Annotated in this window: 41 protein-coding genes (1 of these 41 cut by a window edge); 11 read left to right on the top strand and 30 right to left on the bottom strand. The window is 61.8% G+C overall.

The genetic code is table 11. The features are described 5' to 3' along the window. The 8 genes from DWW03_RS08885 to DWW03_RS08850 all read right to left on the bottom strand — a co-directional run. On the bottom strand, positions 1-675 hold the 5' end (the start) of the coding sequence (locus tag DWW03_RS08885) for a TlpA family protein disulfide reductase (RefSeq protein ID WP_022061833.1). Its footprint begins 681 nt before the window's first position; only the first 675 of its 1,356 coding nucleotides appear in the window; it begins with the start codon at positions 673-675; its stop codon lies off the left edge, out of view. Between the two features lie 17 nt (positions 676-692). Then, on the bottom strand, positions 693-1,826 hold the full coding sequence (locus tag DWW03_RS08880) for a TlpA disulfide reductase family protein (protein WP_022061832.1): 1,134 nt from the start codon (positions 1,824-1,826) through the stop codon (positions 693-695). Between the two features lie 27 nt (positions 1,827-1,853). Continuing rightward, complete coding sequence (locus DWW03_RS08875; RefSeq protein WP_229094675.1) at positions 1,854-3,413, bottom strand: PKD-like family lipoprotein; 1,560 nt, start codon at positions 3,411-3,413, stop codon at positions 1,854-1,856. An 18-nt stretch (positions 3,414-3,431) separates the two neighbouring features. Beyond that, on the bottom strand, positions 3,432-4,187 hold the full coding sequence (locus DWW03_RS08870; protein WP_118406625.1) for a DUF4843 domain-containing protein: 756 nt from the start codon (positions 4,185-4,187) through the stop codon (positions 3,432-3,434). A gap of 12 nt (positions 4,188-4,199) precedes the next feature. Then, positions 4,200-5,651 carry a RagB/SusD family nutrient uptake outer membrane protein gene (locus DWW03_RS08865; protein ID WP_022061829.1) on the bottom strand — a complete coding sequence of 484 codons (1,452 nt, stop codon included), beginning with the start codon at positions 5,649-5,651 and terminating at the stop codon, positions 4,200-4,202. A 28-nt stretch (positions 5,652-5,679) separates the two neighbouring features. After that, positions 5,680-9,021 (bottom strand): SusC/RagA family TonB-linked outer membrane protein, encoded by a 3,342-nt coding sequence (locus tag DWW03_RS08860; protein WP_022061828.1) that lies wholly within the window; start codon positions 9,019-9,021, stop codon positions 5,680-5,682. A 50-nt stretch (positions 9,022-9,071) separates the two neighbouring features. Next, positions 9,072-9,935, bottom strand: a complete 864-nt coding sequence (locus DWW03_RS08855) for a FecR family protein (protein WP_118406623.1) — start codon at positions 9,933-9,935, stop codon at positions 9,072-9,074. A 211-nt stretch (positions 9,936-10,146) separates the two neighbouring features. Next, complete coding sequence (locus DWW03_RS08850; RefSeq protein ID WP_022061826.1) at positions 10,147-10,686, bottom strand: sigma-70 family RNA polymerase sigma factor; 540 nt, start codon at positions 10,684-10,686, stop codon at positions 10,147-10,149. 369 nt (positions 10,687-11,055) lie between these two features. Here DWW03_RS08850 and DWW03_RS08845 point away from each other — a divergent pair, with 369 nt between their 5' ends. The 4 genes from DWW03_RS08845 to DWW03_RS08830 are packed head-to-tail and all read left to right on the top strand — an operon-like array spanning position 11,056 to position 26,489. Further along, positions 11,056-17,166, top strand: coding sequence for an NACHT domain-containing protein (locus tag DWW03_RS08845; protein WP_022061824.1), 6,111 nt, complete (start codon positions 11,056-11,058; stop codon positions 17,164-17,166). Continuing rightward, a complete protein-coding gene (locus DWW03_RS08840; protein WP_118406622.1) occupies positions 17,156-24,604 on the top strand; it encodes a S1 RNA-binding domain-containing protein in 7,449 nt (2,482 codons plus the stop codon). The genes DWW03_RS08845 and DWW03_RS08840 overlap by 11 nt, the downstream gene beginning before the upstream one ends. A 13-nt stretch (positions 24,605-24,617) precedes the next feature. Next, positions 24,618-25,931 carry a hypothetical protein gene (locus DWW03_RS08835; protein WP_015546744.1) on the top strand — a complete coding sequence of 438 codons (1,314 nt, stop codon included), beginning with the start codon at positions 24,618-24,620 and terminating at the stop codon, positions 25,929-25,931. A gap of 6 nt (positions 25,932-25,937) precedes the next feature. Next, positions 25,938-26,489 carry a hypothetical protein gene (locus DWW03_RS08830; RefSeq protein ID WP_015546743.1) on the top strand — a complete coding sequence of 184 codons (552 nt, stop codon included), beginning with the start codon at positions 25,938-25,940 and terminating at the stop codon, positions 26,487-26,489. A gap of 213 nt (positions 26,490-26,702) precedes the next feature. On the opposite strand, the gene rsxA is transcribed toward DWW03_RS08830, so the two are convergent. From rsxA to trkA, 15 genes are all read right to left on the bottom strand, one after another. Beyond that, positions 26,703-27,281, bottom strand: a complete 579-nt coding sequence (gene rsxA / locus DWW03_RS08825) for an electron transport complex subunit RsxA (RefSeq protein ID WP_015546724.1) — start codon at positions 27,279-27,281, stop codon at positions 26,703-26,705. Positions 27,282-27,283: 2 nt separating this feature from the next. Further along, positions 27,284-27,868 (bottom strand): RnfABCDGE type electron transport complex subunit E, encoded by a 585-nt coding sequence (locus DWW03_RS08820; RefSeq protein WP_015546723.1) that lies wholly within the window; start codon positions 27,866-27,868, stop codon positions 27,284-27,286. Further along, positions 27,861-28,523 (bottom strand): RnfABCDGE type electron transport complex subunit G, encoded by a 663-nt coding sequence (locus DWW03_RS08815; protein WP_022061819.1) that lies wholly within the window; start codon positions 28,521-28,523, stop codon positions 27,861-27,863. Before DWW03_RS08815 ends, DWW03_RS08820 begins: the two co-directional genes overlap by 8 nt. 14 nt (positions 28,524-28,537) lie before the next feature. Continuing rightward, positions 28,538-29,566, bottom strand: a complete 1,029-nt coding sequence (locus DWW03_RS08810; protein WP_015546721.1) for an RnfABCDGE type electron transport complex subunit D — start codon at positions 29,564-29,566, stop codon at positions 28,538-28,540. Between the two features lie 19 nt (positions 29,567-29,585). Further along, positions 29,586-30,932 carry an electron transport complex subunit RsxC gene (rsxC, locus tag DWW03_RS08805; RefSeq protein WP_162852211.1) on the bottom strand — a complete coding sequence of 449 codons (1,347 nt, stop codon included), beginning with the start codon at positions 30,930-30,932 and terminating at the stop codon, positions 29,586-29,588. 198 nt (positions 30,933-31,130) lie between these two features. Continuing rightward, entirely contained in the window at positions 31,131-32,030 is a 900-nt protein-coding gene (locus DWW03_RS08800) for a Fe-S cluster domain-containing protein (protein ID WP_015546719.1), read from the bottom strand. Next, entirely contained in the window at positions 32,030-32,449 is a 420-nt protein-coding gene (locus DWW03_RS08795; protein ID WP_022061817.1) for a SoxR reducing system RseC family protein, read from the bottom strand. Before DWW03_RS08795 ends, DWW03_RS08800 begins: the two co-directional genes overlap by 1 nt. Positions 32,450-32,452: 3 nt before the next feature. Then, positions 32,453-34,033 (bottom strand): NAD+ synthase, encoded by a 1,581-nt coding sequence (locus tag DWW03_RS08790; protein ID WP_118406620.1) that lies wholly within the window; start codon positions 34,031-34,033, stop codon positions 32,453-32,455. A 168-nt stretch (positions 34,034-34,201) separates the two neighbouring features. After that, positions 34,202-34,963: a zinc ribbon domain-containing protein gene (locus tag DWW03_RS08785; protein ID WP_022062420.1), complete on the bottom strand. Its 762-nt coding sequence runs from the start codon at positions 34,961-34,963 to the stop codon at positions 34,202-34,204. 22 nt (positions 34,964-34,985) lie between these two features. Further along, on the bottom strand, positions 34,986-35,771 hold the full coding sequence (locus tag DWW03_RS08780) for a Nif3-like dinuclear metal center hexameric protein (RefSeq protein ID WP_022062419.1): 786 nt from the start codon (positions 35,769-35,771) through the stop codon (positions 34,986-34,988). A gap of 201 nt (positions 35,772-35,972) precedes the next feature. After that, positions 35,973-36,596 (bottom strand): MerR family transcriptional regulator, encoded by a 624-nt coding sequence (locus DWW03_RS08775; RefSeq protein ID WP_022062418.1) that lies wholly within the window; start codon positions 36,594-36,596, stop codon positions 35,973-35,975. Between the two features lie 2 nt (positions 36,597-36,598). Then, positions 36,599-38,023: a methyltransferase RsmF C-terminal domain-like protein gene (locus DWW03_RS08770; protein ID WP_118406619.1), complete on the bottom strand. Its 1,425-nt coding sequence runs from the start codon at positions 38,021-38,023 to the stop codon at positions 36,599-36,601. A 3-nt stretch (positions 38,024-38,026) separates the two neighbouring features. Further along, positions 38,027-38,641, bottom strand: a complete 615-nt coding sequence (locus DWW03_RS08765; RefSeq protein ID WP_022062416.1) for a deoxynucleoside kinase — start codon at positions 38,639-38,641, stop codon at positions 38,027-38,029. Positions 38,642-38,879: 238 nt separating this feature from the next. After that, positions 38,880-40,355, bottom strand: a complete 1,476-nt coding sequence (locus tag DWW03_RS08760) for a GH3 auxin-responsive promoter family protein (protein WP_022062415.1) — start codon at positions 40,353-40,355, stop codon at positions 38,880-38,882. Between the two features lie 43 nt (positions 40,356-40,398). After that, positions 40,399-41,739 carry a Trk system potassium transporter TrkA gene (trkA, locus tag DWW03_RS08755; RefSeq protein WP_015546712.1) on the bottom strand — a complete coding sequence of 447 codons (1,341 nt, stop codon included), beginning with the start codon at positions 41,737-41,739 and terminating at the stop codon, positions 40,399-40,401. A gap of 129 nt (positions 41,740-41,868) precedes the next feature. On the opposite strand from trkA, the gene DWW03_RS08750 reads away from it, so the two are divergent. Beyond that, positions 41,869-42,138: a hypothetical protein gene (locus tag DWW03_RS08750; protein WP_022062413.1), complete on the top strand. Its 270-nt coding sequence runs from the start codon at positions 41,869-41,871 to the stop codon at positions 42,136-42,138. 132 nt (positions 42,139-42,270) lie between these two features. Here DWW03_RS08750 and DWW03_RS08745 read toward each other — a convergent pair whose 3' ends face one another. The 4 genes from DWW03_RS08745 to DWW03_RS08730 all read right to left on the bottom strand — a co-directional run bounded on the left by DWW03_RS08745 (position 42,271) and on the right by DWW03_RS08730 (position 45,427). Beyond that, entirely contained in the window at positions 42,271-43,116 is an 846-nt protein-coding gene (locus DWW03_RS08745) for a 3'(2'),5'-bisphosphate nucleotidase CysQ (protein ID WP_015546710.1), read from the bottom strand. Positions 43,117-43,200: 84 nt separating this feature from the next. Continuing rightward, on the bottom strand, positions 43,201-44,121 hold the full coding sequence (locus tag DWW03_RS08740; RefSeq protein ID WP_229095985.1) for a hypothetical protein: 921 nt from the start codon (positions 44,119-44,121) through the stop codon (positions 43,201-43,203). Next, complete coding sequence (locus DWW03_RS08735) at positions 44,118-45,062, bottom strand: hypothetical protein (RefSeq protein WP_118406618.1); 945 nt, start codon at positions 45,060-45,062, stop codon at positions 44,118-44,120. The genes DWW03_RS08740 and DWW03_RS08735 overlap by 4 nt, the downstream gene beginning before the upstream one ends. Then, positions 45,059-45,427 carry a response regulator gene (locus DWW03_RS08730; protein WP_022062195.1) on the bottom strand — a complete coding sequence of 123 codons (369 nt, stop codon included), beginning with the start codon at positions 45,425-45,427 and terminating at the stop codon, positions 45,059-45,061. The genes DWW03_RS08735 and DWW03_RS08730 overlap by 4 nt, the downstream gene beginning before the upstream one ends. A 153-nt stretch (positions 45,428-45,580) precedes the next feature. On the opposite strand from DWW03_RS08730, the gene rplU reads away from it, so the two are divergent. The 3 genes from rplU to DWW03_RS08710 all read left to right on the top strand — a co-directional run bounded on the left by rplU (position 45,581) and on the right by DWW03_RS08710 (position 47,454). Continuing rightward, positions 45,581-45,892, top strand: coding sequence for a 50S ribosomal protein L21 (gene rplU, locus DWW03_RS08725; protein ID WP_015546709.1), 312 nt, complete (start codon positions 45,581-45,583; stop codon positions 45,890-45,892). A 20-nt stretch (positions 45,893-45,912) separates the two neighbouring features. Beyond that, entirely contained in the window at positions 45,913-46,173 is a 261-nt protein-coding gene (rpmA, locus tag DWW03_RS08720) for a 50S ribosomal protein L27 (protein WP_015546708.1), read from the top strand. A 1,029-nt stretch (positions 46,174-47,202) separates the two neighbouring features. Beyond that, positions 47,203-47,454, top strand: a complete 252-nt coding sequence (locus DWW03_RS08710) for a helix-turn-helix domain-containing protein (protein ID WP_015546707.1) — start codon at positions 47,203-47,205, stop codon at positions 47,452-47,454. 99 nt (positions 47,455-47,553) lie between these two features. Here the strand turns inward: DWW03_RS08710 and DWW03_RS08705 are convergent, their stop codons facing one another. Then, on the bottom strand, positions 47,554-47,988 hold the full coding sequence (locus tag DWW03_RS08705; protein ID WP_022062196.1) for an META domain-containing protein: 435 nt from the start codon (positions 47,986-47,988) through the stop codon (positions 47,554-47,556). A 468-nt stretch (positions 47,989-48,456) separates the two neighbouring features. Further along, the gene (gene nifJ, locus DWW03_RS08695; protein ID WP_118406614.1) at positions 48,457-51,990 is read right to left on the bottom strand and encodes a pyruvate:ferredoxin (flavodoxin) oxidoreductase; all 3,534 of its coding nucleotides are present in this window, start codon (positions 51,988-51,990) and stop codon (positions 48,457-48,459) included. Between the two features lie 819 nt (positions 51,991-52,809). Between nifJ and DWW03_RS08690 the strand changes: the two genes are divergently transcribed. Further along, positions 52,810-54,048: a M16 family metallopeptidase gene (locus tag DWW03_RS08690; protein ID WP_118406613.1), complete on the top strand. Its 1,239-nt coding sequence runs from the start codon at positions 52,810-52,812 to the stop codon at positions 54,046-54,048. After that, positions 54,045-55,316: a M16 family metallopeptidase gene (locus tag DWW03_RS08685; RefSeq protein WP_022062200.1), complete on the top strand. Its 1,272-nt coding sequence runs from the start codon at positions 54,045-54,047 to the stop codon at positions 55,314-55,316. The genes DWW03_RS08690 and DWW03_RS08685 overlap by 4 nt, the downstream gene beginning before the upstream one ends. Before the next feature lie 129 nt (positions 55,317-55,445). Here the strand turns inward: DWW03_RS08685 and rsmA are convergent, their stop codons facing one another. Then, positions 55,446-56,240 carry a 16S rRNA (adenine(1518)-N(6)/adenine(1519)-N(6))-dimethyltransferase RsmA gene (rsmA, locus tag DWW03_RS08680; protein WP_118406612.1) on the bottom strand — a complete coding sequence of 265 codons (795 nt, stop codon included), beginning with the start codon at positions 56,238-56,240 and terminating at the stop codon, positions 55,446-55,448. 148 nt (positions 56,241-56,388) lie between these two features. Here rsmA and DWW03_RS08675 point away from each other — a divergent pair. Next, a partial coding sequence (locus DWW03_RS08675; RefSeq protein ID WP_118406647.1) for a hypothetical protein occupies positions 56,389-57,671 on the top strand: 1,283 nt, incomplete at its 3' end.

Raw genomic sequence — 57,671 nt, 5'->3', positions numbered from 1 at the left:
CGCGAAATGGATGAAATCGCGGTAGACGTCCACGTCGGCCAAGTCCTCGCGCTCCACGACCATCTTCCCCACGGCGTCGTAAACCTCCCTGCCGGGACGGTAATCGGGATCGCCGCCCATCAGCTGGTGCCCCATCGGATACATCACCATCGTCTGCGCGTAGAGATAGCGGAGGCGCGCCTCCTCGACCTTCGCGAAATCGGGGCACGTCTGCTCCAGCTTACGGGCCTTCATCAGATGCACGGCATCGTCCGCCAGCCGGTTGATTTCGGCAAAGAACTCCTCCCAGGGCAGGTCATAGGCGTTGAACTCGGGCAGAGTCATGGTTTGCAGGTACTCGTTGGCCTCAACGTTGCGGCCTTCGACCCGGAAGCCATCCTTGAACTTGCGGCCGTCGAAGCGCAGCGTCACCTCCTCGCCCCGGCCGATGAACGCCATCTTCGCAGTCTGCCCGTAAATCACGCGCGGATAGATGTTTCCCAGTCCGGTAATCACCAGCCGGCCCTTGCCGTGCTTGTCGAGCGGGATGGTGAAAGATGTCGAACGGTCGATCAGCAGCCCCACGTTGGAGACGGTCATGTTTTCCACCTCGACGTTCACCACGATGTCGTCGGGATTTTTCGACGTGCAGGCGCAGAGAGCCGCCCCCAGCACGAACAATAAGATTTTCTTCATATTCCTGTTTCGGTTAATCATTTTCCGTAAATTTCCTCCAGCACGCCGTCCAGCCATCCGCCGCGGGCGTTGAGCCGGCAGATGCGGCCTTCGCCGTCGACGAGGATAGATGTCGGCACGGCCGAGGTTTCATACGTCGTGAAACTCGTGCGGCCCGTGTCGAGCAGCTGGGGCCACGGCATCTTTTCCTCGCCGAGCGCCTGTTTCCAGTTTCCGGCGTCGCTGTCTATCGACACGTAAAGCACGTCGAAACCGTTCCGGTGGTATCTGTCGTAAGCCCTCCGGACGAACGGAATCTCACCCCGGCAAGGCATGCACCACGAAGCCCAGATTTCGACCAGCGTGTAATGTCCCGGACGGATGAAATCCGACACCCGGCGCACGACGCCCTCCGCATCCGGCAGTTCGAGGTCGGGCAGCGGCTGTCCCTCCACGATCCGCTTGTCGCGGATGCACGCCGCGGCGTAACGCCCGGCTGCCGACTCCCTCGCCTGCGGGGCGAGCGCATCCATCAGCGACTCCATCTGCGCCCGATCCAGCCGCGACTGGCGGTCGCAAAGTTCCTGCACGATGGCGAGGCTGACCGCCGAAGCGGGATGCTCCCGCACATAAGCGATCTTGAAATCCCGGATGAGGCCGGCCTTTTCATCGACCCGTCGGGCCAGTTCGATCCCTTTGGCCTCGTCCCCGCCGTTGTAGAAAGCCTCCACATAGTCGCGGAATGCACGGTTGCGCTCCTCCGCCAGCGGTTCGAGGGCCGCGCGGTAAGCCTGCCACTCGGTCTGGGTGGCGCCGCCCGCGAGCGTGAAGACGGGATCGCTTTTCGAAGCGTCGCACACGGCATTCACGGCCGTGCTGTCCAGAAATACCGGAAAGGTCACCGTCAGGTTCCTGTCCGACCGGTTTTCGGGATCGAGATAAACGGCCACACGGCAGTTGCGGGGCGCATCCAGCACGCCCTGCAAACGGAATTTCCCGTTCGCCACCGTCGTGCTGTCGATGGCCTCGGCCTGCCCGGCGTCGGTCGTGAACAACACCACGGGCTTGCCCTCCCAGGCTTCGGGAACCTCCCCGGTAAGGGTGTAGCCTCCGTGCGGAGCGCACCCCGTCGCGAAAAGCGCCGCCAGAGCGGCATAAATCCAGTTTTTCATAATCAGTTCGGTTTATCGTTGTTTCGGTTATTTCAGCATTTCACGGTAAGCCACGTCGACGATCCGCCCCAGCCCGGTGTGGACCTCGGGCGCCACGCCCCGGAAATTTCCGTCGGAATTGAAGCCCTCGTAAATCCGCAGCGTGCCCGTGTCGTCCTTCACGCTGCCCACCACCAGGTCGTACGTGCGGGTGAGGTTGGCGCTCTGCCGGTAGATATTGAATTTCAGGCAGGTGACGGTCTCCCCGACGAGCGTGAACTGCGTCGTCGCCGTCAGGGGCTTTTCCGAGAGATCCACGCGGTAAACCGTCCCGCCCACGGCATAATACATGTAGTTTTTCAACGAGCTGAATGCGAAATGCTCCGCCCGCGCGATGTTCGTACACCCCGAGAGGTCGCCGTAATAGGCCCTGCTCAAGGCCTGCGTGCAATCGCCGACGGTGACGACGCTCCATAATTCGCCCAGCTGCGTCCCGTAGAGGCAATACCGGTCCCCGTCCTTCAATACGGTGTAGACGACACCCATATTCGTGCTGTTCGGGTCGTATTTCGTATTCTCCATCCAGACGAAATCCAGCCCTTGGGGGAATTCGGCGAAGGCGTCTCCGGTGACCCTTCCGCCGTTGTCCATCTCTCCGAGCAGTTTCACCAGGTCGTTCATCTCCTGCAAAGGGGCGTATCCGCCCACGTCGGGAGACCGCAGGTTGGGCGCATAACCGACGAACCGCTTCGCGTCGAGGTCGTACATCATCACGACGGGAACCACAATGTTCTGCGTCACGATGTTGGACCCGATCACCGGCGCTGCGTTCAGCGGCGTGTCGCCGATCGGCCCGAACAGACCGACCGACACCAGACATTCGGCATAATAGGTTTTCGAATCGCTCACCATCATCTTGGACCCCGAGGCGTCGTTGATCACCCACGGGCGCGGATCGTCCGAATTGCCCATCTCGTAGATCAGCCGGTACTCTTCCTTCCACTCGAAGCCGTTGCGGCCCAGACGCGTGGCGCCGTCGTCGGTCAGCAGGTAGTAGGGCGAATCGGCGTCGGCGAACCGCGACCACTGGATGCGCCGCGGCCCCTTCATTTCGGGCATGCCGTTATCCTTGAGCAGGTCGGTGTAGGTCTCGCCCGTCACCGCGGAGACCATATCGAGGCGCGCCCGGTCGTCGTCGCCGTCGGCGCACAACACCATCCACCCCTCGGAGGTGGCCTCGCTCACCTGCAATTCGCTGCTCGTCTGCCAGTAGACGCCGCTGGCATCCTCCGTCACCTTGAAGAAGAGCGTATAGGCGCCCGCCGGAAGCGCCACCTCGTAATCCAGATTGCGCGACGTGCCGATCACCGTCACCGTCTCATCGGCGCTCCGGGCGAGCGTCCGCCACTCGAACGAATAGCGGTCGTCCGGGAAATCGTTGCCGCCCAGGTCGGGCGTCAGTTGCAGCCGGGCATGGGTCAGTACCGAGATATTCGCCTCGATGCCCGTGATGTCGGGTTCCGTGAGGTCGCGGTAGTCGTAGTTGCCCAGATCGTTGGCGCACGCCGCGCACAGAAACAGGGCCGATATGCAGAAAAATCGTTTCATCGTCATACTCCTTCCATATTAGAATTGCAGGGGGTTGCCGTTCTCGTCGAAAGCCCGTTCGTCATAAGGCTCTCCCCCGGCTTTCAACTTCTCCTGATCCCTGACATAATTGATCATCCGGCTCTCGATGTAGAGCCATTTGGCATTGGTGATCTTCCCGACCTCGTTGAAATCGGCCCTCGGAATCTCCATCACGTCGCAGATAAGTTCGAATTTCTGCTGCGAGAAAGGCCCCACAAACAGACTGCGCCAACCTGCGGGCGGCGCCGTGAACTGGTCCGAGAAGTTGATTTTGAAGGTCACCGCCGACACCGTGTCGCCGCCCGACTGAACCTGGCTGGTGAACGGAATGATGAAGTTCTCGTTCGCCCGCAGTTCGAGCAGCAGGTTTTTGGTCTTCTCCTTCAGAATGTCGGTGCGTTTGAGGGTGACCACGTAGTCGAACGAGACGCTGCCTGCTGGAAGCACGGCTTCGCCGCCGAGCGTGTAGTCCGTTCCCTCCTCGGCGTCCTGCGAAGTGACCCGGACATCGACCGCCCGGGGCTGCGCCGCGGCGCGTCCCACCAGTTGCAGCCGGACGGGCACTTCCAGCACGTCGGCGTCCTCGTAGATGAACGTGTATGAGGCGCTGTCGACGACGGTCCTGTCCGTCAGCTGGTTGTAGAAGTAAATGCCTTCGATCGCGCCGAAATTATCCGGCAGGCTCTCTTTGCAGCCCGCCAGGCAAAGCCCCAGCAAGAGGGCTGCCGAATGGATGATATGCTTCTTTTTCATGTCGTCAGGGGGTTATTCGCGGTTTTCGGTCTCCGAATCGGGCAGCGGCACGACGAAAAGGTTCGTGCTCGGTTCGGGGTTCCGGGAGTCGGTATAGGACCAGATCACCTTCGAGAAGAGGCGTTTGTAGAGGTAGAACAGCTGACCTTCGCCGTACAGTTCGCGGATGTACTCGTACTTGAGCAGTTCGGGCGTCAGGGCCTCGAGCGAGGTGCTGATGCCGCGGTTGCGGCGCAGGGTGTTCACATAGGAGGTTCCGTTGGCCAGCACGTCCGACTGGCTCTCGGCGGCGATCAGGTACATTTCGCCCAGCCGCAGCATCGGGATCATCGTGTTCTGAATCTTTCCGGTCTGCGCCATGTCGGTATATTTGTAGAAATAGCGGTTCTCGCCGGACGTGCTCCAGTTCACGCGGTTGCGGTAGTCGTCCTGATAACCGCCCGTCTCGGCCCCTCCTCCGAAAATCGCCTTCGAGATCAGGTCGCTCTCCATCCTGAAGGTGAAAGTCGTCCGCGCAGGGTTGAAATAATTCAGAAACAGCTGGCTGCGCTTGGCGTGCGACAGCGCGAAGACCACCTCCGACGAGAAAATCCGGTCGGGGTCCTCGGGATTGCCCACCACGAGGCTGCGGTCCACGAACGGGAAGATTCCGTTGTTCGAGGCGCGGATCACCTCCACGGCATACGTCAGGGCGTCCTGTTTCTGCCCGGCATAGAGGTTCACCCGCGCCAGCAGGGCCGAAACGGCGTAATAGTTGAGCCGCAGGGCGCGGTAACGCAGGAAATTGGAACCGTTGCCCGCGCTGCTCATCAGCGTCCCTTCGGTGATCACGGGATCGTTGAGCAGGGCCGAGCGCGCCGCCATGAGGTCCTGGAGAACCTTGTAGACGACCTGGCTGGCCGGCAGCAGGGCTTCGGGCGTCAGCGTCTCGTCCGCGTAATAGGGAATGGACGTCCCGTCGGGATTGAGCGAATAGACCGGTCCGAAAAGCCGCAACATGTCGAAATGCAGCATCGCGCGCAAGGCCAGCGCCTCGCCCCGGATGATGTCGTAATTGTGTCCCGTGAAGAGCGCCTGCCTGCCCTGGATGTTTTTCAGCAGTTTGTTGCAGTTCAGAATCAGTGCGTACGCCTTGTTCCAGGTCCCGTTCAGGCGGCCGCGCCAGTAATCGGTGTTGTAGTCGTAGTCCTTGAGGTCCAGATAGTCGCCCCACACCGAGGAGTTGTCGCCGATCTCGTAGGCGCCGCCGAGAATCTCGATCATCTCGACGGAGAGCGTGCTGCCGTACAGTTCGTCGCTGTTGAGTTCGATATAGATGCCGTTCAGCAGTTTCTGGAAACCCTCTTCCGATTCGAGCAGCTCTTCTTCCGAGATCTGGTCGTAGGGCTTCACGTCCAACCAGCCGCTGCACCCCGGGCACAACGCCGAGGCGAGCAGGATCAATGTAAGTATTTTGTTTTTCATAATGCGCTTTGTATTGAGATTGTCACGATCAGAAGGTCGCCGCCACGGAGAACGAGATCGTCCGTGCGAACGGGTAGTCGATGCCGCGCTCGTTCTTGACCGAGGAGATGCGGAACGCATCGTTCATGTTGGCCTGCACGCTCAGGGCCGAAAGTCCCAGCTTGCGGACGAACGACTGCGTGAATTCATACCCGATGCTGAACGATTCGCCCGAGATGTAGTTCTCGTCCATCACGAAACGCGAGGACTTGTCGGTTTTCTGCGTCAGCGAGATGCCTTTGAAATAGGCCTCGGTGTTGTTCGGCGACCAGCGGTCGTAGAGCGCCCGCTTGTCCTGGTTGTTGAACACGTCGGCCGTGCCGATGTTCTCGACCTTCTGGAACAGCGCGGAGTTGAAAATCTGCGCGCCCAGCGAATAGCGGAAATAACACCCCACCGACAGGCCCTTGTAGTAGAACGTCGTGCCGATCACGCCTTCCAGCTTGGGTTCCGTGTCGCCCAGCACCACTTCGTCGTTCACGTCGTAGCTGAACGAGTACGTGCCGTCTTTCTTGATGAACAGCTCCTTGCCCGTCGCGGGGTCGATTCCCGCCGAGCGCACGCCCCAGATCGCCGTGGGACTGCCGCCGTCGTAGTAGCGGGTCATCCCCGAGAGCGAGGCCCGGCCCTCGTTGTTGAGCGAACTGAACGCATTGCCGATCTTGGCGTACTTCGCCTTGGCGTGCGTGCCGTTCAGGCTGATGTTCCAGTTGATGCGGTCGTGCGGCCGGTAGACCGGCGACACCTTGAGCGTCAGTTCGACACCGTTGGTCTTCTGCTGCCCGGCGTTCATCGTCACCGACGTGATGCCCATCGAACCGGGCGTGGTGATGATCGCCAGCAGGGGATCGGTGATCTTGACGTAGTAGTCGAACGTGACGTTGACCCGGTTGCCCCACACGGTCACGTCGGTTCCCACGTTGTAGTTGACCGTCTCCTGCCAGGCGAGGTCGGGATTTCCCAGCTGGTTCAGGATCACGCCCGTGCCGAAGATGTTGGTCATCCAGCCGTTGAAGGCGTAGGTCGAGAAGGCCTGGTAGGCGGCGAAATTCTGGTTGCCGGGATTACCCACCGAGGCGCGCAGCTTGAGCAGCTGGAAAAACTTGCTGTCGCGAAGGAACCGCTCGTTCTGAATGTTCCAGCCCACGCCCACCGACCACGTGTTGCGGAAACGGTTGTTCGTGCCGAACATCGACGCGCCGTCGCTGCGGTAGTTGAAGTCCAGCAGGTAGCGGTTGTCGTAGGAGTAGCCACCGTTCAGGTAGAAGCTCGCGGCACGCGTCTGACTCTCGGAGTAGGTCGACTTGCCGCCCTCGGGATAGCCGTTCGCGAACGACGGAGCGCCGAACTGGTCGTCGGTGAAGCCGTTGGCCTTGTATCCGTTGGCCGTCCTTTTCGTGGCGTTGAAGTTGAATCCCGCCACGGCGTTGAGCATGTGCTTCTCGGCCAGCACGCGGCCGTAGGTCGCCGTAAGGTCGCCCTCGTAGTTGGTGCGCTTGGTCGTCGAGTGGGTGTAAAGGCCCTTTTCGGTCTCCTCCAGATCGTCGAAATCCGTATGCAGGGGCGACAGGCGCGTGTCGGTCGTTCCCGTGGCGTGCGTGATTCCGAACTTGCCGCGCACCCGCAGGTCCTTCGCCACGAACCACTCGATGATGAAGTTGTTCGTAAATCCGAACTGGTCGCCCTTGTCGTAGTTGTTCAGGTGGGCGTTCCACAGCGGGTTGCTGATGGCCTCGGTTTCGAGCAGCTCGGGGTCCTGGTAATAATAGAGGTAGCGGTCGATCCGCCCCTCGTCGTTGTACTTCTTGAAATAGGGGTTGGCCTGCGCATACTCCGAGAAGGGGACCGCGGGATCGTTGGTTTTCTGATAATCGAGCGTGAGTTTGTTGCTGAACTGGAATTTCCCGGTCCGGTAGATCAGGTCGATGTTGCCGCCGATGGTCTGACGGTCGGAACCCTTCATCACGCCCTGCACCTCGCCGTAGCTCAGGCCGATGCCGTAGCGGATCTTCTCCTCGCCGCCCTCGGCGTAGATGTTGTGCCTGTGGGTGAATCCCGTGCGCAGCGGTTCGTTCAGCCAGTAGGTGTCGATGCCCCGGGCGATGCCTTTCAGCCGCTCGTTGCGCAGGTCGTCCAGCCGCAGCTGGTTGGCCATGCTCTGATTGGTGTCCTGATACACTCCGGCGAGGGTCTCGAACTGGAGTTTCTCGCTCGAATTCATCAGATTATAGTCTGTCAGGTCGGCCATCGTGACGCTGAAATCGCCCTTGTAGGAGAGTTGCAGACGGCCCTGCTCGGGCGCCTTGGTCTCGATCACGACCACGCCGTTCGAGGCCTTCGAGCCGTAGATGGCCGTCGAAGCCGCATCCTTGAGCAGGGTCACCGACGCCACGCGGTTCATATTCAGGTTCATCACCGTCTCCAGCGTCGTTTCGAATCCGTCGAGGATGAACAGCGGCTGGTTGGGATCGGTGCCGTACTCCTCCTTCAGGCCGATCACGCTGCTCTTGCCGCGGATTTCGAAATCGGGCATGCGGTTGGGGTCGGAACCGAACTGGACGCTCTCGGAGATCTTGAACGAGGGGTCCAGCGTGCGGAGGCTCTGCAAGACGCTCTGCGTACCCACAGCCTTGAGTTCCTTGGACTTGAACGTGGTCGCCGAGCCCGTGAAACTCTCCTTCTTGCGCTGGTAGACGCCCGTCACCACCACGTCGGCCACTTCCACGGAGGTCGGCGTCAGCGAAATTTTCCGAAAATCCGCGAGGTTCTGCCCGTTGTAACGCTTCACATGGATTTCATAGCCGATGAACGAGAACATGATGTTGTAAATGCCGGCGGGAATTTTCAGCACGTAGCGTCCGTCGGCGTCCGAGGAAGTTCCGATGGTCGATCCCTCGACGACGACCGTCACGCCCGCCATCGGGGCCTTGTTCGACCCGTCGGTGATCCGTCCTGCGATCTCCACGAACGCCGGCTCCTCGGGAGCCGGCTGCGCGGGGCGCGGCACGACCACGATCGTGCGGTCCTTGATCCGGTAGGAGAACTCCGTTCCCGAAAAGACGTGATCCAGCACGGTTTTCAGCTCCGTACCGTCGAACGAGGCCGTGATCCGCTTGTCGCTTTTCAGCACCACGTTGGAGTTATAGAAGAATTCGTACCCGGAGGCCGCGCTCACCTTCTTCAGCGCCTCGGCCAGCGACACGTTTTCCAGCACGACCGACACCCGCTGGGCCGACGAAGTTTTCGGCAGCGCGATGCACAGCAGCAGCGCCAGCAGCATCAGGGTTCTCCCCCGCCACCGGCTCTGCGGAATTGATTGGCAAAATTTCATAGACAACGATTCTTTCATTATTTAAGTTTCCGTTAAGCGAAGCGGCCCCGTCAGCTGAGCCGCATCACGCCGTTCTCCACCTTACAGATTACGTCCGACGTTTCCGACAGCAGGTTGAGGATGTACTCGACGCCCCTGTCCTGGCGGATTTTCCCGGAGAAGGTATACTCCCCGAGCCGGGCGGCCACCTCCACCCGGATGCCGTATATGCGCCCCAGACGCTCGGCCAGGGCGGGCAGGCTTTCGTTCTCGAACCACAGCCAGCCCTCTTTCCACGCGCCGTACACCGACGCGTCCACGGCGCTGACCGCGACGGTCCCTGCCGCCAGGTCGCGGCTCACCTGCTGGTTAGGCTCCAGCACCACCTCTTCCGCACCGGCCGACGCGGCGTAACCGATCCTGCCCGTTACGAGCGTCGTCACGTGCCGGCCGTTCCCGGCATAGGCGTTGACATTGAAACTCGTCCCCAGCACGCGGATGCACTCGCCGTCGCCCAGCTCCACGCAGAACGGCCGGCACGTGTCCCGCTTGATCTCGAAAAAGGCTTCGCCCTCGATCCGCACGCAGCGTTCGGAGGCATTTTCGAAGGTCGCCGGATATTCGAGCTTCGATCCGGCGTTGAGCCACACCTCCGAGCCGTCGTCCAGCACCAGGCGGAACTGACGTCCGTTGGGCACTTCGACTTTCAGTTTGCGCTCGGTGGCCAGGGGACGCTGCTCTCCGGTCTCGGTGCGCAGAGCCACTTCACCCTCGGAACGCCGTTCGAGACGGGCCGCATTCTCCAGCACCAGCCGCATTCCGTCGTCGGCCGTCATCACCACCTGGGGCCGCTCCACCGTCACACCCATCTGCTGCAACTGCGCGAAGGCGTCCGGCTCGGGCAGCACCCCGGGCTGACGAACCACCAGAACCACGGCGGCGAATGCGTCTTTTCACGTCGTCGAAGTCCCTGCTGTCCGCACCGGGACGATCGTCCGGCGTCTCCAGCCCGGCCCAGATGCCGTTCAGCAACTCTTCATCGTCCTCATCGAGATTCCGATGCGGAAAATTGGATCTTTCCATAATACAGGATAACTATTCTTTACCCCATAAATACGGTGAACCCGAAAACTACGTACTGTTTTTTTACTTTTTTTTGATTTCTCCGCGCAATTTCTTCACTACTTTGTACAAAATAGTCTCCACCGTTCGCACGGAGATGGAGAGTTCGGTGGCTATCGCTGCGTTCTTCTTGTTTTCCCAATAGCTCATCAGCAGCACTTTGCGGCTCTGTTCAGGAAGCCGTGAAATAGCAGGGGCCAATTCGGGGGGGGGAACCTCTTTCTCCTGGTCCCATCCGCCGTGCAGTTCGGCGGCGGCGCTGATTTCGCGGCGGCGGCGGGCCTCGTCGTACTTGAGCAGGCGCAGGGAGTTGTTGTGCACGGCGCGCAGCAGGTAGTTGCGCAGCGGTTTTGCGGCGTCGAGCCGCTTCCGGTTGAGCCACACGGCGGTAAAAACGTCCTGCACGACCTCGTAAGCGGCCTGCTCGTTCTGGAGAATGGTCGTGGCATAGTGTCGCAAAGGCGCGCAGAAAGCCGTATAGACCTCCTTGAAGGTCTCCTCGTCACCGGTTTTCAATGCCTCTACGATCCGACGGTTATCGGATATGTCGAAAGTGTATGCCATGTAATTAACCTAACCCTATTTTGCAAAAATAGTCATTCCGGCCAAATAGACAATAGAAAAGCGCCATTTTTCTCATTTCGCGCCCATTTTCCACCGGGGAGAAGAAGGCTCCGGCGGAAAATTCCGTGCCGTCCCTTCCTCCGGCCGCGCCCGGATTGCGCCCGCTCCGCCGCCGATCCACCGCCGGAGCGCAGCCGCGACGGTCGCGTATCGCAAACGGCGGTCCGCCGCGACGCATTGTTTGCATTTTCGGGCTAATTTTCCTATATTTGTCTACCTGTTATATGCCGCGTTCCGACGGAACGGTCATTCCCGGTTCACCGGATGTCCGGAAAGTCGGCGTGCGGCCGTAAATGTCATTCACAGCCCATGTCCACATTCAGCAGCGACCGCATCGCCAATATTATTGTTCCGGATTTGCAAAAACGGTTCCGACGCGGTTATATCGACTATTTCAACCGGAAAGACAAAACCTACCGGCCGGTGGAGGAGGTCCAGATCCGGTCAATCGTCCCCCTGGAGCAATTCGAGGAGCTGATGAAGCTGCTCGACGACATCGTGCTGTTCAGCGCGGCGACGCCGGAGCTGGCGACCAAATTCCAGGGGCTGTGGAACCGGCTCGATCTCCCGGACAAGGACGACAAGGACCGGATCGAGTGTACGCGCATGGGGCTTATCTCGCTCGAATCCTACATCAAAGTCTTCATCTACCTGCTGTGCGGCAACGGCGACCTGCTGCGGCAGATCGAAGCCGAAAAACACGGCCTCGGATACATCCTCAACGAACTCGGCGTCCCGTCTCCCGACGGGAAACGCGGTCTGTTCGACAGTCGGTATAAAGGTCTTTTCGACACGCTGCGCCGCTACCGGAACGGAATCACGCACTCCCCGAGCGACACCGACACGGAAGAAAGCGACATCCTGATGCCCCGGGGCAATCTGAACGATGCTTATGACGGGTTGTTCCTGCTGACGCTGACCGGACTGCTGCTGCTGCTCCACCACCATGCCGGCTATTACAGGCGGTATCTCGACGAACACCGGCCCGAGCTTCCCCCGGAGAAAGCCGCAGCGGCATCTCCGGCCGACGACTTCGACCTCGAACGGTTCAAGGACCGTTACCTCGAGGAGCTGCTCGGCGAACAGAACCGCGAACTGAAACAGAAGGTGGGCTTCATCGGCCGGATCGACAACCAGCAGACGCTGAATCTGCTGCCTCTGAAACTCCAGCGCCGGCAGGATGCCGGGGAGGGGCTGTCCGACCCGGACTACGGCGGCCGTCCGCACGAAAGCGGCGACTTTACGGACGGCGAACAGGGCGGCATGGCGATGGACGACCTGATAGACGCCGGAGACCGCATCAGCCTGATTCTGGGCAACCCGGGCGCAGGCAAGACCACGGTGTTGATCCGCCTGATCCGCCAGTATGCGGACCTGTGGCACAACGGCGACCGTTCGATCCTGCCCCTGCGTATCAATCTCAACGCGGTCACCGAAGGCCAAACGATGGACGACGCCCTGCGGACGGCCTTCAACGCGGGTTTCGGAATCACGACGACCGAGGACCGGAAGCGCATGGTGTTCGCCCATGCCGAGCAGCTGCTCGCAGAGGGCCGCATCGCGCTCTTCATCGACGGGCTGAACGAACTGAAGGTCTCCCGCCCCGAACTCTTCATCGCCTCGCTCGGATCGTTCATCGCCAAATACGACAAGTGCCGCTTCCACATCACGGGACGCATTCACGAATTTGCAGCCTGCCGCGAGGCTTTCCGGCGGATCGAGGGGTGCGGGGTTTACCACCTCTGCGAGATTTCGCTCGACCAGATTCTGCTCTACCTCCGCCAGCTGGGACTCCCGGAGGAGCGGATCGACGAATTCCGGCTGCAAATAATCCGGGCCGGAATCGAGGAGCTGCTGGGCACGCCGCTCAACTTTATGATGATCGCCGCCCTGTTGCTCGGCAGCACGGAATACAAGATTCCAGCGGTCGGCAACCGGGGCGAATTGCTGGAGATGTTCATGCGGTCGTCGCTGAGCGTCCGGAGCCGGGAGAAGCTGGTGGACGAAGCGGTCAATTTCAACGCCTTCGACCTGCTGCAACAGATGGCCTGGCGGATCGCGGCCGAAGGGCAACGGGTCCTGCGCGAGGATTTCGTCATCGAGATCGCCCGCGACCCGCGCTACAAGGGGGCCGACCGGGTGGAGAAGCTCGTCGACAGCCTGATCGGACTGCACATCGTCGAACAAAGCGTCGACCACAAAGGGAGCTGGCTCACGTTTTTCGTAGACACCTACCTCGAATATTTCTTCGCCCGGCGTCTGGCGCTCGACTTCTGCGAACGGCACGCGCCGCTGCCCGGGCAGCTGGATGTAACCAACGAGCGCAATTTCGAAATCCTGAAACTCACGCTGGAGCTGATTTGCAGCGGATGGGTCCGCAAGGAGGGGTGCATCGCCGACGGCCGCGATTTCGTCAAGGCCCTCTACGACCTGGGGCGCAATCCCGCACAGCCGGCCGCGACAACCACCGCCGACGGCGTGCTGCAAACCGAAGGCCTGCCCTCAAAACCGGCCGTCAACGGAAACCTGGTCCTCGTGGCGCGCATGGCTTCCGGCCTGAAACCCTATACCGACAAAACGAATCCCAACGCGCGGCTGCTGATCGAATCGTGGCTGCTCAATACGATGGTCGTCTACCGGATCGGCCATCCGGTTCCCGACACGGAAGGGGATTACGACTATATCCGGCAGCTGGCCGAATGCGCCGTCGTCCTGTCGAGCGAACGGATTTTCAGGGAGCTTTTCTCGGACTACTGGCTGACGACCCTGCTGCTGACCGTCGCCGACGATTTCGGCATGCAGCTGCCCGAGAATTCCGTAAAGGCGTCGGCGCTCCACCGGGCGCTGATCGACAACTGCACCGACGTCAGGCTGTTCTACCGTTTCCTGCACTCGCGCTACCTCGACCTGGTGCTGTTCCGCCCCCGCTCGGCGCTGCGGATTCGGAAGTTCCTTTCGCTGCTTTTCGGGAACCTGAAAAAATACACCCAGAAACTGCTTTACGGCTATATCGCGGAGTGGCGGGAAGCCGACGCGCAGCGGCAGGGCGGCGACCACTATCTGGCGCAGGACGCCAACACCCTGCTGCTCTGTATCGACGATGTCGACTACCTGATTTCGAGATACGATCTCCCCGCGGCGGAACGCTCCCGGACGAAGATCGGATGGTCGCAGCTGCGCAAACTGGTGCGCAACTACGACGACGAAAGGCTGGCCGCGTTCATTTTCACCGAGCGTTTCTTCGCACTGTTGCAGAACCGGGAACAGATGGCGCTTTACCTCTTCCGCTACTACATCTTCCGCAACCACTTCCCGCGCTGCCTGATGCAGTTCCTTTTCGAAGGTACGGGCCGCAAGGGAATCTCCCCCGGCAACCTCTCGGAACTGCTGGACGCTTTCCCGCTGGAAAAGATTCCGGTCGGCGAGGCCCGCAAGCGCTACGACAACGAAATCTACGACTACCTGACCCAGGAGACGCACAGCGAAGAGTCGGACGACGGGCTGATCTACCGCATTTTCGATGTGAACGCGGAACGGATACGGCTCGCGATCAAGGATGCGAACACCCCGTTCGAAGGGCTGACGGCATGTATCCGGACCGACGACACGCGCATGTTCTGCCGCGTGGAAGCCGACGGATACGTCGACGCCCGGGGCGAGACCTTCAGTTTGAGCAGCCGCGACGGCTCGCTGCTGCCCGTCTCGGGGAAGATCGTCGCACCGGACGGGACGGAACTCGCCTATGCGGCCTCGGCCAGCAACAAGGAGATTTCGGTGACCTGCTACGACAAGGCGGAGATCGCCTGGCTGCACGCATTGGCCGAAGCCGGAACCGGCGTGCGGATCGGATCGGCCGAGTGCAGCCTGCGTTTCGCCGTGAGCGCCCCGCTGATCTGCCACCGCGTCCTTACGCTCCGGCGCGATGCAGCCTGCGGCCTTCCCCGCTTCACGGGCGAAATCACCTTCTTCCGCGGCGACGACCGGTCCGCACCGGTCGTCATCGACCGACGTACGCGCCCGGAGAACCGTTACCGCAGCCACCGGCTGTTCCAGCCGATCACCCAGGCTCCGCTCAAAGCCCCGGAGACCCCCTACATCCTCTTCGGGTACGCCGGCCGCAAGGCCTTGGTGATCACCGACAAGCTGATGAACGCCGACCGCTACCCCGGCGCATCCGTCCGCCTGTGGACCAGAAACCAGTCGGCCACCTGCCGGTTCGTCGCGGGATGCAAGATGCAGCAGGGCTTCGCGGAACTCACCCTGCGCTCGTCCGTCAAATGGGACCTGAAACCGTCGGGAACGCTCCGCCATACGCTCCCCGACGGTTCGACCGAGCATATCCCCTATATCTTCTGCCTCTCGAACCGCACCACGTTCGTCCTGCGCATATTCCACGAGGATTTCGTGGCCCGGATTCGCGACCGGTCGGTCTGCGACCGCTACATCGCCGGGAAGGACGATTTCCGGGTCGGGAAACTCAGCCTGCGCCTCGAATCGGCGGAGTATTACGAGCCGAATTCCAAACTGTCGCTTCTGGAGCTGGAGCTTGCCGACGGGCAGTCCGCCGTTCCGGCCAAAGGTTCGCTCGCCATCACGCTGAAGCACGAAATGCAGCCCGCGCAGCTCTCGTTCACCGGCGAATCGCGCGGCCCTTCCACCATGCTGGTCAACGTCTGCTGTGCGGGAATCGACTTGCAGGGCCGCGAAGCCCGCTTTCTCGTGCCCGACTCGGGCATGCCGCTCGCCAAAGGGCTTTACCTGCGCGCCCCCGGCTCGACGGCGCACCTGTGCATCCGGCAGACGCCGCAGCCGGTGCAGTGGTGCGTCGAACTTGAACTGCGCGCCGAACTGCGCTTTCCGGAATCGGGCGAAATCGGCTTCGAAGAGTTCCCCGGCGTCATGTTCGGCTTCCGGAACCTCACCGTCGGGGAACGGACGGGCACGCTCCTCGTGTGGTGCGCCGGAGAAGCGGCCATCGACTGCGACAGCTTCATCCGGACGGTGTCGCAGGCGACCCGGATCACCCTGTCGTCCGGCGGACGCCAGACGCAGATGGAGCTTTACCAGGCGGGCGACGCGGTTCGGCGGACGGGTTACGGGCGGCTGGCGGTCGTCGATTTCCCGGGCGGCGCGGAGGCGGACGCCGCGGCATACTACGCCGCAAACCGGCTCCTGGTGGAGATCCTGATGCCGGTCGTCAACACGATCGACATTCCCAAGGTCGACAAGGCGCTGTACAAAATCCACTCGCTGGGCTACAACAAGGCGGGCAGCAACCGAATCCGGATCGTCAGGCCGCTGACCGGAATCGACAAACTGTGGCTTTCGCTCGACGACACCAAGATCATGTGCCGCCCCCGCAACCCGGTCACCGAAATACTGGACGGCGTGGAGTACCTGTGTCTGGGCGTGGAGACCGAAACGGGCGTGGTTCCGCGCATCCTCAACACGGGAAGCGTCCATTTCTTCCGCCGCGGGGAGTCCGGCACGGAACCCGAGCAGGTGGGATTCGGGGTGATCTTCCCGCTGATCGCATACGGCCGTCCCGAACGCTACCACGCGGACATCTGCGACGTCGTCAGCAGCGAAATGGCCCATACGGTCACGATCATAAACGAACAGATCATCGAATTTTTCGTGGCCAAGAGCCGTTCCTACCTGTTGCTCGACAATGAAAAGTTCTTCGAACAAATCTGCCGGATGAAAACCTGCGGTCAGGTTTTCGACGTCTGCCGCATCGTCTCCCAGGACAACGCCCAGGGGCTGACCGTCTATTCGCCCCTGCACAAGACCACGGCCTGCACCTGCGACACGGAGGCAGGTTTTTCGGCTCCCGGCTACGAGGCCGACAGCCATGTCCTCTTCGAGAAGAACCACCGCATCCGCCTGCTGCGCGACATTCCGCGGCAGCCCTGCATGGGGTGCAAGACGGGCGTGGTGGTCTATTACAACGAACGCCGCGACGCCTTTATCTCCGTGGAGAACGAGACGGAGGACTACTACTACCCGATGCGGGACGACGAGACGCTCCAGCCCGGCGACCGGGTTACCTTCTTCGCCACGGAGAACCTGCTCTACAAGCGGCGGCGCAACGCCGGCAAAACGATGATGGCCGACAACGTGCAGTATGCGGGCGCAGCGCCCTCTTACCGGGGCCGCGTCGTGGACAAAGTCACCCGGCAGGACGCCGCGAGCGGCACGACGCTGTTCGAACTCACCGTGGCGGCCGACGACAAGCGCCTTCCCCGGTCGCAGGTGACCATCACGCTCTACGACACGTCGAACCAGCGGTGGTCGGTCATTTCCGCCTGGGAAAAGGGAACCCCGTGTTCCTTCTTCATCGCCAAGGGCAAATGGTATCTCCACCTGACCCCCGACCCGGCACAAACCCCTTCAACCGAAAACGCACATGGAGAATAGGAATTCCCTGCAACCCATCCGCACCGCCGCCCCTGCCGACCGATTGCTGGGGCGCGTGTGCAGCGTCGGCGGCCGCCGCTACCTCGACTGCGGATTCGACCAGCTGATCGCCGTCTCCGACGCGGACGCGGCGCGCTACGCCGACGGAGCCTTCGTCGAGGTGGAGATCGCCGCCGGGGCAACCCCCTGGCGCGACGCGGTCTCGCAGCAGCAGGCCGTGCAGCAATCGTTCGACCAGCTCATCGCCTCGATCCGCGAACATACGACACTCGAAGTCGGACTGGCCGCGGCGGACGTGGAGCGGCTGCAAAGCGAACTGACCGCCCACGCCCTTTCGGGCCGACGCTTCCGGGTTTACGCCCCGGGCAACAGCTGCCATTTCACGCTCAACCCGAAGAACTGCACGGGCGAGCACCTCTTCCGGCTGCTGGCGGGCGAGCGGATCGAAGCGCAATGCTGGGACTATACGGATTTCAACCGACTGAAAACCAATGTCGACGAACCGGTCTGCCTGAATCCGGTGCGTCCCGCTCCCGTCGAGGCCGCGGAAGGCGAATGTTTCGATGTCTATGTCAACCGGGCGGTCGATTTCGGCCTGTTCGTCTCCTTCGGCGGAAACGACGGACTGATCCACAAAAAGTCGCTTCCTAACTACGACGAGCGTTTCCGCAGCGGCGAGATCGCCGCCGCCTACCGCCGCGGCATGAAAATCCGGGCGAAGCTCCTTTCGAAAACCCGCGACGAGCAGTCGGGCCGGCTCCGGTACACGTTCGACCCCGTAACGGACGACGCCCCGGTCGCCTTCGACTCGCTGACGCTCGATGTCGGGGACACGGTCACGGTCCATGTCAACAACGTCACCCGCAACGGACTCTCCGTACGCTATCGCGGCGAGGTCCACACCGTCGACAGGAACTCGATCCCCAACTGCGTGGAACGCTTCCGCAACGGGATCTACCTCCCGAACCAGCCGTTGCGGGTGAAGATGATCAGACGCAACGACAAGCAGCGCCATTTCCTGTTCGAGCTGCTCGACAAAACGGTCGATTACGGGCTGGCGGAAGGCGACATCCTCCGCTGCGAAATCACCCCGACGGAAATCCCGGCCACGACCGAGATCCGAACCACGATCGACCAACGCTCCTGCTCGTTCCACCTCCACCCGCAGGAGCTGCCCTACTCGCTGAACAACTACCTCCGGGAACACTCGCTCGAGACCGAGGTGCGCGTCTGCGGCTTTTTCGAGCACGGCGATCCGAAATTCCAGTTCAAAAGTCTGATCGCCGACCGTATCCAGGCTCTCGACGAGGGTCTGACGCTCGACGCCGAGGTGCTCTTCGAGGACGGGCAGGCCGGGATCATACTCTGGCGGGCCGGCGAGGTGTTCGGGTTCCTTCCCGTCGGCAGTTACTCCTTCCCGATGGCCCGCAACATCGCCTTCTCGCCCGGCGAGCGGATCGCCGTACGGGTCGGACGGTCGGACGGAAAGACCTTTTTCCGGCTGGCGCAGCCGCCGGTCAACCCCTGGGACTCCCTCTCCGGCATTGCCGAAGGGAAGCGCATCCGGGTGCAGGTGTGCGACGTGCGGGAGGACGAAATCCGGATCGGCTACGACCGGGTTTTCGGCATTCTGAAACCCTACACCGCCCGCCGGCCCGAGGCGGGCGAAACGGTCGAGGCGTTCGTCTCGCGTTTCTCTCCGTCGGAGGCTGTGCTGGAGTGTTTCACCACGGACTGCGACACCGTTCCGGACAGTCTCGAACCGGGGACCGAATACGACCTTCAGGTGGTGGCCCACGCCGCCGGGGCGGGCAAACTGTGGGCCTTGCAGCAGGAACGGCTGATCGAAATCGAACTGGAGCGGCCCGAAATGCCCGATTACGTCACCGAGTGCCTGCTCCGCCACGGCAGCCGGGTCCGCGTACGCGCCGAAGAGCGTGACGGCGTCCGCCGGGTCCGCCTGCTCTACGACAGGGAGTCCCTCTGGGCGCAGGCCGGCCTGCGCGAAGGCGACCGCTGCTACCCGGTCATCGCGGAGATACGCCCCGACCGGATGATCGTGACGCACCGCGACGTGATCGGCTATATCCCGAACGACGAACTCGACTGGAATTCGTCCCGGATCGTCGACCGCTCGGCCTACCGCCCGGGCATGCAGGTCGAAGCGCTCGTCCTGCGGGCCGACGCGGCGAGCGGCGAGCTGGTCTTCAGCCGCAAGGAGCTGCTCGAAGACCCCTGGCCGGCCTACCCCCACCGGGAGGGCGACACGACGGAGGGGACCGTCGCGGCGGTGCTGCCGAACGGCAACCTGCTCGTAAATGCCGACGGCATCGTGGGCGAGGTGCTGAAATACAATGTCTCGTGGTTCAACTTCCAGAGCGGAATGAACCGTTACAGGACCGGCGACCGGCTCCGGGTCCTGCTCGTGAAGTTCGACCCCGAAGCCCGGGTTCTGTTCCTGAGCGGAACCGGCGGCGCCGAATCCCCGTGGAACGGGGTAAACTACCGAGTCGGCTCGAAGTATGAGGTAACGGTATTGCGGACCGACCGCATGGCCGTCATGGTCGCCCTGGACGGAATCATCGGCGAGATACCCCGCGAACGCATCGGGTGGATCACCCCGCCGAGCGCCGAAGGCGCATTCGCCGAAGGCGAGCGGATCGAGGCGCAGCTCATTTTCATCAACCGCACGAAGCGGGTGGCCCAGTTCAGCCGCAAGGCCGTGCTGCCCGATCCGTGGAGCGTTCCGATCGCCGAAGGCGACGTGGCGGAGGCGAAAGTCGTGGAAGCCACGGCGTCAGAGGTGCGTTTCGATGTCGGGGGCCGGCTGGGCGTCTGCTCCCGCGAAACGGCCCGCACGTTCGTCGCCGGAGCCTGCGGCGACGTGCAGCCCGACGCGCTCTTCCACCCGGGAGAGCTACGCCGCGTACGCATCGAGGGCATCGACCGCCGCAACCAGCGCCTCTACGTCGGTTCGCCCGACCGGGAGGACTGCCGCCGGATGGTCGGCCAACGATTCGACATCACCGTCCTCGGCCGGGAACGGGCCGGGTACCGGGTCGAAACCGCCGGCGGCATCCGCGGCATGCTCTCCTTCGAACGCGCCACATGGAGTGCGCCGGAAACCTCGCGCCTCGCACCCGGCGAGCGTCTGGAGGCGCAGGCCGCGGCCTACGATTTCAAACGCGGCTGCCTGCTGTTCGACCATCGCACCCTGATTCCCGATCCGTGGAAATCGCTCCGTATCGCCCCCGAATCCTTCATCGAAACGCAGCTCGTCGCCTTCGACGCAGGATCGGCCATCGTGCGTTACGAAGGAATCGACCTGTGGCTTTCGCCCCGCGACACGGCGATCCTCGCCGGAAAGCCGTGGCTGGAGTCCGTCGCAGCCGACGAGCTGCCGGCAGACGGCCGTTTCCGGCTTTATGTCGCCAGGTTCGACGCCGGAAAGCGCCGGCTGCTGACGGAGCCGCGCCCGCAGCTCTCCGACGCATTCCGCAACGGAGCCGGGGCCGAAGTGGAGGTGAAGCACTGCACCGAAGAGGGCATCCATGTCTTCTGTCCGGGCGAAGGGTGCTTCGGATTCATCCCCCGGGAGGAGATCATCTGGGGAATCGTCGACTCGGCCTGCTCGCTCTACGACGAAGGCGAGAGGCTGTGGGTCTGCCATCTGGATTACGACGCCGCCCGCGGCCTCTGCCGCTTCAGCCGGCGGCGACTGCTGGCCGGGGCCGCCGTTCCGTTCGTCGCGGGAGCGCGCCTCTCCGCCCGGATCACGCGCATCACCGAGAAACTCATGGTGGTGAAGTGCAACGACACGGAAGCTTCGGTGCTTCTCGGGGATACGACCTGGACCCCGCCCTTCCGGCTGGGCGAACGTTACCTGCCGACCCGCTACGCGGCGGGCGGAGAGATCGAGGCCGTGGTCGAACGACTGGAGAAGAGCGGAGTTCCGCGGCTCAGCATCCGCCGGCTGCAACCCAATCCGTGGCTTTACTGCCCGGTGTCGGACAACGATACGGTCGTCGCCGAAGTAGTCGGGCACTGCGGAGAGAAGGCGGCGGTCGAATACGCCGGCTATGCGGGCCTGATCGAAGGTCTCGCCCCGGGACTGGGTTCGACGCTCGTTCCGGGCGACCGGGTGGCCGTCTGTTGCAAAGCCATCGACCGGGAGCAGGGACGCCTTCGCTTCTCGCTCGTGAAAATCCTGCCCCGCCCGTGGGTGGAAGCCGGATTCCGGCAGTACGGCACGGTGGAATGCACGGTCGTTTCGGTCGGTGACGACCGGACGCTCACAGTCGACGCGGCCGGTTATGCCGGCGTCGTGCCGTGCGGGGAGCTGGCATGGGGCGAACCTTCCGCGACGTTCGTTCCGGGTCAGCGTCTTTCGGCGGTGATCCTGCAAATCGACTACGAAGACCTCTCCCTCGCGTTGAGCCTCCGCTATGCCGAGGGCATTCCTCCGGCGGACATGCCGCTGCGCATCGGCGAAGCGCACCGCGTCCGGATCACCGACGTGCGGACCGCGGCGCGGAAAATGCCCGAGCAGCTCACCGTCGAGAGCGTCGAAATGCCGGCGCTGCGCGGCGTGATCTTCGCCCGCGACCTGGCCTGGGAGCGGGCCGGACGTTCGGCGGCGGCCTACCGCCCGGGCGAAGAGATCGAAGCGGTTGTCACCGACCTGATGCCGCGCAAACTGACTTTCAAGGCGAGCCTGCGCGACATGGTCGACGACACGCGGTCGCTCGACGACATCCGCCCGGGCGAGAAACTCGACGTGACGCTGCGCAAATTCATCCCGCAGGAGTTCGCCGCCGAAGTGACCTATTACGATTATGCGGGGCGGCTCACGCTTGACGACGCCGTCTGGAGCGGCGTCGAGAATCTCGCCAACTTCTTCCGTCCCGGCCGCGAGATCGAAGCCGAGGTAACGGCGGTCGATCCCGACACGCGAAGCCTGGCGTTCCGACTGCCCGAAGACGAATATACGCCCGACTGGGAAGGCGTCCGGCTTACGGAGGGCGACACGCTCGAGGTGACGGCGGACTACGTGATGGATTCGGCCCTCTTCGTCAACTACCACGGAATCGTCGTGACCCTGCGCCGCGAGGAGTTGAGCTGGCTGCCGGTTTTCCGCATCGGGGAAAACTACCGTGACGGCGACACGCTCCGGGTGAAAGTCAAACGGTTCGACCGGGAGAGCCGCATTCTGAAATTCAGCGTCCGGGAGCTTCTGCCCAACCCGTTCCTGCAGGAGATGCCCTTTGCGGAGGGCGATCTGGTCCGGGGGAGCGTCATGCAGGTAGTTCCGCAAGGCATCTACGTGGATTGCAGCGGGTATCCGTGCTACATCGCCAATACGGAGTTCGCAGGCGAAATCCGCCGCAACTACAAGGCGGGCGACGCGCTTCGCGCCCGGATTCTCTCCATCGACCCCGTGCAACGAAAAATCCGGCTCACCCGCCGCTGCGAAGAGCTGTCCGGCGAAGAGCTACGGTTCAGCCCCGGCGAATGGCTCTGGTTTACCGTGACGGAACGGACCGCCACAGGCCTGTGGGCCGAATACGAAGGCTATCGCGCCTTCCTGTCCGACACCGATGCCGGGTTCCGGGAGAACGAGAGCCCCAGTCAGCGTTACGGACCGGGCCAGCTGGTCCGGATGCGCGTGACGGGCATCGACGAAAAGGCCAATGCGCTCACCGTATCGGCCGAACTGGTCAGCGACTATTCGCAGTTCGACAGCTGTACCGTAGGCACGGTCGATGTCGCCGAGGTGATTCATGTGGCCGTCAAGGCGATCACGGTCTGCTTCCGGGGCATCTATTGCCGGGTTCCGCTCGAACGCGCCAGCCTCTTCCCGATCGCCAACGCCAAGATGCTCTACGCGGTGCGCGAACAGCTGACGATGGTCGTCGAAGCCGCCGACCCCGAGACGCGGACGCTGAAGCTCAGCGTGCAGCAGCGTTACAACGACTGGTCGGAGATCCCGGTGCGGCCGGGCGACCGGGTTTCGGGCGAAATCTGCTTCCGGTCGCCGCGCTTCGGACTGTTGCTGCGCGACGGCGATCTTTTCTACCGGGTGTGCGCCGAGAGCCGTTTCTGGCAGCCGGCGACCGAGCTTGCGCTCTACCCGATCGGCTCGCGCTGCGAGGAGGCCGTCGTGGAACGCATCGACCCCGATGCGCGGATGATCTACGTCTCGATCGGAACCCGCGCCGCGACCGACCCGTTCGAGCAGGCCCGGCTCCGCAACGGCGACATCGTGAAAGCCACGGTGGCCGGAGGCGACAAGACGGTCTGTGTGCTCCGCTGCGGGGAACTCTACCTCTCGATGCCCCGGGAGGAGGTTCTGCCGGGACATGCGCCCGAATGCGGCGACGAGGTCAAAGTCCGCATACTGTCGGTGGACAAGGTCAAACGCACCTTCTACGTTTCGCAGCGCGCCGTAACGCACGATCCGCTGCTCACGTTCAGCGTGGGTCAGAAGGCGGAGGGCACGGTGCAGAGCCTGTTCGGAACGATGTGCCTCGTCCGGGTCAACGGACTCGTCGGAACGCTTCCGGTCAGCGAAGCGCAGATCAAGGCCATGAACATCCGGAGCGATGCGAACATAACGGTTTACGTTTCCGCCATCCGTTTCACGAAGCGGCAGATCACATTCTCACTCACGCCCACGACCAACAACGACCTGGCCGTCGGCTCCCGCGTGCAGTGCACCGTAGTCAAGGCCACGGCGCATCATGTGTTCTGCACGTTCCCCAAACGGGGCAGGCTCTACGACGCGGCGATCCGGTCCTCGGAGTTCTACTGGAACCGCCCGCCCGACGTGCCGTGCCAGCCGGGCGACCGGATCAACGCCGTCATCACAGGTGAAGAGATCATCGGCAAGACAAAGTACACGACGCTCAACGCCTGCGCGCTGACCCCCAACCCGCTGCTGACCTGCGAGACCGGCGACACGCTCCCCTGCACGGTGCTGGGGACGACCGCAGGCGGCTACCTGATGCGCTGCGGCGGAGCCGTCGGCTTCCTCCACTGCTCCGAGATCATGTGGCAGTACTGCGACCAGTGGCACGGCGTCTGGAAGCGCGGCGAGAAGGTTTCATGCCGGATACTGCACCTCTCGCCCGCGGAAGGCGGCCTGCTGCTGGGCCACAGACAGACCGTCGGCGATCCCTTCCTCAAACACACGCCCGGCGTCGGGAGCGGTTATCCGGCCACGGTGCGGCGCTCCTCGGACGAGAGCGTCGTCGTCCTGCTCGGGGACACCGGGATCGAAGCCACGATCTCCAAGGCCGACATGAAACTTTTCTTCACGGGCGTCGGCCAGTTTATCCCGCAGCCCGGCACAACCATATCCGAGGTGACGGTCGTCCGCATCGAAAACCCCGGGGACCCGAAGCGGCGCCATCCCTTCGTCCGAGTAACCCTGCTTTAACCCACAACGATCCATGGATAACAAACTGCATTACGCGCATACCTTTTTCTGCAGCCACCTCGCCGCCGTCGGACGGGCCTCCGAAGTGCAGGCCGCCGACAAGCGGTGGCAGGCGGAAAAACCCCTGACCCGCGAGGCCTACGAACGGCTCAGCAGCATCTATTACGAGAGTTTCATTGATTCGCTCATGCAGGTCGACGGACAGACCTCGGGGGCGGTCTATGCCGACACGGCGCACCTGACCCTGGAAACCGACCGGCTCTGCACGCTGCGCCACCCAAAGCTCCCCGCCGCGGAATACGCCTTCAGACTGTGCCGGTTCCACCTCTTCTTCTTCCCCTACGACATCTGCCTTTTCGCCATGGAGATCGCCGAAGAGCCTGAAACGACGCTCGACACGCTGATCGCCGCACACGGCATTCTGCGCGAGACCTCCTGCTATGAGATCGCAGAGCAGGGGATTCTGAAATCGCAGATCGACGCCCCGGAGTACCTCGCCCTGCTGGAAGAGATCCTGCGGCTGTGCCCTCCCCGGCCGTCGGCCGAATCCCCGCGTCAGGGACGTTTCTCCGGCCTGACCCTCACCGGCAACAAGCTGAAATGTTTCCAGATCTTCATTTTGGACGACTTCTCGGACGAACTGCTCTTCGAACTGGGAACCTTGAGCCCCGTCGGCTGCGTCGCCGACCACAAACACGAATATTCCCCCTCCCAGGAATATTACGACCGGATCATCCGCACCCACACGATTTCGGCATTCCGCAACTGGAAAGCGCTGGCGCTGGTCGACAGTTTCACTGTGGTTGCAAAAGGCCGCACGGCCGCACAGATGTGGGTATGGCCCAACAGCTATTTCCGGCTGATCTACATCCATGCGCTTTACCAGAAGACGCTGCTCTTCGTCGTCAACCGGCAATTCCGCTCGGCCGCCAACGACCGGAAGTCCATCCGGCTGCTCCACAAAATGAAGGAGCAGGAGCATTGGTACGCCTTCTCGAATATCTCCTACAACTTCCTGCCGCAGCTCATCTACCGGGCCATCGACACCGGGCTGGACATCGCCACCGAGCGCGAACAACTGCACCGCCACCTCGAACAGGAGGCCGAACGCCTCGAAAAGAACTCGGAGCGGCGGCTGGCGGGCCTTATCCTCTTCCTGACGATGCTGACCGTCTGCTCGGCGACCTACGACGGCGCGTCGCTGGTCAAGGATTATTTCGGCTGGGAAAGCGGCACGACCCCGTTCCGGATTTTCGCCGCGCTCCTGCTCTCCGCAATCGTGATCACAAGCATCTCCGTCTGGCATTACCGGCGCAACAAATCCTGATCGGAGATGGAACGAATATCCTATTCGCCCGAAACGCTTTTTCACGTCCTGACCCATTTCGAAACGGCGGACGAAGCCCTGCGCGACAGCCTGCGCCGGGCGGGATTTACCGACGAGGCGATCGACGGCCAGCTACGCATGCCCGGGTCCAAATTCCTCCGCACTTTCGCCCTTTCTCCGCAGGAAGCCGTCGCGCGGCTGCAACGGGATTTCCCCGAATCTTTCACCGCCCTGCACCCCGGAGCCGACGGCCGGGTGCGCCTGTCGTTCCGCTACGACGAACCCGTCGGGACGAGCGGACTGGCGGCAGACGCGGAGCTGACGCCCGCCGAGCGGGCTACGGTTCGCAACATCCTGCGCAACGGATGCCCTGTCCGCACGGTCCGCACCTCCCGCACGATCTCCACCGGAGCCTGCCAACTGATCCTCGAACGCACCGGAGAGGCCGGGTATGCCCTGCGCACGCTCTTTCCCGGGGAACTCGCCCCTCCCCTTCCCCTGCCGGGCGAAGCCCCCGATCCTTTCTGGGCGACGCATCTCCTCATCGAATTCAACTGAATCCGGCTGCAACCGGGGGCGGCATGCGCACCGGTTCCGAACCCGTTTTCCAAACAATGCGGGACAGATGCCGTGCATCGTGAAACAGATTTTTGATTTTAAGCCGGGGAGTTCCGTATATCGTGAAGAACGGGGCGGATGGATAGTACCTCAAGTACATTCCATTCGCCCCGTTCGAGGGATGTGCGGAAATAGCCGCTTACAAATCGGAAATCAAACCAGACCGGAGAATCCCATAAACGCCATGGCCAGAATCCCGGCCGTGATCAGCGCGATGGGAATGCCCTTGAACGCCTTGGGCACGTCCTCGAAATCGAGACGCTCGCGGATACCTGCGAAGAGCACCAGCGCGAGGGCGAAACCGAGGGCCGTGGCCACCGAATAAGTGACGCTCTGCAACAGGTTGAACTCCTTCTGGATCATCAGGATCGCGACGCCCAGCACGGCGCAGTTGGTGGTGATCAGGGGCAGGAAGATGCCCAACGCCTGATAGAGCGACGGCGAGAGCTTCTTGAGCATGATCTCGACCATCTGCACGAGGGCCGCGATCACGAGGATGAAGACAATCGTCTGCATGTAGACGATGTCCAGCGGCACGAGCACATAGGTCTGAATCAGCCACGCCACGACGGCCGCAATGGCCATCACGAAGGTTACGGCAGCTCCCATGCCCAGCGAAGTCTCGACTTTCGACGACACGCCCAGAAAGGGGCAGATGCCGAGGAACTGCGCCAGCACGACGTTGTTGACGAAGATGGCGCCGATGATGATTGCAAAATAGGAAAGCTCCATAACTATTTCTTGGCTAATTTGTTAAACAATACCATCAGATAGCCCAGCACCAGGAATGCCCCCGGGGCCAGCACGAAGATCAGCGGCGCGACGTCCGCAAAGCCGAGGTTGACGCCGAAGATGGCGCCGCTGCCCAGGATCTCGCGCACGGCGCCGATCACAGTCAGCGCCAGCGTGAAGCCCAGGCCGATGCCCACGCCGTCGAGAATCGAATCCAGCGGGGAGTTCTTCGAAGCGAAGGCCTCGGCGCGGCCGAGGATGATGCAGTTCACCACGATCAGCGGGATGAAGACACCCAGCGCTCCGTACAGCGCCGGCACATAGGCCTGCATCAGCATCTGGATGATCGTCACGAACGAGGCGATCACGACGATGAACGCCGGGATGCGGACCTTGTCGGGAATGATGTTCTTGATCAGCGAAATCACAAGGTTCGACATGATCAGCACGGCCATCGTCGCCAGCCCCATGCCCATGCCGTTTTCGGCCGAAGTCGTCGTACCCAGCGTGGGGCACATGCCCAGCACCAGCACGAACGTCGGGTTGTTCTTGACGATGCCGCTCGATATAATTTGCAGTTTATTCATTTTGACCTCCTTCCTGAGCCGCAGGCTCGTTGGTTTGTCCGGCGGCAGCCGTCGCTCCGGACGCCGTGTCGGTCGGGGCTTCGCCCGTCGCCACGCTCTTGTAAGCCATCCACGCGCGGTTGATCGCGTCGACATAGGCGCGCGACGAGATCGTTGCGGCGGTCAGCGCATCGACGTCGCCGCCATCCTTCGTCACGGCCAGCTTGCCGTCGACGAGCTTCTTCGATTCGAGTTTCCGTCCCTTGACGCTCGCAAGCAGGACGTTGCCCTCGTCGGCCATCTTGGTACCGAGACCCGGAGTCTCGGTCTGCTCCAACACGTTGACGTTCACGACTTCGCCCTCGGGCGTGAAGCCCACCATCAGGCGCACCACGCCGCCGAAGCCCTGCTTGGTCATCGACTGCACGGCATAACCGCTCACGCTGCCCCCGGCCGTCGCCGTGTAAACCGTGATCGGCATGTCGTCGATGGTCAGCTCCTCGGTCGTCGTGGCGTCGAACGCCGGGAGCACCTCGTTCAGGGCCGCCAGCGTCGCGGCTTCCTTGGCCGCCGCGATCGGCTCCACGGTAATCATATTGACGAAGCCCACTCCGGCCGAAGCCACGAGGGTGATGCCGAAGAGGACGGCCGTCATGTTCAAAAGTGTACTTTTCATGCTGTCACCTCCTCTTATTTCACGCCGAAGCGCTTGGGTTTGACATATTTGTTGATCAGGGGCACGCAGGCGTTCATAATCAGGATCGCAAACGACATGCCCTCGGGATAAGCGCCCCACAGACGGATGCACATGGTGATCAGTCCGATTCCCACGGCGAAGATCACGCCGCCCCGAACGGTCATCGGCGAGGTCGAATAGTCCGTGGCCATGAAGATCGCACCTAACATCGCGCCGCCCGCAAGGACATGGAATATACCGGCCCTCCACGCAGTCCCGAAGAGGTATCCCAGTTTATAACCGGCCGAACAGGTTCCGTCGGCAGCCTGCGGAAGCGCGTCGAACGACACGGAGCACATCGCAACCACCCCGGCGAACACAGCCATCGTCGCGAGCACCGTCACGGGAATGTGCCACGTGATCACGCGCCGCCACAGCAGGTAGACGAATCCGCACAGCAAGGCCGCAGCGGCCACCTCGCCCAGCGAACCGGGGATGTTGCCCAGCAGCATCTCCTGCACGCCGATGGCGCCGGGACCCGCCAGCCCCTGCTTCACGGCCGCCAGCGGCGTGGCGCCCGACAGAACGTCGAACGAGCCGTTCACGGGCAGCGGCCAGGTGGTCATCTGCACCGGATAGGCGATCAGCAGGAACACGCGTCCCACCAGCGCGGGGTTGAAGGGGTTCTTGCCCAGGCCGCCGAAGGTCATTTTGGCGACGGCGATGGCCACGAAGGCGCCCATCACGACGATCCACCAGGGAATCGACGCCGGGAGGTTGAAGGCAAGCAGCACGCCCGTCACCACGGCCGACCAGTTGCCGACGGTAGTCGCACCGCGGACCATGAATTTCTGAATCAGGTACTCGATCACCACGCACGACACCACGGAAAGGGCCGTAACGCGCAGCACGTCCAGTCCGAAGACCACCGTCGACACGACCAGCGCGGGCATCAGCGCGATCACGACGTCGCGCATGATCCGGGTCGTCGACTGGGCCGTCTGCACGTGGGGTGCGGGAGCCACAATGAGTTTATTAGCCATATCTATACTGTTTTTTCATTTACTTTTTAGGTGCAGCCGCTGCGCGTGCGCGGATCAGGCCCATCACGGTCTGCTTGCCGAGGCGCACCCAGTCCAGCAGCGGCAGATAGGCCGGACACGTCGACTGGCAGCAGCCGCACTCGATGCACGAGGTGATCATCAGCGCTTCCAGTTCGTCCCAGCCCTTCTTCTGGGTCATCTTCGAGAGGTAATAGGGTTCCAGTCCCATCGGACAGGCGGAGACGCACTTGGCGCACTTGATGCACTGCGTCGCCTCGCGGCGCTGTGCGTCGCGGCCCGACATGACGGTGATGCCCGAGCAGCCCTTCGTCACGGGCGAGTCGAGGTTCACCATCGCCCGGCCCATCATCGGACCGCCGTTGATCACCTTGCCCGCATCCCCGGGAAGGCCGCCCGCGGCCTCGATCAGCGCCGAGATCGGCGTACCCATGCGGGTCAGCAGGTTCTTCGGCTCCTTCACGCTCTTGCCCGTGACGGTCACCACCCGCTCGATCAGCGGTTTGTTCTTCAGCACGGCCTGATAGACGGCAACGGTCGTCGAGGCGTTGCACACCACGGCCCCCACGTCGATCGGCAGCGCGGGCGGAGGCGGAACCTGACGGCCCATGACGGCTGCGATCAGCTGCTTCTCACCCCCCTGCGGGTACATCACCTTCAGGGGTACGACCTCGATGCCCTTGTATCCGGCGGCGATCTTCGTCAGATGCGCGATCGCGTCGGGTTTGTTGTTCTCGATGCCGATATAGGCTTTCCCGACGCCCACGGCCTTCATCAGAATCGTGACGCCGACGACCAGTTCCTCGCCGTGCTCCAGCATCGTGCGGTGGTCCGACGTAAGATAGGGTTCGCACTCCACGCCGTTGATGATGACGCACTCGGCCTTCTTTCCGGGTGGAACCGAGAGTTTCACGTGCGTGGGGAACGTCGCTCCGCCCATGCCGACGATGCCGGCGTCCTTGATCTTGGCGATGATCTCCTGCGCCGAGAAGGAGCAGACCTTCACCAGCGCCTCCGAACGGTCGATGCCCTCGGCCCAGTCGTCGCCCTCGCGCTTGATGGTGATCATCATCTGGCGCAGGCCCTGGCCGTTGACGACCATATCGACAGCCGTCACCGTACCCGAAATCGGGGAGTGGATGTTCGCCGACATGAAACTGCCGGCTTCGGCGATGAGCTGGCCCGTGAGCACCCGATCGCCTTTGGCGACCTTGGCCACCGCCGGGGCGCCGATGTGCTGTGCGAGGGGAATCGTCACCACATCGGGCAGCGGCAGCACCTCGATCGGTTTGGCGCAGCTCAACTTATTTTCCGACGGATGGACTCCGCCCATTGGAAATGTTCTCATAGATATAGTAAGGTTCTATTTTTATGCTTCTGCTTCGAAAAACCTGTTTCGTTTTTCCTTATCCGCAGGTCGTGATCGCGGCGCAACGCCGCGTTTATACATTTGACCCACCTCTAAATCCCCGCCTTGACGGGAACTTATCGCCCGCGACCGGATTGTCAACCGGAATGCGGATGGAAAAGTCTCAACTCGTCTCTTTCAGTTTTCAACTTTCGGCGCAGCCCCGGCCTTCGGAGCGGCGGGTGTTGCCGGTGTTGCCGGAGCCTTCGGGGCTTTGGGCAGCGGGTCCATGCCGACGAGCCGGATGGCTCCCGTAGGACATTCGTTCACACACTTGCGGCACAGCTTGCACTTCTGCGGGTCGATGTAGGCGAGGTTGTTCTCCACGGTGATGGCATCGAAGGCGCATACTTTCACACACTTGCCGCAGCCGATACATCCGGCCTTGCAGGCCTTCATCACCACGGCGCCCTTGTCCTTCGACACGCACGACACGTACACCGCACGGTTCTTGGGCCATTTCTTCCGCAGTTCGATGATCATTTTCGGACACGCCTTCACGCAGGCGCCGCAGGCCGTGCACTTGTCGGCGTCGACCTCCGGAAGTCCCGTTTCCGGGTTGATGTGAATGGCGTCGAAGGCGCAGACCGCGACGCAGTCGCCGAAGCCCAGACAGCCGAACGCGCAGCCCGTCTCGCCCACATAGAGCGACGAAGCCACGGCACACGACTTGGCCCCGTTGTACTCGTTGGTGCGGGGACGCTTCTCGCACGTGCCGCCGCAGCGGACGGTCGCCACTTCGGGCTGCTTTTCGGCAGCGGCCTTTCCGAGGTATGCAGCCACGGCTTTCATACAGTCGCCGCCGCCCACGGGGCAGAAGAGCGCCGAGATGTCGTCGCGCTTCACGAGCGCGTCGGCCATGCCCCGGCATCCTGCGAATCCGCAGCCGCCGCAGTTGGCCCCGGGGAGCATCTTCTCCACCTCGTCGATCCGCGGGTCCTCCTCGACCCGGAATTTCCGGGCCACGAAATAGAGGATTACCGCCGAGAACACTCCCAGCGCACACAGCGTCAGGATCGTGTAAAGTAATACTTCCATCAGATTTTTGTTATTGTAAATTGAATTGTGTGTTCGATTTTCCGCCGGAAGAGCCACAGCGCGAAATAATAAACGCCCACGCCCGCAATAGCGGCGAGGGCGCCCGCACCTTCGCTCCATCCGGCGACGGCGATCGTCCCGACCAGAACGGCCAGCAGGACGGCCAGCGCACCGACATAGGCCAGCACGACGGCGCGTACGCCGGCACTCCGCCGCACGCCGACCATCACCTCCCTGCCGGCGGCATACTGCCCGGCCTCGGGGGTCGCCACGGCGACGATCTTGTCCTGCGCCTCGGCCAGGCCGCACGCCTGGCGGGCCTTGCAGGTTCCGCAGGCGCTCCGGGAGGTGATCCTCACATAGACCGTGTCGCGCTCCGTGCGTTCCACCACGCCGCAGTGTTCGATCAAATCCGCCACGCCCTAATCTCCGTATTTGTTGGTGAGGGGCATCAGCCGCTCATGTCCGAACGTGCACGACGAGAGCCGCAGCACGGGCGGAAACTGGTAGCGTTTCTTCTCGTTGCGCATGATCATGCCGTGAATTTTCTCCACCACCTCCGAGTCGAAGCCCGCGTTGACGATCTCCTCGCGGTGCTGCCCCTCCTCGATCATGCGGAACAGGATGGCGTCCACCACCTCGTAGGGCGGCAGAATGTCGCTGTCCTTCTGTCCGGGATGCAGTTCCGACGAAGGTTCCTTGGTCAGGATGCTTTCGGGAATCGGGTTGCCCTGCGTCCGGTTGATATAGCGTGCCACGTCGTACATTTCGCTCTTGTAAAGGTCGCCCGTGGGGCTGAAAGCGCCTGCCGTGTCGCCGTACAGGGTGCAGAGCCCCAGTGCGTTCTCGCTCTTGTTCGAGGAGTTCAGCAGGATGTAGTCCGTTTTGTTCTGGAGGGCCATCAGCAGCACCGTGCGGATACGCGTCTGGATATTCTCCTCCGTGGCGTCGAACTCCGTGCCGCCGATGACCGGCTTGAGGGTGTTCACCACGCTGGTATAGATTTCCGAGATCGGAATGACGTTGTATTCGATGCCGAGGTTGCGCGCCAGCTCCTTGGCGTCCTCCACCGACTCGAGGGACGAGAAGGGCGAGGGCATCAGCAGCGCGCGGACATTCTCCGCCCCCAGCGCATCGGCGGCGATCGAGGCCACCACGGCCGAGTCGATGCCGCCCGACAGGCCGATCGAAGCCTTCCGGTAGCCGTTCTTGCGGAAGAAGTCCCGCAGTCCGCAGCGTGCCGCCTCGTAGACCAGACGCGTGCGGTCGTTGTAGGTCGAGGGGATCGAGATCGGCCGGGCGGACGCCTTCGTATCGAAAATCTGGAAATCCTCCTCGAAATTCTTCATCATCAGCACCAGTTCGCCGCGGCTGTTCAGCGCGCCCGACGTGCCGTCGTAGACGATGTCGGTCGAACCGCCCACCTGATTGACCAGCACGAGATTCTTGCTCTCGACGAAAGCCAGGTTGCGCATCATCTCGTAACGGTAGGTCATGGTTCCCTTGCCGTATTTGCGGGCGTTGATCGAGATGACCGTTTCGACCGACTGGTCGAAGTCGCGCTCGCGGCTCAAATCGTCGCCCACGATGATCGCGCACTTATGGCCCTTGATCGTGGCGTATTCATAGCCTTTCGAAGGGACCAGGAAACCCATTTCACGGCGCGCCGTGATGTATTTCTTGCCGATGTAGCGCAGCACCTTGCGATCCTGGATCAGCGCCGCGGCGCTGATCGTGCCGTCCGCCGTGAGGATCGGAAGACCGACGATGGCGGCGATGCCGTCGCAGCACGAGGCTATTTCGACCAGAGCGTCCTCGCAGAGTTCGAGGAAGGTCGTCTTGCGCAGCAGGTCGAAGGCGGGGGTTCCGCTCACGGCCTGTTCGGCGAAAATCACCAGGTCGGCATGCTGCGCTTTCGCCTTGTGAATGGAGTCGATGATCTTCGAGGCATTGCCGTCCACGTCTCCGATCGTGTAATTCAGCTGAGCTATGGCTATTTTCATGCGAATAATTTAAGTCCGGAAATTACAACTTTGCAAAGTTAAGGATTATTTGCAAAAGTCGGAAAGATTTTCGATGTTAATAAATTAACATTCCCGCATTTACAAAAATATTTAAAAACAAAAAAGGCTCCCGGTTTTCCGGAAGCCTTTTCGCTGTTCGTATCGTCTCTATTCCTGCGTTTCGTCGGGATCGGCGACGAGGATGCGGCCGCAGTATTCGCAGATAATGATCTTCTTGCCCTGGCGGATGTCCACCTGACGCTGGGGCGGGATGCGGTTGAAGCAGCCTCCGCAGGCGTCGCGCTTGACGGTCACCACCGCCAGTCCGTTGCGGACGTTGCGGCGGATGCGGTCGTAAGCCGCCAGCAGACGCTCGTCGATCTTCTCCTTGACACGCTCGCCCTGTGCGGCGTATTCCGCCACCAGCGGAGCCGTCTCGGCCTCGATGCCCTCCAGTTCGGCCTTCTTGGCCGCGAGGTCGGCAGCGCGCTCTACGGAGAGGTTCTCGACCTCCTCCAGCTGGAGTTTCTTGGCCTTCACGCCGGCGGAATACTCCTTCAGGCGCTTCTCGGCCAGCTCGATTTCAAGCTCCTGATACTCGATCTCCTTGGTGATGGCGTCGAACTCGCGGTTGTTGCGCACGTTGTTCTGCTGCTCCTTGTAGTTGCCGATCATGATTTTAGCCTGGTCCACCTCGCGCTTGCGCTGCTTGGTCAGCGTGTTCAGCTCCTCGATCTCGGCGTTGATGTGTTCGATGCGGGTCTTCATCCCGGCCATCTCATCCTCGAGGTCCTGAACCTCGAGAGGCAGTTCGCCTTTCACCTTGTTGATTTCGTCGATCTTGCTGTCGATCTTCTGCAGCTCATAGAGCGCCATGATCTTCTCCTGCATCGAATAATCGACGTCGGCCGTCTTCTTTTGCGTTGCCATATGTTGTCTTTATAGTTTAGACTTAAACCAGATAGTTTACCGGATTGCGCGAGCGTTCACTCTTGCGAACCGCAAAGGTACATAAATTTTTCGATAAAATATCAAATATTAATTGAATTGCGCAATATTCGCTTTCGAAATGACCTATATCCGCCACCGTGAGGGCCTTGTCGGGCGTCATGAAGTCGTTGTACTTCATGTCGGCGGTGATGTAGATGTCGGCCCCGGCACGGCGCGCTTCGCCGATCAGCGAGGCCCCGGCCCCGGTGCAGACCGCCACGCGGCGCACCCCGGATGTCGCTATGTCACTGTACCGTACGACGCTCACCTCAAGCCGCCGTTGGATGATCCGCATAAACTCCACGGTGTCAACAGCTTCCGGCAGTTCGCCCACGACGCCGAACCCCGCGCCGTCCCCGGTCTCCGAAGGCTGGAGAACCCGAAGGTTCCCCACGCCCAGCATTTCGGCCAGCCGCCAGCTCATGCCCCCGGGGGCGCTGTCGAGGTTGGTGTGGCAGGCGTAGAGCGCGATCCGGCTGCGGATGGCCCGCTCGACGCACCGCTCGACGGGATCAGCCGAGTTGAACCGCTTGAGCGCGCGGAAGACGATCGGATGATGCGTGATCACCAGATCGCACCCTTCGGCTTCGGCCTCGTCCAGCACCTCTTCGGTAACATCCACGGCCAGCAGGGCCTTGTGCACCTCGTCGTCGGGGCGGCCGACGATAAGTCCCGCATTGTCATACGATTCCTGCCACTCAAGTGGGGCAAAGCGTTCGATGACGTCGGTTATTTGTCTGATAATCATATGAGTTAATTATATTATACAGCATTCAGGAGTTCTTCGCCGCCTGCACCTGTGCTTTTAGCCGGTCTGTCGCTTCGCGGCATTACGCCCCGCCGGGGCGGGGGCTTGCGAAGACGGCGGCACGCCGTGAATACGCCCGGTAAAGCCGCGAATTCTTGAACAATACCCCGCGCGGATCGAGAGCGTCTTTACGGACAATGCTCAAAATAAGGATTGTTCGTAAAACGCGAACAGCTCTTTGGTTTCGGCCTCCTCCTTCTTGCGGCGGGGCCTGCGGACGCTGCGTTTGACGGCAGGCTGCGCCGAGGAATCCCCGGCGGCTTTCCCGGCGGCTTTCCCGGCGGCATCGTCCGACGGTTCGTCGATCTTCACCACGGCCTTGGCCCGGCGGCGGCGCACGGGCGTTTCGGCGGCGGCAGCGGTATCAGCGGCGGCAGCAGCGGAGGCATCGACATCGGTCATATCGGCATCCGAAGCAGTCACGATCTCACCCTCCCCGGCTTTCAGGTCCTCGCGAACCTCGACCAGCAGGGCGCGGATACGCTGCAACCGCTCCATCAGTTCGGCATCACGGTCCACGCCGCTCTCGGAGGGCGCCTTCCGGAGCGCCTTCTTGGCCCCTTCGAGCGTCATGCCGCGCTCCTTGACCAGGTGGTAGATCATCTTGAGGTTCTCGACGTCCTCCGGCGAGAAGAGGCGGTTGCCTTTCTTGTTGCGCTTGGGGCGGAGAATGCTGAACTGCGACTCCCAGTGGCGGATCAACGACGTGTTGACGTCGAACATCTCGGCCACCTCGCCCATCGAATAAAAAAGTTTATCGGCCATATCTATTGTTTTATAATTCGCAATGAGCTGGGATACAGGTTATTAACCCGTGCGCCGATCCGTTTGGCGAATCCCAGCGCACGCCCCCGCGAGCAGACGAGGTTCATCCCCTCGGCCAGCCCTCCGGCGGCGATGTCCTGCCGGCGCAGGAAGCGCAGCGTCTCTTCGTCGTCCAGTTCCGCCGCAGGCAGCGCCCCGCGGTTCATCCCATCGAAAAAAGCCAGCGCGGGATCGGGTTTCAGCACTCCCTTGAACACCTGCCCCAGCGCCACGCCCGAATAGATCACGGGCAACGCCTCGGAGAGCGTCCGCACGGCGTCGGCCTGCGCGGCGTACCATGCATAGCAGGTGTCGGCCACCGCTGCGAAGTGCATACCGCCGGGATTCCGCACCCAGCGGGCCAGTTCGCCGGCGGTCTTCCGGTCCACGGCCGCAAATACCGTGCGACGCGCCTTCGGCGCGCGCACGCGCCCCCCGGCGTCGAACGATTTGCGGGCCACGGCGGCGAAGAACCCTTCGCCGCAGGTCCGGTGGGGATAGAACCGGAACGTGCGGAACGCTCCGACACGCCCGCAAACGATGCCCCACGCATCTTCCACAGCCGTTTCTTCCGACTCGGCGATCTCGTCGCCGGCCCACGCCGCCATCCGCTCCAGCGCGCCTTCGTCCTCGTCGCGGTTGAACGTGCAGGTGCTGTACACGAGCGTGCCGCCCGGCCGCAGCGCCCGCCACGCCTCGCGCAGGATTTCATCCTGCCGCGCGGCGCACTGTTTCACGTTGCCTTCGCTCCATTCGCCGCGGGCGTCGGGGTCCTTGCGGAACATCCCCTCGCCCGAGCAGGGGGCATCGACGGCCACCACGTCGAACCACGCCTCGAAATCGCCCAGCGCACGCGGCTCGCAGGTCGTGACGGCCACGTTGCCCGTACCCCACTTGCGCACGTTGTCCGCCAGCACCGAGGCGCGGCGGCGGTCGATCTCGTTGGCGACGACCAGCCCGTCGGGTCCGGCCAGCGAGGCGTAGAGCGTCGTCTTGCCGCCCGGAGCTGCACACAGGTCGAGGATGCGCGCCCCTTCGGTGCGGACCGCAGCGAGCAGGTGTCCCACGAACTGCGACGAAGCCTCCTGGACATAGTAGGCCCCGGCATGGAAGTCGGGATCGAGCGTGAAGGAGGGACGCACGGCGAGGTAACGCCCGTCGCGGCTCCACGGCACGCGCCCGGCGATCGCCAGAGCGGGAAGCCCCGCAGCCTCCGGAACGGGAAGCCCGGCGTCAGGTCCGGCGGGAAGCGTGTCCGCCCCGGTCTTGGCAGGGTTCAGCCGCACCGATACCGGCGGCTCCGCGTCGAGCGCCGCGCAGAGGGCCGCGCCCTCCGTCCCGCCGAGGTCGCGCAGGACCCGCTCCACGAATTTCGCAGGCAGCGTCATGCGCTATTTCTTCGCTTTGAGCGCGTCGAGGCGCGCGCAGATCCGTTCCAGCACCGCAGGGTTCGAGACGAAATCCTCGTGGTCCTTGTCCACGACGAGCACCTCGCCCTCGTAAATGGTGTCGATCCAGTGGTTGTATTTGTTGTTCAGCCGCTTGAGGTACAGTTCGTCGATGTTCATTTCGTACTCGCGGCCGCGCTTGCGGATCTGCGAAATGAGCGTCGGGACGCTCGCCTTGAGGTAGATCAGCAAGTCGGGTTTGGGAATGAGCGTCGTCACCAGCCGGAAAATCTTCATGTAGGTCTCGATGTCGCGCGTGGCCATCAGCCCCATTTCATGCAGGTTGTCGGCGAAGATGTGCGCATCCTCGTAGATCGTGCGGTCCTGGAAGATCACCCCCGACTTGCAGTCGGAGATCATGTCCATCGTCTGCTGGATGCGGCTCCCGAGGAACGAAATCTGAAGATTGAACGCCCAGCGGTTCATATCCTCGTAGAAGTCGCCGATATAGGGATTGTCGCACTCCTCGAGGTAGCACTTGGCGTCGTAGCGCTTCGTAAGGATCTGGGTAAGCGTCGTCTTGCCGCTCCCGATGTTTCCGGCTATGGCTATGTACATGGCAGTATAGGTGTTATTTTACGTTTCTCATTCGTTTTCCGGTCTCCGAAGCGCATATCCCGCCGCCTTCGGCCTCGTTTTACAAGCCTGACTCTACCCGGCTAAAAGCCGGGATTCAGGGGCGATGCAAAGTCACTGCATCCGGACTCAATTCCACGCTTCCATTCCCAAAAGCCGTTTCTTAAACGGCCCTCGGGAGGGGCTTCTCGCAGCGCGGCCAAAATGCGGACAGACAGCCTCAAAGGGTCTGTTCGGTCTGAAAAGCCAGTATCTCGTCGGCCACGCGGCGGTCGTTCACCAGCCGCGGAACCTTGTTTTTACCCCGCGCGCGCATCCACGCGAGGAACCGCCCCCGCTCCACAACCGTCAGACGCTGGCGTTCGAGCGTGGTCCGCCGCTTGGCGTCGTAGTCCGAATTGACGGCCCGCAACTCCCCGTCGAGCGCCTCGGCGAAACGTTCGAGGCTGTCCGGCTCGCGTTCGAACTCCACGATCCACTCGTGCGCGCCCCGTTCGCGGAGCGACATGTAGCACGGCGCGACGCTGTATTCGCTCACGACGGCCCCCGTCTTCCGGCAGGCGGCCAGCAGCGCATGCTCGGCGTTGTCGACGATCAGCTCCTCGCCGAAAACGTTGATATACTGCCGCGTGCGGCCCGCGAAGCGGATGCGGTAGGGATTCGTCGAGGTGAATTCCACCGTGTCGCCGATCTCGTAACGCCACAGGCCGTTGTTCGAGGTGATCAGCACGGCGTAGACCTTGCCGCACTCCACGCCTTCGAGCGGCACGATCTGCGTCCCGCTGCGGAACTCGAAGAAGGTTCCGTAATCCAGCATCAGCAGCATGTCGCTGCGCGACGGGTCGTCGGCCATGGCGAAGAATCCCTCCGAAGCGTTGTAGGTCTCCATGTATTTCATCTTCTCCGAAGGGATCAGCTCCTCGAACGACGTCCGGTAGGGCGCGAACTCCACGCCTCCGTGGGCGAACATCTCCAGCCGGGGCCACACCTCCAGCAGATTTTTCCGGCCCGTATACTCCAGCACGCGGCGCATCAGCGCGAGGTTCCATGACGGGACGCCCGCAAAGGCCGTGATCGGTTCGCCGACGCACTGGCGGCAGATGGCGGCGCACTTCTCGTCGAAATCGGGAATGATCGCCGTCTCGGTCCGCGGCGCCCGGAACCAGCCGCTCCAGAAGGTCGTCTCGTGGATCAGCAGCGCCGAGAGGTCGCCGACCAGGTTGCGGCCCTCGCGGCTGCACGACCCGCCGAGCGTCAGGGTCTTGCCCTCGAAAACGCGGGTCTTCGGATTGTTGGCCGAAAAGACCGTCGCCACGTCGCGCATGCCCAGCGTATGGTTCCACCACAGCGACTCCATCGTCACGGGAATGTATTTGCTCCTGTCGGAGGTCGTGCCCGACGAACGGGCGAACAGCGACACCCGACCCGGAGCCGTGACGCTCCGCACGCCCTCCATCATCCGTTCGATATAGGGCTTGAAGGTCTCATAGTCGAAAGTCTCCACCTGCGACTGGAACCGCTCCACCGAACGGATATGCCGCAGGTCGTAGCGGTCGCCGAACTCCGTGAAGCGTCCCCGGCGCAGCAGCTGCCGGAACATCCGCGCCTGCGTCTCGACAGGACGGCGGCGAAAACGGTCGATGGCCCGCTCGCGCTGCGAGAACCAGGCTTTGAGAATTATGTTTCGAAAAGACATGATGCGCTGCAATTCAGAATTGTGAATTCTGAATTGTGAATTCTTAATTAAAATAATACCCTACCTTCCCCACCGAACCGGGCATGGCGAAGACCACCACGCGGTCGTAGGGGATTATTTCCATGTTGTCGACGGCGATGAAAACCTTGTCGCCGCGGACGATGCCGCCGATGATCGTATCCTCCGGCAGCCCGAGGTCCTTGATCCGCACCTTCGTGGCCGGGGAGTTGGGTTTCACGATGAACTCCAGCACCTCGGCGTCGCTCCCCGTCAGGCATTTGATGGCCTGCACGTCGGTCGACATCGTGAAGCGGAAAATGTTCGACGCGGTAACCAGCTTCTTGTTGATGATCGTGTCGATGCCGATCGACTCGGCGAGGTTTATGTAATTGAGATTCTCGACCTCGGCGATCACCTTCTTGACCCCCATGCGCTTGGCGAGCATCGCCGCCAGGATGTTGGTCTCGCTGCGCCCCGTCACGGCAACGAAGGCGTCCATGTTCGAAAGCCCCTCCTCCATCATCGCCTCGGTGTTGCGGCCGTCCTCGTTGATGATCAGCGTCTTGTCGAGCGTCTCGGCCAGCCGGTAGGCCTTCTCGGCGTTGTAGTCGATCAGTTTGATGTTCACCTCGTCCTGCAACTCGGTGGCGATGCGGATGCCGATGCGCGAACCGCCGAGGATCATCATGTTCTTGATCTCGATGTTCGACTGGCCCGAAAACTCCATCACCTCCCGCACGGCGTCCTGACGCGCGATGACATAGATCACGTCGCCCTCCATGAACTGTTCGCCCTCGCGCGGAATGATCGTCTGCCCGCCGCGCGTGATGGCCACCGTGCGGTAGCTCAACGGGGCCTGGTCATCGTCGAAGCCCGTGAGCACCTCCCCCACCAGCGGCGAGGCCGGTTCGAGGCGGAAAACCACGAGCGAGAGTTTGCCGCTCGAAAAATCGACGTACTCCGTGGTCGAAGTGTGTCCCAGCAGGTTGATCACCTCGCGGGCCGCGACCTTCTCGGGGTAGAACAGGTAGTCGATGCCCATGTCGATGAACATCTCCTTGTTGTTGGGTTCGAGGTATTCGTTGTTGTCGATGCGGGCGATGGATTTCCGCGCACCGAGCTTCTTGGCCAGCATCGCCGCCACGACGTTGTCGTTCTCCTCGTGGTTGACGGCGATGAACAGGTCGCATTTGCGCACCGAAGCCTCGCGCAGCACGGCGAAGGTCGTCGAGTCGCCCTCGACGGTGATCACGTCGGCCAGACTGCCCACCTCGGAGAGCAGCTTCTGGTCGCTGTCGATGATGGTGATGTCGTGGCCGTTGCCGCTGAGCATACGGGCCAGGTGACTGCCCATCTCGCCGGCACCCGCTATCACGATTTTCATAGTTGCGTCTGTTTAGTCAGCACAATACGTCGCCCGGAAGGTCCGGGCAACATTTTTGCAATTTATCTTACAAATGTATACATTTGTCCCCGAAACCCCAAATTTCGGGTAGTAAAAAAACGGAATCCTATGCCAACGTGGTTAATCCTCCTGCTTTGCGCCATACTCGCCGTCGGGCTGTTCGTACTGGGCATGTCCCTCACGCTGATGATCAAGGGGCACAACATCGACTCGGAAATATCGACCAATAAAAACATGCAGAAACTCGGCATCAAATGCGCCGTGCACGAGACGCGCGAGGCGGACGGCGGAGCCGACTGCTCCGACGGACAGGGCGTCGCGGGCTGCTCGGGCAACTGCGGCGCCTGCGACATCGAGCATATCAGCAAGAATTCATAGGAGAGACCCGAAAAGCAGACAGGCATTCGCCGGTCCGATCCCGGCCAACCGCTGCTGCAAATACCGCCGCAGGCGGCAGAGGCGACGATCGAACGCAACCGGCGCAGAACGAAAACCGGCTCGCAAAACCACCTATATCTTCGAGAACTTCGACCGGCAGACGAACCACGGATTGCGGAGGTCCTCCTCGTTGTAGAGCAGCTCCCGGCCGTCGGGAAGCGTACGGGTGCTGCCGCCGGCCTCGGCGAGAATCAGCTCCCCCGCCGCCGTGTCCCACTCGTAGGTGTGCGTCGTGCGGACGTAGTAGTCGACGCGGCCTTCGGCCAGCAGGCAGAATTTGTAGGAACTGCCCTGCTCGACGATCTCCAGATCGGGGTGCCGCTCGCGAAGGCGGGCGACATGCTCACGGGTCTCGGGCGTCTGGTGCGAACGCGAAAGGGCCACGCGCGGATGGTCGTGAGGCCCCTCCCCGGCCAGCGGCAGCGGCGTCCAATTGCGGACGATCTCGTCGTAGGTATACTCCGCGGCGGCGTCCGGCGCGATATGCTCCTTGAGGTACGAACCCGAATCGCGGCCCGCAATGTACATCTTTTCGAAATAGGGAACATAAATAACCGCCCCCATGCAGACGTTATTCTCCATCAGGGCGATGTTGACCGTAAATTCGTTGTTGCCTTTGATAAATTCGACCGTGCCGTCCAGCGGATCGACCAGCCAGTAAAGCTCCCAGTTGCGGCGCTCTTCGTAGCGCATCTTCCGACCCTCTTCCGAAAGGATCGGGATACGTGTGGGACCGAGGTACTCGCGGATGGTCTTGTGCGCGACGCGGTCGGCCAGCGTGATCGGGGTTTTGTCGTCTTTGAGACTTATATCGTAATCGTCGAGATTCTTGTAAACGCGCATGATCGAGGCTCCGGCTCTGACTGCCGCATTGAAAAGCGGCGGCAGCAGATACATTCTCACCTTGTCGTTAATCATCGTAACTCGTATTTTGGGATCGGTAATTTTTATTGCCATGGTAAAGGTAACAAGAATTTATGATAACGAAAAATTTTCAGTGCCTTAATAGTGTCCGAAAAGGCGTCTCCATGCCGTGAGGCCTCCCGGGGCCGAAAAGGCCGTTCCGCCCGCGAGCCGCGCGGCGCACTCCCTGCCGGCCCATACCAGCGCGAGGGTCGCGAGCGCGGCGGCGGAGGTCCACCACCCCGCAGCGGCCGCGGCGGCGAAAGCCGCGGCAAGCGACGCTGCCGCCAGTCCGCGCAGCCGTCCCGGCATTCGGACCCCGGAGCGCGGCGCGGCAAGCAGGGGTTCCCACAACATCCTCCGCCGGCAGCGGGGAATCCCCCGCAGCGGGCGCATCCCGAAACCGCCCGCCGCGACCACCGCCTCGCGGCTCAACAAGGCGGCGGGTTCGCCCAGGGGCGAGCGTATGAGGTCGAGGCTTCCCGGCCGGCCTTCGCCCAGTTCGGCGACGAGCCGCTCGACGCTTCCGGGCAGCAGGAAACATCCTGCGCGAACGGGCAGCAGGTAATCGTAGGTGGCCACCGACGCCGCGGCGTCGAAATCGCCCGCCTCCGAATCCCGCGCCCGGTCGACGAGCACCAGCCGCCGGAAACACCGCCTGCGCGAACGCCCCAGCGCACGGACGCCCGAGACTTCGAGTTCGCCCGAACAGACCCACTCGACGCGGATCATGCGGTAGCGCGCCGTCAGCGCGGCGAATTCCGCGGCGTGGCGGCGGGCGTCGAGCACCACGATCACCTCGTAACGCGAGTATTCGGGGGAGAGGAGATTTTCAATCTGCGCCGCATCCGTCACGCCGCTGCACAGGACCGAGATGCCGATGCCGTCGGGGGCGTCGCTGGAAGCCCTGCGCACGGCGTTCAGCAGCAGTCGTTTGCTGCGGGCGCGGGAGATCAGCGGCAGCAGCGCGCCCACGCATGCCGCCGTCGCAGCGAACAGCAGGAGAAGGATCGGCTTCATGCCAGGCTGCGTTTATAGGTTTGCACGAGCGATTCGTAATAGGGACGCTCGCGCTCGTCGAGCAGCCGCCGGAGCGGTCCCGGGGAATAGCCCTCGGCGACGACATAGCGCAGCAGGGCCTTGCGCTCGGCGGGAGGCATGGCCGACAGCCGCCCGGAAACGGCCCGCCGCGTCAGCGGACGGCGCAGCGCGCAGAGCGTATAGAGCGCTTCGCGCACCAGTTCCGGGTCTTCGTCCCCGGACACGATGCGCAGCAGGAGCCGCTCGGCCTCCTCGATGCCGAACTGCCGCACGATGTTCAGCCCCACGATCCGCAGGTTGCGGCTTGGAGACCCGATGAGGGGTTCGTAGGCGATCGGCAGCATCCCGCGCCGCAGGACGGCCATGATCTCCCCCACTTCGCAGGCCGAAAAGGGTTCGGGGTATTCGGCCATCAGCCGCAGGGCCGTCGAGGGATCGGCCGCAAGCCGCACCATCAGCGACTGGAAACGCACATAGCGGTTGCGGCTCGCGGCATAACGCGCGGCGCAGTCCGCCGCGGCTGCGCCGACGGGCAGGCGAGAGAGCAGCAGCAGGCAGCGCGCCCGGCGGTAGCCCCGGGAGCGGGCCGTGCGGCGGAGCAGCCAGGCGTCGAGTCCGTACTCCGCAACGATGCGCCGCAGGGGCGCGGCGTCCAGTCCGTAGGTGACGCCGGCAAGTCCGGCGACGGTCTCGACGAGCAGCAGCCGGGCACCGGCACGACGGATCATCGGAAACCGCGGCGCGGGGCCTTCGCCCGCAAGCAGGTAAAGCATCACGATACGCAGGTATTTCGCGCGCAGAGCGGCGTCGCGGCAGCGCCGCCTCCGGGCGTGGAGTTCGGCCGCGCCGAGCAGCGACAGCAGGGCGAACGTCCCAGCCGCCGCAAACATCGCATAGAGCATCAGAAGCGTTTCGGTCATAACTGTCGGTTCAAGGCGTTGGCGATCTTCGTCCGCAATCGCTGAAGGCTCACGGGAAAGGTCATGTACTGGTCGACGCCGCACTCCAAGAGGCTCAACACCGTCTGTTCGGCCTGCTGCCACGCCACGACGTAGACCAGCGGCCGTCCGAGACCGGCGGGGCGCAGCGTGCGCACCACGTCGCAGCCCGTGAAGAAAGCCGAAGTCCCCACGACGACGACCAGGTCGAACAGCATGCGCCGGACCATGCGCTGCATGTCGGGAACATCCGATGCACAGCGCACGTCGGCCTGCATGTCGGCGAGCGAAAGCCGGATCACGTCGCGCAGGAACTCCTCGTCGGAAACAATCAATATTCGGTGCATGTCCTTCCGCCGGCTTTGCCGGCAGCGTCTGCCGCGCCCAAAACCGTGCCAGAGGCGCACCGGGGCAAAAAAAATTGCAGGATGTGTTGTTTATAAGATAAATATGCGTATATTTGCACTCCGAATTTATGTTCAAATACATAATCGACTTAAATGTACGTTATAGTAGAGATTGCAGGTCAGCAATTTAAAGCTGAAAAAGGTCGGAAACTTTATGTCCACCGTCTTCAGGGCGAAGAAAATTCGTCCGTAAGTTTCGACAAAGTCCTGCTCACAGACAACGACGGTCAGGTTAAAGTCGGCGCACCTGTAGTGAAAGGCGCCGCAGTGAAGTGCAAGATCTTGAAGCATCTGAAGGATGACAAGGTTCTGGTGTTCAAAAAGAAACGTCGCACGGGCTACCAGAAGTGCAACGGACACCGCCAGTACCTGACGCAGATTCTCGTCGAGGAAATCGTTGCATAACCTTTAAAAACTGAATCAACATGGCACACAAGAAAGGTGTAGGTAGTTCGAAGAACGGCCGTGAGTCGGAAAGCAAGCGACTCGGCATCAAACTGTTCGGCGGTCAGTTCGCAAAGGCGGGCAACATCATCGTTCGCCAGCGCGGCACGGTGCACAACGCCGGTGAAAACGTAGGCATGGGCAAGGACCACACGCTCTTCGCTCTCGTCGACGGAACAGTAGAATTCTGCAAGAAGGGCGAAGGAAAATCGTACGTAAGCGTTTCCCCGCTCAGCGAGTAAACAAAACAACGAAAACGATAAAAAGCGGTCTCCGTGAGGGGCCGCTTTTTTCGTGTGCCTGTTATCAATGAAAAATCGGGGACGGAAACCTTCCGCCGGGTGAAACTTTAGTATGTAGTGACGTATTGGCCGTCGGCCCGTCCCCGAAAAAAAGGGGCGGCGGATGGGACTCCTGTCGGAGATCTCTCCAGTGTGACGCCTCTATACACCCGTCGTTCGGAAACGAACGGCAAAAACAGGAATCCCCCGGGAAGAATGTTATCTGTGACGCCTAAATCACAGCCGCCGCCCCTAAAATCCAACCGAGACGGCAGCACGGGGATTTCGTCAGAAATCCCGACCGTGATGCAACGGCGGACGCCGCCCCGGAATAATGACCGCGCGGCTTTGTTTCCAGCAAAAAAGCGCAAGTCGGTCCCTCTCAATGCAGGCTTCAAGGAGCCGGAACAGGAAAATCGTCCCGTGCCCATGCCTGCCCCACCACGAAGTCGAGGCATAACACAGGACCGACAGCAACCATACCCGGATCAAACAGTCTCCTGATGAAGTTCCCCGATCAGCCAGAGGGATAAAGAGTTGTTTACCTTTGTTTATTTGTACAAATATAAACAAAAATTCCGTTTCGACAACGTCTGAAGCCAAACAGAATAACATTGATCTCCTTTTGGCACACATATGCGGCCGATTCAGCGCATATCCGGACAAAAGCGGGTTTGCCGGAGAGGAATCGACCCGCGCAGCGGCTGTTTGCGGTCGGCGAGTTGTGATGGCGGGCTGTGGCGGCAGACGGAGAGTGGCGAATAACAAGCGGCGGGCGAACAGTAGGCACAGGCAACAAGCGGCGAACGGCGAGCGGCAAACAGCGAACAGCGGACAGCGGACAGCGAACAGCGGACAGCGAACAGCGAACAGCAAAAGGTGGATGAGAGAAAACCGGTGACCGGCGGTGCGCTGCGGACTTTTTGCAGGGCCGCGAAGGATGCGGCGACCGGGCTTCGGAAATTGCCGAATTTAACGTATCTTTGTACCATGCGGCGGAAAAACGAACGATATAACGAACCTGTGGTCCGGGGCGTGGTCGCGCAGCTGCGCGAACTGCGCCATGCGCGCAACCTCTCCCAAAAGCAGGTCTTCACCGACACCGACATCAACATCGGCCGGATCGAATCCGGACGCGGGAACATCTCGGTCTCGACGCTTGCCGACCTGTGCGCCTACTACGGAATCCCGCTCCGGGAATTTTTCGAACGGCTCGAAGCAGGAATCGCTTCCGGAGAATGACACCCCGCATAGGAGGGCGGCCGCGGGTCGCGGCAAAAAGACGAAAATCCCGCTTCCGACACTCGGAAGCGGGATTTTTCATTCAGGCCGGGATACGACTTATTTCTTTTGAGCCGCAGCGTCCTGCACGGCGCGGAACTCGGCAAGCAGCTTCTTGTCGTCGTAGAATTTCAACTCCTCGCCCTTGATCTCGTAGCCGTCCACCTCGTCGAGCATCTTCACGAAAGCGTCCTCGTACTGCATCTCGGGGCAGGCCATCCGGGTCATGCCGAGATTCTCGAACTCCAGCTTCTGCCCTTTCAGCTCGTACTTGCCGAAGAAACGGTTGCAGTTGGTACGGCCCGACACGAGCGTATCGGCGGCGCTGAATTGCAGGGTGAAGAAATCGGCCTCGGCGTCGACGGCCTTGGCGGGAATCGCCTCCATTTTGGCAAGTTTCCACGTCGTGCCCTCCAGCGGAAGGGCCTCTTTCTGCGATCCGCCACAGGCGGTCATGGCTAAAAGCAGCGCTGCGGCTGCAAAAATCTTTTTCATAATTTCAAAATACGTTTGTTAACCGAACAATTCATTCAAAACACGCGCCAGACGATAACCGGCTGCCGGCACCTGCCCCTCGGCAGGAGGCTGTACGGCCATCAGACAGGCGTCCGCCCGGGCTTTGTCGAACGCATCGCCGGGTTTGATCCAGTCATGGACAGCGCGGCAGCCGCGGGCGTTCCCGTCGGCGGGGCGTGCCGGCGGCAAAGGCGCACGGCGCGCATCCAATCCGCAAGGCACAGCAGACGATCAAACGGCGGCGAGCAGGGAAAAACGTTTCTTCGCCTCGGGCCTGTTTCCGTCAGACAAATATAGGCAATATATTCGGGTTGCGCAACAACCGGCTGCCGAAAAGGATGAAAGCACGGCCTTCCAACGCCGGCGACGCTTCGGGCGTTCGCAGAATGCCGCCAAAAAAAGGCCGCACCTAAACTGGGATGCGGCCCTTACAGCGGGAACAGACGGTTAGTACTCCATCTGCGCGAGACGCTTGTAGCCGTTGTAACGCCACTTGGCGTTCTCCTCCGCAGCGGCGAACAGTTCGTCGGCCTCGGCAGGGAACGACTTCTGGAGCGAGGTGTAGCGCACCTCCTTCAGCAGGAATTCGCGGAACTTCGACCAATCCGGCTCTTTCGAATCGAGCACGAACGGGTTCTTGCCCTGCTCCTCAAGCAGCGGATTGTAGTGCCACAGGTGCCAGTAGCCGCAGGCTACGGCCTCCTTGCCGACGGTCTGCGTGCGGGTCATGCCGCCCTTGATGCCGTGGTTGATACACGGAGCGTAGGCGATCACGAGCGAAGGTCCGGGATAAGCCTCGGCCTCTTTGAGCACGTTGAAGAGCTGCTGCTGCGAAGCGCCGATCGAAACCTGCGCCACATAGACATAACCGTAGGTCATGGCCATAGCGCCGAGGTCTTTCTTGCGGATGCGCTTGCCGCTCGATGCGAACTTGGCGACGGCGCCCACGGGAGTCGATTTCGACGACTGACCGCCGGTGTTCGAGTAAACCTCGGTGTCCACAACGAGGATGTTCACATCCTGACCCGTGGCCAGCACGTGGTCCACGCCGCCGTAACCGATGTCGTAACCCCAGCCGTCGCCGCCGATGATCCACTGCGACTTCTTCACGAGCCAGTCCTTGTGCTCGAGAATCTCCTTGCAGTAGTCGCAGCCGCAGGCCTCCAGCAGCGGGATCAGGCGCGCCGTAACCTCGGCCGATTTGGCCGACGAGCCGCGGTTTTCGATCCACTCCTTCATCACGGCTTTCAACTCCTCGGAGCACTTGGTGCAGTTGGCGATGGCCTTCTCCATCGTCTCCTGGACGCGGTCGCGGAGTTTCTCCACGCCGACGTGCATACCCAGACCGAACTCGGCGTTGTCCTCGAAGAGCGAGTTGGCCCATGCGGGACCCTGGCCGGCGGCGTTGGTGCAGTAGGGCGTCGAGGGAGCCGAACCCGAGTAGATCGAGGTGCAGCCCGTGGCGTTGGCAACCATCATCTTGTCGCCGAACAGCTGCGAAATGGCCTTGATATAGGGGGTCTCGCCGCAGCCTGCGCAAGCGCCCGAGAACTCGAACAACGGCTGTGCGAACTGAAGGTTCTTGACCGACTTGGTCTTGTCGACGACCTGCTTGTAACCGATATTTTTGGTGATGTAATCCCAATTCTTCTGCTGGGGCATCTGCTCCTCCAGCGGGCGCATCACGAGCGCCTTATCCTTGGCGGGGCAGACGTCGACGCAGTTCGAACAGCCCGTACAGTCCATCGGCGAAATCTGGATGCGGAACTTGTACTCCTTGGTCTCGCCGAGGCCCTGCTTCCACTCCACGCCCGAAGCGGCGGCCTCCTCCTCGGTGGCGAGGAACGGACGGATCACGGCGTGGGGGCAGACATAGGCGCACTGGTTGCACTGGATACAGTTCCCGATCTTCCACTCGGGAACGTCGACGGCGATGCCGCGCTTCTCATAAGCGGCCGTGCCGTTGTCCCACGTGCCGTCTTCGCGGCCGTTGAAGGCCGAAACGGGCAGCAGGTCGCCTTTCAGGGCGTTGATCGGGTCGACGATCTTCTTCACGAAGTCGGGACGCGCGGCATCGGCCGTGTGCTCCTCCTCCTTCACGACGATATTCGCCCACTCGGCCGGAACCTCGACCTTCACCACGGCGTTGCCGCCGGCGTCGACGGCCGCATAGTTCATGTTGACGATGTCCTCGCCCTTCTTGCCGTAGGATTTCAGAATGGCTTTCTTCATCTCCTCGACGGCCTTGTCGAACGGAATGACATTGGCGATCTTGAAGAAGGCCGACTGCATGATGGTGTTCGTACGCGAACCCAGACCCAGCTCGGCGGCGATCTTCGTGGCGTTGATGATATAGAAGTTGATCTTGTTCTTGGCCAGGTAGACCTTCATGTGGTCGGGCAGCGTCGCGCAGGTCGTCTCGGCGTCGTGCACCGAGTTCAGCAGGAACGAACCGCCGGTCTTCAGCCCCTTCAGCACGTCGTACTTGTCGACGTACGAAGGCACGTGGCAGGCCACGAAGTCGGGGGTGGTCACCAGATAGGGCGACGTGATCGGCAGGTCGCCGAAACGCAGGTGCGACGAGGTGTAGCCGCCCGATTTCTTCGAGTCATAGGAGAAATAGGCCTGGCAGTACTTGTCGGTCGTGCCGCCGATGATCTTGATCGAGTTCTTGTTGGCGCCCACCGTGCCGTCGGCGCCCAGACCGAAGAAGAGGCCCTCGAACGTGCCGGGCTTCGCGAGCGAAATCTCCTCGCCGACGGGCAGTGAACGGAACGTCACGTCGTCGACGATACCCACCGTGAACTGGTTCTTCGGCTCGTTCATCTTCAGGTTCTCGAACACGGCCAGCATCTGCGCCGGAGTGGTGTCCTTCGACGAAAGGCCGTAACGCCCGCCGATGACGAGCGGCTTGCGGTCGCACGGACAGGCGGCGAACGCCTCCACGACATCCATATACAGCGGGTCGCCGTTGGCTCCCGGCTCCTTCGTGCGGTCGAGCACGCAGACGCGCTTCACACTCTCGGGAAGCACGGCCATCAGGTATTTCACCGAGAACGGGCGGTAGAGGTGCACGGTCACTACACCCACCTTTTCGCCCTTGGCCATCAGGTAGTCGACCGTCTCCTTGATGGTCTCGGTCACCGAACCCATGGCGACGATCACGTTCTCGGCGTCCTTCGCGCCGTAGTAGACGAACGGCTTGTAGTCGCGTCCCGTGATCTTCGAAATCTCCTTCATGGTGTCGGCCACCATGTCGGGAATGGCGTCGTAGAACTTGTTCGAAGCCTCGCGCGTCTGGAAATAGATGTCGGGATTCTGGGCCGTACCGCGCGTAACGGGGTGTTCGGGGTTCAAAGCGCGGGCGCGGAACTCCTTCAGGGCGTCGCGGTCGAGCAGCGCCGTCAGCGCGGCTTCGTCGATCAGTTCGATCTTCTGGATCTCGTGCGAGGTGCGGAAACCGTCGAAGAAGTGCAGGAACGGAACGCGGGCCTTCAGCGACACGAGGTGCGCGATGCCGGCGAGGTCCATGACCTCCTGCACCGACGAGGTGGCCAGCATGGCAAAACCCGTCTGGCGGGCCGCCATCACATCCTGATGATCGCCGAAAATCGACAGCGACTGTGCGGCCAGCGCACGCGCCGAAACGTGGAACACGCCCGGAAGCAGCTCGCCGGAGATCTTGTACATGTTGGGGATCATCAGCAGCAGACCCTGCGAAGCGGTGAACGTCGAGGTCAGGGCGCCGCTCTGCAACGATCCGTGCACGGCGCCTGCGGCTCCGGCCTCGGACTGCATTTCAACGACTTTAACGGTCTCTCCGAAGATATTTTTACGGCCCTGGGCGGCCCACTCGTCCACGAGCTCGGCCATCGTCGACGACGGCGTGATGGGATAGATGGCCGCGACTTCCGAGAACATGTAAGCCACATGGGCCGCAGCGTAGTTACCATCACAAGTGATAAATTTCTTTTCTGCCATTTTAGTTGAAATTTAGATGATATTTGTGTGTTTTTCCTAACAATCCAGACACAGCCCGGAAACACGGGCGATGCAAAGATAGCAATTTCAGCCGAGAATCCGCACTTACTTTTGTTCAAAAAAGCGTTATTTTTCGACATTTCAAATGTGAATCGAATAACAGCCGGGTTGTTATTCAATTAACAACAAACTGCCGGGAAATCACCAAGTTGCAGAACTGGCTAACCAATAGTGAATTACCCGCAGGCGCACGCATCCCGAGGGCGGAAACGCCGCGTCCGGACACGGCGCGCGGCGCGCGGACCGCAGGCCGGACGGACGGAGCCGCAAAAATAAGGTTTATGAATAGGACTTTCGGACACATTGGCCGCAAACCGGGATTTTTTATTAACTTTGCCCTCGGAAACACGTTTGCATTCGTTCTTTAAATATCGTTATTGAAACGGTTATATTGGGGCTCCTGAAATCTGGTAAATTTTTTGTAAACCCACAATGGATCGTACCCGAAGGGTGCGCGCTGATGTGAGGGGTTTACAGGCTTTACCAGAGCCGCAGGAGCCAGGATCTCGGCAGCACTCTTCTCGTTTCTGCCGATGTACCGGTCATGCAGCGGCGGGAGCGATGGATTCCTATCCCAAACTTCTTCATAGTCACCGAATCCATTTTCCGAACAATGAGGCGTCACTTGTATTTCCCGCCGCTGCTTTTTTACGGTCCCCGGGGACGCGACCGCCCTTTTATCTGCCGGAAGGTTCTACGGGACCATCCCACGCAATCCCGGTTTGCAGCCACCGGACTTTTTCGTACCTTTGCGCAACTATGATTCCATACACCAGAAAAACACTCCCCAACGGGCTGACCGTCGTGGTCAACCGCGACCGGGCGTCGAAACTCGCCGCCGTGAATATCCTCTACCGGGTCGGCGCGCGCAACGAAAACCCCGCACGCACGGGATTCGCCCACCTGTTCGAACACCTGATGTTCCGCGGAACGCGCGCCGTGGAGAATTTCGACCTTCCGGTGCAGATGGCTTCGGGCGACAACAACGCCTTCACCAACAACGACTACACGGATTTCTACATCACGCTCCCGAAGGACAACCTCGAAACGGCCCTCTGGCTCGAAAGCGACCGCATGGAGGGACTCGACATCACCCCCGCCAAGCTCGAAGCCGAGAAGAAGGTGGTGATCGAGGAGTTCCGCCAGCGATACCTCAACCAGCCCTACGGCGACCAGACGATGCTGCTGCGGGCGCTCGCCTACAAGGTCCACCCCTACCGCTGGGCGGCCATCGGCCTGGCGACCGACCATATCGCCGGAGCCACGCTCGCGGACGTCGAGTCCTTCTACCGCGCCCACTACCGCCCGTCGAACGCCATTCTGTCGATCTCGGCCGACATGGAGGAGGAGCGGATGCTGGAGCTGGCCGAAAAGTGGTTCGCGCCGCTCGCCGACCACCCGTCCGCGACGGCCGCCATCCCGCAGGAACCCGTGCAGACACAGGCCCGCCGCCAGGAGGTCGAACGCGACGTGCCGGCCTCGACCGTCACCGTAGCCTATCACATGTGCGCGCGCACCAAGCCCGATTTCTACACCGCCGACCTGGTTTCGGACCTGCTCTCGGGCGGCGACTCGGGACGCCTCTACACGCACCTCGTCAAAGAACGCAACCTGCTGTCGAGCGTCAACGCCTACATCACGGGCGACGTCGATCCGGGACTGTTCGTCTTCACGGGCCAGCTGCTCCCGGGCGTGACGCCCGAAGCGGCCGAAGCGGCTTTCCGCGAAGAGATCGAAGCCCTGCAAACGACCGCCGCGACCGCATACGAAATCGAAAAGGTCAAGAACAAATTCGAAGCCAACACGCTCTTCGGCGAACTGAACGTGATGAACAAGGCGATGAACCTCGGGTTCTACGAGATGCTGGGCGACCTCTCCCTGATCAACCGCGAGGTGGACCGCTACCGCGCCGTCACCGACGAGGACATCCGCTCGTTCAGCCGCCGCACGCTGCGGCCCGAAAACAGTTCCACACTCATTTACAACGCCAGGAAATGACACAACCCCGCATAACTCCCTCGCAGGTCGAGGTCGCCGAAGCCCGCCGCACGACGCTACCCAACGGCATCGGACTCTACACGCTCGCCTCCGACGATTTCGAGGTGCTGCGCATCTCGTTCGTCTTCCGCGCCGGATCGGCCCTCCAGCAGGCGCCCTTCTCGGCGTCGGCCGCCGCCAACCTTCTCTCCGAAGGCTCGCGCGACATGACGGCGCACCAGATCGCCGAACAACTCGACTACTACGGCTCGTGGTACGACGTGAACGTCGACCGCGACTACGCCTACATCAATTTCGCCACCCTCTCGAAATTCTTCGACCCGACGCTCGCCGTAGCGGAGCAGATCCTGCTCTGCCCCGCATTCCCCGAGGAGGAGCTGCGCACCTACGCCGCCAAACGCAGACAGCGGCTGGCGGTCGAGCGGGCGAAGATCGACGTGAAGGCCCGCGAGGCCTTCGCACGGGCGCTGTTCGGGGAGCGGCATCCTTACGGCGTCTCGTCGCACGAGGAGGCCTACGACAGCCTCACGCGCGACGACGTGGCGGGATTCTACCGCCGGTTCTACACCGCCGAAAACTGCTTCGTCGTGTGCAGCGGGCGCATCGGCGACCACGAGCTGAAGGCCGTGGCGGAGCTTGCCGGACGGATTCCCCGCGGCGCGGCCGAAGCGCCGCCCGCCTTCCCCGCGCCCGAGACCACGCATACGGCGTTCGTCGAGTACCCGGGGGCCGTGCAGTCGTCGCTGCGCATCGGCCGCCTGCTGTTCCCGCGCACGCATCCCGATTTTTTGGGCATGCAGGTCGTGGCGACGGCCCTGGGCGGCTATTTCGGCTCGCGCCTGATGCAGAACCTCCGCGAAGAGCACGGCTACACCTACGGCGTGGTCTCGGCGATGGTCAACTTCGAACGCGAAGGCTATTTCGCCATAGCGGCCCAGGTCGGCGCGGACGTGACGCAGGAGGCTCTGCGGGAGATTTACGCCGAGATCGAACGCCTCGGCGCGGAGCCGATGCCGGAAGCGGAACTGGAGCTGGTGAAAAACATGATGACGGGCGAGATGATGCGCATTCTCGACGGGCCGTTCGGCATCGCCGACGTGACGATCGAAAACATCCTCTGCGGCTGCGACAACACGGTGATCGGCAGCAACATACGCCGTATCCGGGAGATGACGCCCGCCGGGGTGCAGCAGCTGGCCCGGAAATACCTCCGCCGCGAAGACCTGGTGACGGTGGTCGCCGGGGCGGAAAAACCGGCCGGCATGTAACGGCAGGCCGGAGCAAAATGCGTTTTCGATTTTAGAGGAACAGATTTGTGCTTAAACGAAGAGCGGCACGGATGGGTAGTATCGAAATACGTCCCATTCGTGCCGCACGAATGCAAGTGCAAAGATGCCCTATAAAATCGAAAATCGCGAAACCCAATTCGTTAGCTCCACGAACTCGGCGACGCCCAGCTGCTCGGCGCGCCGGGTGAAGAAGGGGTGCTCGGCCCCGCCGAAATCGCCGAACACGGACTTCAGCGAGTTGCGGATCATCTTGCGCCGCTGGCCGAAGGAGGCTTTCACCACCTTCACGAACAGGGTTTCGTCGCAGCCGAGACGCTCCGTGGCATTGCGGCGCAGGCGGATCACGGCGCTCTTGACCTTCGGAGGCGGATTGAACACCGTCTCGTTCACGGTAAACAGATATTCGATGTCATACCACGCCTGCAGGAGCACCGACAGGATGCCGTACTCCTTCGAACCGGGAGGCTCGGCCAGCCGCACGGCGACCTCCCTCTGGATCATGCCCACGCACTCGGGAACGAGATCGCGGTTCTCCAGCACCTTGAAAAAAATCTGGGACGAGATGTTATAGGGGAAGTTGCCGATGATTTTCAGTCCTTCGGGAAAGCGTTCGCGCAGGTTCATCCCGAGGAAGTCGCCCGCGACGAGCCGCGGCGCGAACTCCGGGTAGTGCGCGTGGAGGTATGCGACGCTCTCCGGGTCGATCTCGGCGCCCCAGGTCACGATGTCGCTGCGCCGCAGCAGGAACTGCGTCAGCACGCCCATGCCGCACCCCACTTCGAGCACCGTACACGGTCCGCCGGCCGCACTGCCGCCCGAAAGCGAATCGCAGATTTTGCGCGCGATATTCAGGTCGACCAGAAAATGCTGTCCCAGCGCCTTTTTTGCCCTTATTTCTCCCATAAACTTTACATTGTAGGCAACAAAGATAAGAAAAAGCCGGCTCAAAACCGAATCGCCGGCGAATTGCAAAGCACTCCGGCAAACAAAAGCGCCGCAGCGGCGCCAAAGACAGGAATTATCGCTACCTTTGGGTCCATACGACAAAAAGATGAAACGCCTCCTCCCCACCCTGCTCGGTCTCTGCTGCATCGCAGACGCTTCGGCACAACTCAAAGTCCAATCCGTCCTGCCGCACGGCGCCGCGCCGGAGAAAACCGCGCCGGCGGTATACGATTCGACGGCAAACATCCGCACGGGCGGCGACGCCGCCTATTACGAAAGCCTCGTCGGGCAACGCATCCTGTTCTATCCCCGGGACATTCACGCCGATCTCCGCCCGGTCGCCTACTTCAACTTCCTCGCGGAAACGCCCGCCGTCGTGCGCATCGACACGGTGTGGCTGCGCAAACCCCGCAGAAAGGTCCGCCCCGAGGATTTCCGGATCGACACCCTTTACAGCGATACCTACCGTCCCCGGTTCTACAAAGACGAAACGACAGCCGCCTGCGGATGCACGACAATGGAGTCGCACGTTCTCGGACGGGACCTCTTTCCGACGGCTCCCGAAACGGGCTGGTTCACCCCGGCGGAAGCCATCGAAGGAAAAACCTTCGAAATAACAGGTCTCAAGACACACAGAATCCAGGGAGAGGCGTTCCGGGTTTTCCGGCTCCGATCCAAAGAGGGAGAAACACTCTATTGGTATGCACATGCGGGAAAAGACAAAACGAACCTGCGGGACGAATATTATCCGGTCGTCGTCGAAGGGCTGATCGAGAAGTACCGTGCGGCATACGTCGGCAGGGAGTTCTTCCTCACGAAGCGCAAACCCGAAGCTCCGGGATATGTTTCCGGATACTTCGGATTGCAGGCCAAGACCATGCAGGGCGAAGAGAACCGGCTGAATTTCGGCACGGAACTGAAGTGCCTCGACCTCCGGCTGATCGGCGACGGAACGGGTTACGCCGTGCCCGCGTTCGTATTCGAACGGAAAGAGGACAGCGTGCGGATTTACATCCCGCTTTGCCGCTACCCGACACCTTTCGGCGTCGAAGGATACACCCTCGGCAGCGACCGCGCCTTCATGGAAGAGCTGATCTTCACCCCGTCCGAAGAGGTATACGCCCAGCGCGCCGAGGAGGCCCGAAAGCGCGCCGAAGCCCGCCTGCAACAGGAAAAAGAGCAGAAGGAGCGTAAGGCTGCGCTCTACCGGAAATACGGCAAGGCTACTGCCGAGCTGATCCTGGAGGGCAAAGTCCGGATCGGTATGACCCGGGAAATGTGCCGTGAGGCATGGGGGTCGCCCGAAGACGTCAACACCATGTCGGGCAGTTGGGGCGTACACGAACAATGGGTCTACGGAACAAACAGCTACCTTTATTTCGAAAACGG

The sequence above is a fragment of the Alistipes sp. AF14-19 genome (genome assembly GCF_003461645.1).
Classification (GTDB): Bacteria; Bacteroidota; Bacteroidia; order Bacteroidales; family Rikenellaceae; genus Alistipes; species Alistipes shahii.
The sequence above is the reverse complement of the archived record's forward strand: the minus strand, read 5'-3'. Positions and strand labels throughout refer to the sequence as shown.

Coding starts and splice junctions, on each gene's coding strand:
- DWW03_RS08880 (WP_022061832.1), bottom strand. CDS start 1,826: ATGAAAAACTGGATTTATGCCGCTCTGGCGGCGCTTTTCGCGACGGGG.
- DWW03_RS08875 (WP_229094675.1), bottom strand. CDS start 3,413: ATGAAACGATTTTTCTGCATATCGGCCCTGTTTCTGTGCGCGGCGTGC.
- DWW03_RS08870 (WP_118406625.1), bottom strand. CDS start 4,187: ATGAAAAAGAAGCATATCATCCATTCGGCAGCCCTCTTGCTGGGGCTT.
- DWW03_RS08865 (WP_022061829.1), bottom strand. CDS start 5,651: ATGAAAAACAAAATACTTACATTGATCCTGCTCGCCTCGGCGTTGTGC.
- DWW03_RS08860 (WP_022061828.1), bottom strand. CDS start 9,021: ATGAAATTTTGCCAATCAATTCCGCAGAGCCGGTGGCGGGGGAGAACC.
- DWW03_RS08850 (WP_022061826.1), bottom strand. CDS start 10,686: ATGGCATACACTTTCGACATATCCGATAACCGTCGGATCGTAGAGGCA.
- DWW03_RS08845 (WP_022061824.1), top strand. CDS start 11,056: ATGTCCACATTCAGCAGCGACCGCATCGCCAATATTATTGTTCCGGAT.
- DWW03_RS08840 (WP_118406622.1), top strand. CDS start 17,156: ATGGAGAATAGGAATTCCCTGCAACCCATCCGCACCGCCGCCCCTGCC.
- DWW03_RS08835 (WP_015546744.1), top strand. CDS start 24,618: ATGGATAACAAACTGCATTACGCGCATACCTTTTTCTGCAGCCACCTC.
- DWW03_RS08830 (WP_015546743.1), top strand. CDS start 25,938: ATGGAACGAATATCCTATTCGCCCGAAACGCTTTTTCACGTCCTGACC.
- rsxA (WP_015546724.1), bottom strand. CDS start 27,281: ATGGAGCTTTCCTATTTTGCAATCATCATCGGCGCCATCTTCGTCAAC.
- DWW03_RS08820 (WP_015546723.1), bottom strand. CDS start 27,868: ATGAATAAACTGCAAATTATATCGAGCGGCATCGTCAAGAACAACCCG.
- DWW03_RS08815 (WP_022061819.1), bottom strand. CDS start 28,523: ATGAAAAGTACACTTTTGAACATGACGGCCGTCCTCTTCGGCATCACC.
- DWW03_RS08810 (WP_015546721.1), bottom strand. CDS start 29,566: ATGGCTAATAAACTCATTGTGGCTCCCGCACCCCACGTGCAGACGGCC.
- rsxC (WP_162852211.1), bottom strand. CDS start 30,932: ATGAGAACATTTCCAATGGGCGGAGTCCATCCGTCGGAAAATAAGTTG.
- DWW03_RS08800 (WP_015546719.1), bottom strand. CDS start 32,030: ATGGAAGTATTACTTTACACGATCCTGACGCTGTGTGCGCTGGGAGTG.
- DWW03_RS08790 (WP_118406620.1), bottom strand. CDS start 34,033: ATGAAAATAGCCATAGCTCAGCTGAATTACACGATCGGAGACGTGGAC.
- DWW03_RS08785 (WP_022062420.1), bottom strand. CDS start 34,963: ATGGCAACGCAAAAGAAGACGGCCGACGTCGATTATTCGATGCAGGAG.
- DWW03_RS08780 (WP_022062419.1), bottom strand. CDS start 35,771: ATGATTATCAGACAAATAACCGACGTCATCGAACGCTTTGCCCCACTT.
- DWW03_RS08775 (WP_022062418.1), bottom strand. CDS start 36,596: ATGGCCGATAAACTTTTTTATTCGATGGGCGAGGTGGCCGAGATGTTC.
- DWW03_RS08770 (WP_118406619.1), bottom strand. CDS start 38,023: ATGACGCTGCCTGCGAAATTCGTGGAGCGGGTCCTGCGCGACCTCGGC.
- DWW03_RS08765 (WP_022062416.1), bottom strand. CDS start 38,641: ATGTACATAGCCATAGCCGGAAACATCGGGAGCGGCAAGACGACGCTT.
- DWW03_RS08760 (WP_022062415.1), bottom strand. CDS start 40,355: ATGTCTTTTCGAAACATAATTCTCAAAGCCTGGTTCTCGCAGCGCGAG.
- trkA (WP_015546712.1), bottom strand. CDS start 41,739: ATGAAAATCGTGATAGCGGGTGCCGGCGAGATGGGCAGTCACCTGGCC.
- DWW03_RS08750 (WP_022062413.1), top strand. CDS start 41,869: ATGCCAACGTGGTTAATCCTCCTGCTTTGCGCCATACTCGCCGTCGGG.
- DWW03_RS08745 (WP_015546710.1), bottom strand. CDS start 43,116: ATGATTAACGACAAGGTGAGAATGTATCTGCTGCCGCCGCTTTTCAAT.
- DWW03_RS08740 (WP_229095985.1), bottom strand. CDS start 44,121: ATGAAGCCGATCCTTCTCCTGCTGTTCGCTGCGACGGCGGCATGCGTG.
- DWW03_RS08735 (WP_118406618.1), bottom strand. CDS start 45,062: ATGACCGAAACGCTTCTGATGCTCTATGCGATGTTTGCGGCGGCTGGG.
- DWW03_RS08730 (WP_022062195.1), bottom strand. CDS start 45,427: ATGCACCGAATATTGATTGTTTCCGACGAGGAGTTCCTGCGCGACGTG.
- rplU (WP_015546709.1), top strand. CDS start 45,581: ATGTACGTTATAGTAGAGATTGCAGGTCAGCAATTTAAAGCTGAAAAA.
- rpmA (WP_015546708.1), top strand. CDS start 45,913: ATGGCACACAAGAAAGGTGTAGGTAGTTCGAAGAACGGCCGTGAGTCG.
- DWW03_RS08710 (WP_015546707.1), top strand. CDS start 47,203: ATGCGGCGGAAAAACGAACGATATAACGAACCTGTGGTCCGGGGCGTG.
- DWW03_RS08705 (WP_022062196.1), bottom strand. CDS start 47,988: ATGAAAAAGATTTTTGCAGCCGCAGCGCTGCTTTTAGCCATGACCGCC.
- nifJ (WP_118406614.1), bottom strand. CDS start 51,990: ATGGCAGAAAAGAAATTTATCACTTGTGATGGTAACTACGCTGCGGCC.
- DWW03_RS08690 (WP_118406613.1), top strand. CDS start 52,810: ATGATTCCATACACCAGAAAAACACTCCCCAACGGGCTGACCGTCGTG.
- DWW03_RS08685 (WP_022062200.1), top strand. CDS start 54,045: ATGACACAACCCCGCATAACTCCCTCGCAGGTCGAGGTCGCCGAAGCC.
- rsmA (WP_118406612.1), bottom strand. CDS start 56,240: ATGGGAGAAATAAGGGCAAAAAAGGCGCTGGGACAGCATTTTCTGGTC.